General features: G+C 42.6%; 62 protein-coding genes (2 of these 62 cut by a window edge). 23 read left to right on the top strand and 39 right to left on the bottom strand.

Annotation, left to right across the window (positions count from 1 at the left end):
• The 3 genes in view from BM232_RS01160 to BM232_RS01150 are tightly spaced (at most 36 nt apart) and all read left to right on the top strand, a layout consistent with a single transcriptional unit that may run on beyond the window.
• Nucleotides 1-1,224, top strand: the 3' portion of a protein-coding gene (locus BM232_RS01160; RefSeq protein WP_091711351.1) for a cytochrome c biogenesis protein ResB. It extends 786 nt beyond the left edge of the window; 1,224 of the gene's 2,010 nt are visible here — the last part of the coding sequence; its start codon lies off the left edge, out of view; the stop codon is at nt 1,222-1,224.
• A 36-nt stretch (nt 1,225-1,260) separates the two neighbouring features.
• Nucleotides 1,261-2,418: a c-type cytochrome biogenesis protein CcsB gene (ccsB, locus tag BM232_RS01155; protein WP_091711350.1), complete on the top strand. Its 1,158-nt coding sequence runs from the start codon at nt 1,261-1,263 to the stop codon at nt 2,416-2,418.
• A 30-nt stretch (nt 2,419-2,448) separates the two neighbouring features.
• Nucleotides 2,449-3,084: a thiol:disulfide interchange protein DsbA/DsbL gene (locus BM232_RS01150; protein WP_091711349.1), complete on the top strand. Its 636-nt coding sequence runs from the start codon at nt 2,449-2,451 to the stop codon at nt 3,082-3,084.
• A 30-nt stretch (nt 3,085-3,114) separates the two neighbouring features.
• Here BM232_RS01150 and mltF read toward each other — a convergent pair whose 3' ends face one another.
• A complete protein-coding gene (mltF, locus tag BM232_RS01145; protein ID WP_091711348.1) occupies nt 3,115-4,515 on the bottom strand; it encodes a membrane-bound lytic murein transglycosylase MltF in 1,401 nt (466 codons plus the stop codon).
• 157 nt (nt 4,516-4,672) lie between these two features.
• Between mltF and trhP the strand changes: the two genes are divergently transcribed.
• Entirely contained in the window at nt 4,673-6,019 is a 1,347-nt protein-coding gene (gene trhP / locus BM232_RS01140; protein WP_091711347.1) for a prephenate-dependent tRNA uridine(34) hydroxylase TrhP, read from the top strand.
• Here trhP and tadA read toward each other — a convergent pair.
• Nucleotides 6,016-6,468 carry a tRNA adenosine(34) deaminase TadA gene (gene tadA / locus BM232_RS01135; RefSeq protein WP_091711346.1) on the bottom strand — a complete coding sequence of 151 codons (453 nt, stop codon included), beginning with the start codon at nt 6,466-6,468 and terminating at the stop codon, nt 6,016-6,018. The two genes, trhP and tadA, sit on opposite strands and share 4 nt — an antisense overlap.
• Nucleotides 6,461-7,729 (bottom strand): lipid IV(A) 3-deoxy-D-manno-octulosonic acid transferase, encoded by a 1,269-nt coding sequence (gene waaA / locus BM232_RS01130; RefSeq protein ID WP_091711403.1) that lies wholly within the window; start codon nt 7,727-7,729, stop codon nt 6,461-6,463. The genes tadA and waaA overlap by 8 nt, the downstream gene beginning before the upstream one ends.
• A gap of 76 nt (nt 7,730-7,805) precedes the next feature.
• Between waaA and lpxL the strand changes: the two genes are divergently transcribed.
• Nucleotides 7,806-8,723 (top strand): LpxL/LpxP family Kdo(2)-lipid IV(A) lauroyl/palmitoleoyl acyltransferase, encoded by a 918-nt coding sequence (gene lpxL, locus BM232_RS01125; protein ID WP_091711345.1) that lies wholly within the window; start codon nt 7,806-7,808, stop codon nt 8,721-8,723.
• Here the strand turns inward: lpxL and BM232_RS01120 are convergent, their stop codons facing one another.
• From BM232_RS01120 to BM232_RS01105, 4 genes are all read right to left on the bottom strand, one after another.
• On the bottom strand, nt 8,724-9,206 hold the full coding sequence (locus BM232_RS01120) for an acyloxyacyl hydrolase (RefSeq protein ID WP_091711344.1): 483 nt from the start codon (nt 9,204-9,206) through the stop codon (nt 8,724-8,726).
• Nucleotides 9,207-9,336: 130 nt separating this feature from the next.
• Entirely contained in the window at nt 9,337-9,726 is a 390-nt protein-coding gene (gene rpsI / locus BM232_RS01115; RefSeq protein WP_091711343.1) for a 30S ribosomal protein S9, read from the bottom strand.
• 12 nt (nt 9,727-9,738) lie between these two features.
• Entirely contained in the window at nt 9,739-10,167 is a 429-nt protein-coding gene (gene rplM, locus BM232_RS01110) for a 50S ribosomal protein L13 (protein WP_007146942.1), read from the bottom strand.
• Nucleotides 10,168-10,252: 85 nt separating this feature from the next.
• A complete protein-coding gene (locus tag BM232_RS01105) occupies nt 10,253-11,050 on the bottom strand; it encodes an undecaprenyl-diphosphate phosphatase (RefSeq protein WP_091711342.1) in 798 nt (265 codons plus the stop codon).
• A 132-nt stretch (nt 11,051-11,182) separates the two neighbouring features.
• On the opposite strand from BM232_RS01105, the gene BM232_RS01100 reads away from it, so the two are divergent.
• On the top strand, nt 11,183-15,040 hold the full coding sequence (locus BM232_RS01100; protein WP_091711402.1) for a DUF3683 domain-containing protein: 3,858 nt from the start codon (nt 11,183-11,185) through the stop codon (nt 15,038-15,040).
• A 69-nt stretch (nt 15,041-15,109) separates the two neighbouring features.
• Here the strand turns inward: BM232_RS01100 and BM232_RS01095 are convergent, their stop codons facing one another.
• The 3 genes from BM232_RS01095 to efpL form a co-directional block, all read right to left on the bottom strand.
• A complete protein-coding gene (locus tag BM232_RS01095) occupies nt 15,110-15,454 on the bottom strand; it encodes a HopJ type III effector protein (protein WP_091711341.1) in 345 nt (114 codons plus the stop codon).
• Between the two features lie 127 nt (nt 15,455-15,581).
• Nucleotides 15,582-15,956, bottom strand: coding sequence for a YbaN family protein (locus BM232_RS01090; RefSeq protein ID WP_091711340.1), 375 nt, complete (start codon nt 15,954-15,956; stop codon nt 15,582-15,584).
• Between the two features lie 9 nt (nt 15,957-15,965).
• Nucleotides 15,966-16,532, bottom strand: a complete 567-nt coding sequence (efpL, locus tag BM232_RS01085) for an elongation factor P-like protein EfpL (protein ID WP_091711339.1) — start codon at nt 16,530-16,532, stop codon at nt 15,966-15,968.
• Nucleotides 16,533-16,678: 146 nt separating this feature from the next.
• Here efpL and BM232_RS01080 point away from each other — a divergent pair, with 146 nt between their 5' ends.
• The 11 genes from BM232_RS01080 to gnd all read left to right on the top strand — a co-directional run bounded on the left by BM232_RS01080 (nt 16,679) and on the right by gnd (nt 27,340).
• Nucleotides 16,679-19,876: an HD domain-containing phosphohydrolase gene (locus BM232_RS01080; RefSeq protein ID WP_245752786.1), complete on the top strand. Its 3,198-nt coding sequence runs from the start codon at nt 16,679-16,681 to the stop codon at nt 19,874-19,876.
• 63 nt (nt 19,877-19,939) lie between these two features.
• Nucleotides 19,940-20,857 carry a ribosome biogenesis GTPase YlqF gene (gene ylqF / locus BM232_RS01075; RefSeq protein WP_091711338.1) on the top strand — a complete coding sequence of 306 codons (918 nt, stop codon included), beginning with the start codon at nt 19,940-19,942 and terminating at the stop codon, nt 20,855-20,857.
• A 45-nt stretch (nt 20,858-20,902) separates the two neighbouring features.
• Complete coding sequence (locus BM232_RS01070) at nt 20,903-21,421, top strand: Slp family lipoprotein (protein WP_177207232.1); 519 nt, start codon at nt 20,903-20,905, stop codon at nt 21,419-21,421.
• Nucleotides 21,422-21,521: 100 nt separating this feature from the next.
• The gene (locus tag BM232_RS01065; protein WP_091711336.1) at nt 21,522-21,710 is read left to right on the top strand and encodes a hypothetical protein; all 189 of its coding nucleotides are present in this window, start codon (nt 21,522-21,524) and stop codon (nt 21,708-21,710) included.
• On the top strand, nt 21,707-21,961 hold the full coding sequence (locus tag BM232_RS01060; protein WP_091711335.1) for a hypothetical protein: 255 nt from the start codon (nt 21,707-21,709) through the stop codon (nt 21,959-21,961). Before BM232_RS01065 ends, BM232_RS01060 begins: the two co-directional genes overlap by 4 nt.
• Nucleotides 21,962-21,980: 19 nt before the next feature.
• Nucleotides 21,981-22,199 carry a hypothetical protein gene (locus tag BM232_RS01055; protein WP_091711334.1) on the top strand — a complete coding sequence of 73 codons (219 nt, stop codon included), beginning with the start codon at nt 21,981-21,983 and terminating at the stop codon, nt 22,197-22,199.
• A gap of 124 nt (nt 22,200-22,323) precedes the next feature.
• On the top strand, nt 22,324-23,586 hold the full coding sequence (locus tag BM232_RS01050) for a porin (protein ID WP_091711333.1): 1,263 nt from the start codon (nt 22,324-22,326) through the stop codon (nt 23,584-23,586).
• A gap of 3 nt (nt 23,587-23,589) precedes the next feature.
• Nucleotides 23,590-24,153: an FMN-binding protein gene (locus BM232_RS01045; RefSeq protein ID WP_245752785.1), complete on the top strand. Its 564-nt coding sequence runs from the start codon at nt 23,590-23,592 to the stop codon at nt 24,151-24,153.
• A gap of 3 nt (nt 24,154-24,156) precedes the next feature.
• On the top strand, nt 24,157-24,876 hold the full coding sequence (locus BM232_RS01040) for a PepSY-associated TM helix domain-containing protein (RefSeq protein WP_091711332.1): 720 nt from the start codon (nt 24,157-24,159) through the stop codon (nt 24,874-24,876).
• Nucleotides 24,877-24,917: 41 nt separating this feature from the next.
• A complete protein-coding gene (locus BM232_RS01035; RefSeq protein WP_091711331.1) occupies nt 24,918-25,877 on the top strand; it encodes a nucleotidyltransferase domain-containing protein in 960 nt (319 codons plus the stop codon).
• The gene (gene gnd, locus BM232_RS01030; RefSeq protein WP_091711330.1) at nt 25,874-27,340 is read left to right on the top strand and encodes a decarboxylating NADP(+)-dependent phosphogluconate dehydrogenase; all 1,467 of its coding nucleotides are present in this window, start codon (nt 25,874-25,876) and stop codon (nt 27,338-27,340) included. Before BM232_RS01035 ends, gnd begins: the two co-directional genes overlap by 4 nt.
• A 43-nt stretch (nt 27,341-27,383) precedes the next feature.
• Here the strand turns inward: gnd and BM232_RS01025 are convergent, their stop codons facing one another.
• The 10 genes from BM232_RS01025 to guaB form a co-directional block, all read right to left on the bottom strand.
• Nucleotides 27,384-28,262, bottom strand: coding sequence for an SdiA-regulated domain-containing protein (locus BM232_RS01025; RefSeq protein WP_091711329.1), 879 nt, complete (start codon nt 28,260-28,262; stop codon nt 27,384-27,386).
• A gap of 169 nt (nt 28,263-28,431) precedes the next feature.
• Entirely contained in the window at nt 28,432-28,827 is a 396-nt protein-coding gene (locus tag BM232_RS01020) for a phosphate-starvation-inducible protein PsiE (RefSeq protein WP_091711328.1), read from the bottom strand.
• 257 nt (nt 28,828-29,084) lie between these two features.
• A complete protein-coding gene (locus tag BM232_RS01015; RefSeq protein WP_091711327.1) occupies nt 29,085-29,312 on the bottom strand; it encodes a hypothetical protein in 228 nt (75 codons plus the stop codon).
• Nucleotides 29,313-29,325: 13 nt separating this feature from the next.
• The gene (locus BM232_RS14855; RefSeq protein ID WP_177207231.1) at nt 29,326-29,475 is read right to left on the bottom strand and encodes a hypothetical protein; all 150 of its coding nucleotides are present in this window, start codon (nt 29,473-29,475) and stop codon (nt 29,326-29,328) included.
• A gap of 363 nt (nt 29,476-29,838) precedes the next feature.
• On the bottom strand, nt 29,839-30,147 hold the full coding sequence (locus tag BM232_RS01010; RefSeq protein ID WP_091711326.1) for a DUF3144 domain-containing protein: 309 nt from the start codon (nt 30,145-30,147) through the stop codon (nt 29,839-29,841).
• A gap of 120 nt (nt 30,148-30,267) precedes the next feature.
• On the bottom strand, nt 30,268-31,584 hold the full coding sequence (locus BM232_RS01005; protein ID WP_091711325.1) for an MFS transporter: 1,317 nt from the start codon (nt 31,582-31,584) through the stop codon (nt 30,268-30,270).
• Nucleotides 31,585-31,618: 34 nt separating this feature from the next.
• Nucleotides 31,619-32,050, bottom strand: a complete 432-nt coding sequence (locus BM232_RS01000) for a DUF6524 family protein (protein ID WP_091711324.1) — start codon at nt 32,048-32,050, stop codon at nt 31,619-31,621.
• 88 nt (nt 32,051-32,138) lie between these two features.
• Entirely contained in the window at nt 32,139-32,414 is a 276-nt protein-coding gene (yccX, locus tag BM232_RS00995; RefSeq protein WP_091711323.1) for an acylphosphatase, read from the bottom strand.
• A complete protein-coding gene (guaA, locus tag BM232_RS00990; RefSeq protein ID WP_091711322.1) occupies nt 32,405-33,982 on the bottom strand; it encodes a glutamine-hydrolyzing GMP synthase in 1,578 nt (525 codons plus the stop codon). The genes yccX and guaA overlap by 10 nt, the downstream gene beginning before the upstream one ends.
• A gap of 60 nt (nt 33,983-34,042) precedes the next feature.
• On the bottom strand, nt 34,043-35,506 hold the full coding sequence (gene guaB, locus BM232_RS00985) for an IMP dehydrogenase (RefSeq protein WP_091711321.1): 1,464 nt from the start codon (nt 35,504-35,506) through the stop codon (nt 34,043-34,045).
• Nucleotides 35,507-35,569: 63 nt separating this feature from the next.
• On the opposite strand from guaB, the gene xseA reads away from it, so the two are divergent.
• Both xseA and BM232_RS00975 read left to right on the top strand, forming a co-directional pair.
• A complete protein-coding gene (gene xseA / locus BM232_RS00980; RefSeq protein ID WP_091711320.1) occupies nt 35,570-37,078 on the top strand; it encodes an exodeoxyribonuclease VII large subunit in 1,509 nt (502 codons plus the stop codon).
• A complete protein-coding gene (locus BM232_RS00975) occupies nt 37,068-37,904 on the top strand; it encodes a peptidoglycan DD-metalloendopeptidase family protein (protein WP_091711319.1) in 837 nt (278 codons plus the stop codon). The genes xseA and BM232_RS00975 overlap by 11 nt, the downstream gene beginning before the upstream one ends.
• Nucleotide 37,905: 1 nt before the next feature.
• Here BM232_RS00975 and BM232_RS00970 read toward each other — a convergent pair whose 3' ends face one another.
• From BM232_RS00970 to BM232_RS00925, 10 genes are all read right to left on the bottom strand, one after another.
• Complete coding sequence (locus BM232_RS00970; RefSeq protein WP_091711318.1) at nt 37,906-40,596, bottom strand: ABC transporter substrate-binding protein; 2,691 nt, start codon at nt 40,594-40,596, stop codon at nt 37,906-37,908.
• 63 nt (nt 40,597-40,659) lie between these two features.
• Complete coding sequence (lptB, locus tag BM232_RS00965) at nt 40,660-41,385, bottom strand: LPS export ABC transporter ATP-binding protein (RefSeq protein WP_091711317.1); 726 nt, start codon at nt 41,383-41,385, stop codon at nt 40,660-40,662.
• Entirely contained in the window at nt 41,385-42,251 is an 867-nt protein-coding gene (lptA, locus tag BM232_RS00960) for a lipopolysaccharide transport periplasmic protein LptA (RefSeq protein ID WP_245752784.1), read from the bottom strand. The genes lptB and lptA overlap by 1 nt, the downstream gene beginning before the upstream one ends.
• The gene (gene lptC / locus BM232_RS00955) at nt 42,232-42,804 is read right to left on the bottom strand and encodes an LPS export ABC transporter periplasmic protein LptC (RefSeq protein ID WP_245752783.1); all 573 of its coding nucleotides are present in this window, start codon (nt 42,802-42,804) and stop codon (nt 42,232-42,234) included. The genes lptA and lptC overlap by 20 nt, the downstream gene beginning before the upstream one ends.
• A complete protein-coding gene (kdsC, locus tag BM232_RS00950; protein ID WP_091711316.1) occupies nt 42,788-43,309 on the bottom strand; it encodes a 3-deoxy-manno-octulosonate-8-phosphatase KdsC in 522 nt (173 codons plus the stop codon). Before kdsC ends, lptC begins: the two co-directional genes overlap by 17 nt.
• Before the next feature lie 9 nt (nt 43,310-43,318).
• Nucleotides 43,319-44,293: a KpsF/GutQ family sugar-phosphate isomerase gene (locus tag BM232_RS00945; protein ID WP_091711315.1), complete on the bottom strand. Its 975-nt coding sequence runs from the start codon at nt 44,291-44,293 to the stop codon at nt 43,319-43,321.
• A 2-nt stretch (nt 44,294-44,295) separates the two neighbouring features.
• Complete coding sequence (locus BM232_RS00940) at nt 44,296-45,282, bottom strand: calcium/sodium antiporter (RefSeq protein WP_091711314.1); 987 nt, start codon at nt 45,280-45,282, stop codon at nt 44,296-44,298.
• 97 nt (nt 45,283-45,379) lie between these two features.
• Nucleotides 45,380-46,105, bottom strand: a complete 726-nt coding sequence (locus BM232_RS00935; RefSeq protein ID WP_091711313.1) for an MlaA family lipoprotein — start codon at nt 46,103-46,105, stop codon at nt 45,380-45,382.
• 137 nt (nt 46,106-46,242) lie between these two features.
• A complete protein-coding gene (locus BM232_RS00930) occupies nt 46,243-47,295 on the bottom strand; it encodes a glycosyltransferase family 4 protein (protein WP_091711312.1) in 1,053 nt (350 codons plus the stop codon).
• The gene (locus BM232_RS00925; RefSeq protein WP_091711311.1) at nt 47,295-48,089 is read right to left on the bottom strand and encodes a UDP-2,3-diacylglucosamine diphosphatase; all 795 of its coding nucleotides are present in this window, start codon (nt 48,087-48,089) and stop codon (nt 47,295-47,297) included. Before BM232_RS00925 ends, BM232_RS00930 begins: the two co-directional genes overlap by 1 nt.
• A gap of 143 nt (nt 48,090-48,232) precedes the next feature.
• Between BM232_RS00925 and prlC the strand changes: the two genes are divergently transcribed.
• Nucleotides 48,233-50,272 (top strand): oligopeptidase A, encoded by a 2,040-nt coding sequence (prlC, locus tag BM232_RS00920; RefSeq protein WP_091711310.1) that lies wholly within the window; start codon nt 48,233-48,235, stop codon nt 50,270-50,272.
• Nucleotides 50,273-50,325: 53 nt separating this feature from the next.
• Here prlC and BM232_RS00915 read toward each other — a convergent pair whose 3' ends face one another.
• The 5 genes from BM232_RS00915 to BM232_RS00895 all read right to left on the bottom strand — a co-directional run bounded on the left by BM232_RS00915 (nt 50,326) and on the right by BM232_RS00895 (nt 53,079).
• Nucleotides 50,326-50,742 (bottom strand): hypothetical protein, encoded by a 417-nt coding sequence (locus tag BM232_RS00915; protein WP_091711309.1) that lies wholly within the window; start codon nt 50,740-50,742, stop codon nt 50,326-50,328.
• Nucleotides 50,743-50,963: 221 nt separating this feature from the next.
• Complete coding sequence (locus BM232_RS00910; RefSeq protein WP_091711308.1) at nt 50,964-51,401, bottom strand: helix-turn-helix domain-containing protein; 438 nt, start codon at nt 51,399-51,401, stop codon at nt 50,964-50,966.
• A 175-nt stretch (nt 51,402-51,576) separates the two neighbouring features.
• Nucleotides 51,577-51,843, bottom strand: coding sequence for a DksA/TraR family C4-type zinc finger protein (locus BM232_RS00905; protein WP_091711307.1), 267 nt, complete (start codon nt 51,841-51,843; stop codon nt 51,577-51,579).
• A 196-nt stretch (nt 51,844-52,039) separates the two neighbouring features.
• Nucleotides 52,040-52,711 (bottom strand): Bax inhibitor-1/YccA family protein, encoded by a 672-nt coding sequence (locus BM232_RS00900; protein ID WP_091711306.1) that lies wholly within the window; start codon nt 52,709-52,711, stop codon nt 52,040-52,042.
• Nucleotides 52,712-52,731: 20 nt separating this feature from the next.
• Nucleotides 52,732-53,079, bottom strand: a complete 348-nt coding sequence (locus tag BM232_RS00895) for an HPF/RaiA family ribosome-associated protein (protein WP_177207230.1) — start codon at nt 53,077-53,079, stop codon at nt 52,732-52,734.
• Nucleotides 53,080-53,183: 104 nt separating this feature from the next.
• Between BM232_RS00895 and nhaR the strand changes: the two genes are divergently transcribed.
• Nucleotides 53,184-54,077 (top strand): transcriptional activator NhaR, encoded by an 894-nt coding sequence (nhaR, locus tag BM232_RS00890; protein ID WP_091711304.1) that lies wholly within the window; start codon nt 53,184-53,186, stop codon nt 54,075-54,077.
• A gap of 147 nt (nt 54,078-54,224) precedes the next feature.
• Nucleotides 54,225-55,697 carry a 4-hydroxy-3-polyprenylbenzoate decarboxylase gene (gene ubiD / locus BM232_RS00885; RefSeq protein ID WP_091711303.1) on the top strand — a complete coding sequence of 491 codons (1,473 nt, stop codon included), beginning with the start codon at nt 54,225-54,227 and terminating at the stop codon, nt 55,695-55,697.
• 2 nt (nt 55,698-55,699) lie between these two features.
• On the opposite strand, the gene BM232_RS00880 is transcribed toward ubiD, so the two are convergent.
• Genes BM232_RS00880 through moaD form a run of 3 tightly spaced genes read right to left on the bottom strand, consistent with a single transcriptional unit; the run spans nt 55,700 to nt 56,778 of the window.
• Nucleotides 55,700-56,095, bottom strand: a complete 396-nt coding sequence (locus BM232_RS00880) for an MAPEG family protein (protein ID WP_091711302.1) — start codon at nt 56,093-56,095, stop codon at nt 55,700-55,702.
• A gap of 16 nt (nt 56,096-56,111) precedes the next feature.
• A complete protein-coding gene (locus BM232_RS00875; RefSeq protein WP_091711301.1) occupies nt 56,112-56,549 on the bottom strand; it encodes a molybdenum cofactor biosynthesis protein MoaE in 438 nt (145 codons plus the stop codon).
• 1 nt (nt 56,550) lies between these two features.
• A complete protein-coding gene (gene moaD, locus BM232_RS00870) occupies nt 56,551-56,778 on the bottom strand; it encodes a molybdopterin converting factor subunit 1 (RefSeq protein ID WP_091711397.1) in 228 nt (75 codons plus the stop codon).
• 47 nt (nt 56,779-56,825) lie between these two features.
• Between moaD and moaC the strand changes: the two genes are divergently transcribed.
• On the top strand, nt 56,826-57,302 hold the full coding sequence (moaC, locus tag BM232_RS00865) for a cyclic pyranopterin monophosphate synthase MoaC (RefSeq protein ID WP_091711300.1): 477 nt from the start codon (nt 56,826-56,828) through the stop codon (nt 57,300-57,302).
• On the opposite strand, the gene BM232_RS00860 is transcribed toward moaC, so the two are convergent.
• Nucleotides 57,299-57,508, bottom strand: partial view of a substrate-binding domain-containing protein gene (locus BM232_RS00860; RefSeq protein ID WP_091711299.1) — the 3' portion only. It continues 861 nt past the right edge of the window; only the last 210 of its 1,071 coding nucleotides appear in the window; the start codon falls outside the window, past its right edge; it ends in the stop codon at nt 57,299-57,301. The genes moaC and BM232_RS00860 overlap by 4 nt on opposite strands.

Here is a 57,508-nt window from a genome sequence, read left to right as displayed (position 1 = left end):
GAAGTAAAACAGTTTCGTATAGAACATTATCCCACCGGCCAGCCCAAATCATTTGAGTCGGACTTGGTGATTCATGATTCTGATCTGAAAAAGCCACTAGAGGCAACAATCGCCGTCAATCACCCACTTATTTATAAGGGCTATGCGATTTACCAAGCCAGTTTTGGTGACGGTGGTTCGGAATTGACGTTGAAGGCATGGCCTTTATTTTCGGATAAAGGGGAGCCGGTCAGCTTACAGACAAAGGTCTTTGAGACTCAGCAGATGCTGTGGGGTGATAAAGAAATGCAGCTCGAAATCACTGACTTTAGGCCTTTCAATATTAACCCGGACCCTACCGAAGATAATCCACAGCATGTACGCAATTTTGGCCCAAGTGTTGGGTTCAAGCTTCGTGCGCCTACTGGCGAAGCGTTGGAATATCAAAATTATATGAATCCGGTTGAACGTGATGGCAGATATTTCTATTTAAGCGGTGTACGCAGTTCGCCAGCAGAAGAATTTGCTTACCTTTATATTCCTGCCGATGACGATGACAGCTTGGAAGGTTTTTATCATTTTCTAAAGCGATTACATGATAAAACTGTAGTGAAGCAAGCTGCAGAAGAGATGAAACAAGCTACGCTTGCCAGCCTGCAAAGCACGAATGATGATGCTTTATCACAAAGCTTACAAAAAACACTGGAAACCTTGGTTGAAATGTTTAATCGCGGTGGTTTTGGTGAAGTGAGTGATTTTATCGAGAAAACCTTACCTGAATCTGAGCGTGACACCTTAGCTCCGGCCTATTTAGCCATGTTGAGAGAAATGTTGGGGCGTATTTATTTCTCAGGCTTAGACCTGCAGAAAAATGAGACAGTTGATCAGTCTCAGATATTGTTTTTACAGGACTCAATTGATGCGATAGGGAGTCTGCCGCGTTATGGTTCTCCTGTGTTTTTACAATTAACCGATTACCATCAAATTCAGTCAACCGGCTTACAAATAGCACATGCACCAGGGAAAAGTATTGTTTATCTTGGCTGTGCATTTTTAATTGCCGGAGTGTTTTTATTATTTTATTTACCACAGCGGCGTTTCTGGGCCTGGGTGATAGAAAAAGATGGCAAGTCGCAAATTTATCTGGCGGGGATGAATAATAGAAACCCTCGCGAATTTGATAGTTATTTTGAGGATATCAAAGCAAAACTTCAGTCAGTGTCACGGAACTCTGACGAAGCATGATGTTCTTAGTTTCTGCTATGGGATGAGGCACAATATATGACAGCACACCTCTCAACAATGAGCTCGACGCAACAGACACCATGGTCTGCCTGGTTCTGGCGCATATTAATGGTCTTAGTCAGTATCGGTTTAATCGGTACTTATTACGATATTCTTGATTATTATGAAATTACTATCATTGCACTGACCGCGATTGGTATGGGCTTTTTGGGGCAATACTGGCCAGGATTTCGTTGGCACAGTCTGGCCGTTGCAGCACTAAGCTTGATAGCTGTTTCCTTGTATGGCCAAAACCTGGAAGCAGGCGAGTCTAACTTCTGGCTCAGTTATATTCTGGCCAGTCAGTCTGCATTTATGTGGATGAGTGCTTTATTTGTTATGGCAACAGTGACGTACTTCGCAGGCAATATTTTTCATTCCAGTTTTACAGAAAAAGTAGGTACAGGACTAACCTGGTCCGCTGTCACTATGGGTATGATCGGTCTTATGGTGCGCTGGCGTGAGTCTTATCTGCATGGTGGGGATATCGGTCATATTCCTGTCAGTAATCTGTATGAAGTCTTTATTCTTTTTTCTGTTGTGACCGCTTTGTTATATCTCTTTTATGAACGTCGTTATCAAACCCGTAGTTTGGGTGGCTTCGTTCTGCTAGTTATCAGTGCTGCGGTGATTTTCCAGCTCTGGTATAGCCTTGAACGAAATGCTGATGAGATTCAGCCGCTTGTTCCTGCCCTTCAAAGCTACTGGATGAAAATTCATGTGCCTGCTAATTTCATTGGTTATGGTTCTTTTTCCATGGCAGCCATGATTGGTGTGGCCTATGTATTGGTCGTATGGAGAAAAGAGGTCAATCCTGACAGTCGTTGGGTTAAAGCGATGCCAGAGTTAAGTCTGATGGATGACTTAATGTATAAGACGATTGCTTTGGGTTTTGCCTTCTTCACTCTGGCAACTATTTTAGGTGCATTATGGGCGGCAGAAGCTTGGGGTGGTTATTGGTCGTGGGATCCCAAAGAAACCTGGGCATTAATTGTTTGGTTGAACTACGCTGCCTGGTTACATATGCGCTTAACAAAAGGCTGGAACGGGAAACCCATGGCATGGTGGGCAATCGTTGGTTTATTCGTGACCTTATTTGCCTTTCTTGGTGTCAATATGTTCTTAAGTGGCCTTCATTCGTATGGCACGTTGTAATAATTAATTGAAAATAAAGGATACTCAACGATGATGAAATTAATGAAAACCCTTGCGACAGGACTATTTTTAGGCCTGGTTTCGACGGCAGCTTCTGCTGTGCCGATGAATTTCGTTGAAGGAACCCATTATTTTCCTACTACTGAGAAATTAGCGACACCAGATGATAATAAAATTGAAGTCGTTGAAATGTTTTCTTACACCTGCCCACACTGCTTTAAATTAGAGCCTGAAGTAGCAGCATGGAAAAAAACATTGCCAGAAAATGTACACTTTGTAAAAGTGCCTGCGATTTTCCGCGATAGCTGGTTAGAGTTAGCAAAAGTGTATTATGCCGCTGAAGCCATGGGGGATCTTGATAAAATTCATTCAAAATTATTCAATGCTATCCATGTCGAAAAGCGTCGTTTAACGTCTGAAGATCAACTGCTTGATTTTGTTGCTGAGCAAGGTATTGACCGTGATGCTTTCAAGAAAACAATGAATTCTTTCAGTGTAAAAGCAAAAGTGAAAAAGGCTTTGGTCATGAGCCAAACTTCAGGTATCACAGGTGTACCATCTTTTATTGTTAATGGTGAATATCGTACTGATGCCAGTACCGCGGGTAGTATCCCAGAGCTATTTCAAGTTGTGAATTTCCTTATAGAAAAATCATCTGAAAAATAACATGAAAAAGCCCGGTTTACCGGGCTTTTTTTATAAGGCTGCCGGTAGTTTTTCATCTACATCAGGTATGGTTGGTGCTACCGGTGTAGTCATATCTTCATGATGCAATATGATATTTAAATAACGACGCGTATTTTGTACATATCTCACCGGCTCACTGCCACGAGCATAACCATGTTTTGTTTGTGAGTACCATTTTTTCTTTGAGAGTAATGGAAGGCTCTCCCTGACATCTGTCCATGAGTCGGGGTTTTTACCTAATTTTTGAGTGATAACTCTGGCATCTTCAAGATGACCCAGACCTGTGTTGTAGGCAGCTAAAGCAAACCAGGTGCGATCGGGGTCTTTAATACGCTCAGGCAAACGACTATATAAAGAAGCTAAATAGGCTGCACCAGCAAAGATACTTTGTTCAGGATCTTCGCGGTCGGTCACTCCCATTTGTTTTGCTGTAGAACGCGTTAGCATCATCAGCCCTTTTACCCCGGTACTTGAAACGGCTTCTGGATTCCAGTGTGACTCTTGATACGCCATGGCTGCCAGCAGGTGCCAGTCAAAACCATATTCATCGCCTGCGGCTTTGAATAAGTCTTTATATTGTGGCAAATGCGTTTGAATACGGCGATGAATGGCGCGGGTATCGACATAGTCAAAGCGACGAATATGCCCATAGTATTTTTCTATTAACTTATCCAATTCACCAGAGGCTTCAATATCGTGGAAAAAATCCACTACCTCGAGGTAGAGTGATTCATCATCAGTGGGAGCCATAGCCCAAGCTAAAGGTTGAGGATCAGAAATATCAAAAGCGACACGTAATTCAGGGAACAGTGACTGATTAGCTGACATCTCATTTGAGTCAACAATGGTGTAATCAATGAGCTCTAATTGCACCAGTTCAAGTAGACCTCGGCTGTCTAATTCCTTATTTTCTCGCCAGGTAAGTTCGGGTATCTCTTGCTGTAAGGCTTGTAACTGCTCTACATGACTACTGTCGGCAACGACTTCCAGAGTGCCGTTAACGATATCAGTGATATCTTTTGGCCTTTTATTACCATGTTTGTAGACAAGTTGCTGCGTAACTTCATGATAAACCGGTCCAAAGCGTAATAGCTCTTTACGCTGCTCTGTGACGGTTAATCCAGCGGCAGCAATGTCTGCGCGGCCTTCCTCAATCATATGCAGCATCGTGCCGAGATTTTCCGGCACAATAATTTTGAGTTTGACGCCAAGGCGATCAGCAAAGCGTTCAGCCAGCTCATATTCAAAACCTGCCAGAGCATCGTTACCCTTAACATAATAACTGGTCAGGCTATATCGGCTTAGCACGCGCAACTCGCCACGCTCTTTTATTTGATCGAGTTGTGGTGGAGCTTCTCCACATGCCGTCAACATGGCAGTAGCAAGTAGAGAAATGATCAATAATCTCAATGAGCTTCCTCAATGTTTTACCAGGCAACGATTATTACCTTATATTGATTTGAATGCATCCATTACCGAGTTATATCTGTGATGAGATTACTGTTTTTATTGGTTTTTTATCGATTTAGATTATAATTATCCACTTTTTTTCTATGGGAAATCATCGATGAATGCGCCAGAATTATTATTACCTGCGGGCAGTTTGCAACATATGCGTTATGCCTATGCTTATGGTGCGGATGCGGTTTATGCTGGTCAGCCACGCTACAGTTTGCGGGTGCGCAATAATGATTTCCATAAACTTCCTGTTTTGCAACAAGGAATTGAAGAAGCTCATGCCTTAGGTAAGCAGTTTTTTGTGGCAAGTAATCTTATGCCACACAATGCCAAAATTAAGACCTATATGGCGGATATGGAACCAGTGATTGAAATGCAGCCAGATGCGCTCATCATGGCTGATCCTGGGTTAATCATGATGGTACGTGAACGGTGGCCGGAAATGCCAGTTCACTTATCTGTACAAGCTAATACGGTGAATTATCAGGCGGTAAAATTCTGGCAATCAATGGGCTTATCTCGAGTCATTCTTTCACGTGAATTATCGTTGGATGAAATTGAAGAAATACGCCAGCTTTGTCCTGATATGGAACTAGAAGTTTTTGTTCATGGTGCTTTGTGTATTGCCTATTCAGGACGTTGTTTATTATCGGGCTACTTTAACCATCGCGATCCAAATCAAGGTACATGTACCAATGCCTGTCGCTGGGATTATAAAACCCATGCCAGTGATAATAATGATGATTCACCACAAAAAATCGAATTTAAAGCCTTCGACGCTATGAATCAGCATAGTTTTTCTGACTGCGGTGAGCAGGAAAGGCACCCCTTAGCTGACGATGTCTATTTAATAGAGGAAACCAATCGTCCGGGAGAGTTGATGCCTATTTTCGAAGATGAGCATGGTACTTATATCATGAACTCTAAAGATCTCCGTGCAATTCAACATATCGAGAGGCTGGTCAATATTGGTGTCGATTCACTGAAAATAGAAGGTCGTACCAAGTCTGTTTATTATGTTGCTCGTACTGCACAGATATACCGTCAGGCGATTGATGACGCTATCGCTGGACGAAAGTTTAATCCTGAGCTTATAGGTCAACTGGATAATCTATCGAGCCGTGGTTATACCGATGGTTTCTACCAGCGTCATCCGACACAAGAACAGCAAAACTATTTACATGGATATTCCAGTAATGAGCGACAACAGTATGTTGGTGAGGTATTAGCTTACGATGCTGCCAAACAATGCCTGGAGATCGATGTGAAAAATCGGTTTGCCGTGGGAGATAAGTTAGAGCTGGTGATGCCGGAAGGAAACAAAACCTTAGTGCTGGATAAGTTATTAAATAAAGAACATCACGAGATTGAACTGGCGCCTGGCAGTGGTCACAAAGTCTATATCCCTTATCAAGGACATGCACCGAAGAAAGCCTTAATTGCCAGATACCTTTAACGTCTGGCTTTAAAGAACTGTTTAATGAGTTGGCTACTTTCTTCTCGTAAAATATCAGTTTTACATTCCACCCGATGGTTTAGGTTCGGCAGAGCAAATGCATCTATACAGCTACCAGCAGCGCCTGTTTTTGGTTCTGCTGTGGCGTAAATGCAGCGCGCAATACGAGCATGTATTAACGCGCCAGCGCACATAATGCAGGGCTCAAGCGTGATGTAAATATCAGCGCCAGGTAAGCGGTAGTTTTTCATGGTTTGGCAAGCCTGCCTTAAAGCGATAATTTCGGCATGTGCAGTTGCATCCTGGCTGGCAATAGGTTGATTCCAGCCTTCACCGATGACCTGATTGTCTAAAACGATAACAGCGCCAACAGGTACTTCACCTTCTATTTCTGCATTACGGGCGAGCGCCAAGGCTCTTTGCATCCAATAATGGTCTTTATCAGACATGGATATTGTATTTGATTAAGTTAAGTAAGCGCTGGCTGGCGCCCTGGCTTTGTTTGATTAATTGTTGTCCAGCTTCACCCATAGCGGTGCGTTTTGGAGGATTTTTTAATAAGTCGATCACCGTTATTGCCAGCGTTTCTGCACTATCTACCTGAATAGCTGCTTGAGCGGTAATAAACTGCTGAGTGATTTCAGCAAAATTAAAGACATGAGGACCCACGATCACTGGACGGGATAATGCAGCCGGTTCAAGGATATTGTGGCCACCCGTGGGTACCAGGCTTCCACCGACAAAAGCGACATCAGAGCATGCATAGAATATCGGGAGTTCGCCCATACTATCGATGACAAGAATTTGAATGTCGCTCTTACATAAGCCATTTTCACTGCGACGTAGAATTTTGAAGCCAGCGCGCTGGCACAGAGAGGCTACTCTATCGAAACGCTCTGGGTGTCTGGGAACAATAATGAGTAATAAATCTGGCACCTCAGCACGGATTTGGCGAGAGGCATTCAGAATAATCTCATCTTCGCCTTCATGTGTACTGGCAGCAATAAAAACCGGGCGGTTTCCCCACATTGAGCGAATAGCTTCAGCCTGCTCAATAATCGTGGCCGATAAATTGACTTCAAATTTCAGATTGCCCACAGCATGCACTTTATCTCTATCCGCACCGAGTTCAATAAAGCGCTCACGATCCTGCTGGGCTTGTGCGGCAATCACTGAAAAGCTTTGCAGGGTTTCTCGTGTTAAAGAAGGTATTCGCTGATAACCTTTTAATGAGCGTGCTGACATTCTTGCGTTGGCCAGCACCAGTGGAATATTTTGTTTATGACAATGATGGATAAGGTTTGGCCATAACTCTGTTTCCATAATTACGCCAAATGCAGGCTGAATAGCTTGTATAAAGCGACGCATAATGAGCGGCAAGTCATAAGGTAAATAACAGTGCAGAACATCATCGGTATATAAAGCTTTTACGCGGGCGCTGCCTGTCGGGGTCATTGTGGTAATCAGTATTTGATGTTCAGGGTATGTCGATTTGATTGCAGTGACCAAAGGTCGACAGGCCTCAACTTCACCCATAGAAACAGCATGAACCCAGATAAGTGGCTTACTTTTGTCAATGCTTGGCAGAGTGATAGCAAATCGCTCATCCCAACGTTTGAAGTAGGCGCTGGCTTTTGTGCCGCGCCACAATAGACGCAGCAGGATAAAAGGTACAGCTAACGTAAAAACGATATTATAAAAAACTCTCAAATCAGACTCATAATGCAGCGAAAAGTAAGCAGGAATGATAGCATAGGCGCTACTTTGTGAAAGCAACAGAGCCTGAATGAACATTTTCCAGAAACAATTTTTGCACCCTCGCTATTGGCTGAGCTGGCTTGGGCTGTTACTCATGCGATTATCGGTCTATTTGCCTGCTAAATTACAGTACCGCATAGGCATGTTGCTTGGGCATATATTGCAACCCTTTATGCGTTCCAGAGCAAAAGTGGTGCGAAGAAACTTAGAGCTCTGCTTTCCTGAAATGAGCCAAGAACAGCGAGAAGTCTTGGTGAAAACAGTGCTGAAGAATACTGGCATGATGATGATCGAAACCGCTGTGAGCTGGTGGGCATCTGATAAACAACTTCATCGACGCGTGACTTACGAAGGGCTGGAACATTTAGAAGCTGCAAAACAAAAAGGCAAAGGTGTCATTTTGTTAACCGGGCATTTCACCAGTATGGAGATTGGAGGCCGTTTGATCATGCTACAAACGCCGGCTTACGTCATGTTCAGACACCTTAAGAATCCTTTGTTTAATGCCGTGATGATGCGTTCGCGAATTTACCATAGCGAGGGTATTGTGATGCGGGATGATGTCAGAGCTATGTTACGTGCATTACGCAAAAATAAAGTTGTCTGGTATGCGCCAGATCAAGATTTTGGCCCGAGAAATAGTATCTTTGCCAAGTTTTTTGGTGTGACTGCCGCGACTATTCCGGCCACGGCGCGAATGGTAAAAATGACGAAGGCAGAAGTGGTGCCATTCGTGCCTAAGCGTAATTCAGATGGCAGTTACCATATTCAAATTTTTCCAGCATGGGAAGCTTATCCATCTGGCGACGATATAGCTGATGCTCAACGTATTAATGATTGGCTCGAGTCGCAGATTCGACTCATGCCTGAACAATATTTTTGGCTACATCGCCGCTTTAAAACTCAACCCGATGGAAAAGGCCGTTTATACAAGAAGGTGCGATAATCAGAAACTGTAGCTTAGTATTAATGATTCAGCGCCAGGATTATTCTCACCGAGGTTAGCATTGGATAGATGATATAAACCTAAACCTAAGCGACTTTTATCACTAAACTGATAGGCAAGCTCGGCACCTGTTCTAAACTCAATATCGTAACCTAAATCTACCCCTCCACCTTGCTCATAAGCAGCTACAGCAAAGTGAGGCGTTAATATCCAGTTAGCGTTAAGGTAAAAATCATATCGGACTCCAGCATAGCCCCAATAACCCCCATCAGAAGTCAAGGTTGCCCCTAAAGTTGGAATCAAATTAAAAGCTGATTTTTGTGGGGCAAATCGATATTCAACACCCACCTCAGCAGCAGTATTATCATCGAAAACCTCAAAGGCACCGGCAGATAAAGCGATTTGTGATTCTTGTTCGGCAAATGATATTGAGGGGAGGGCTAAAGCCAATAAGATTGAGGCGCTACGAAGGTGTTTATTCATCGTTAGGTTCCATGCCAGAATTTAATAAAACCGCTTTATAACATGGGGTTTATTTGTGAGGCAATAAACCCAGCCATAAAAAAAGGCCACCGAAGGTGACCTTTTTTTGAGTCTGCAAAGCAGCCAACAATTAACGTTTTGAGAATTGTGGACGTTTACGTGCTTTGTGAAGACCAATTTTCTTACGTTCAACGGCACGAGCATCACGAGTGATAAAGCCTGCTTTACGTAATTCAGATTTTAATTCACTGTCGTATTCGACTAATGCGCGGCTGATACCGTGACGAATTGCACCAGCTTGACCATTATTACCACCGCCACGAACGGTGATTTTCAGGTCAAATTTTTCAAGCATGTCAACTAGCTCTAAAGGCTGACGAACAACCATGCGAGAAGTTTCACGACCGAAATAATCTTCAAGTGTGCGAGTGTTAATTGAAATGTTGCCGCTGCCTGGTTTCAGGAATACACGAGCTGTTGAGCTTTTGCGGCGACCTGTAGCGTAGTATGAATCTGCCATGACGATATCCGATTAGATTTCCAGCACTTTAGGCTGTTGAGCTGTATGAGGGTGTTCTGCGCCAGCGTAAACTTTCAGTTTGCCGAACATTGCGCGACCCAGCGGGTTTTTAGGAAGCATACCTTTGACAGCCGTCTGGATAACACGCTCAGGCGCTTTGTCGAGTTGTTTTTCCAGCGAGATAGACTTGATACCACCGATATGACCTGTGTGGTGATAATAAATTTTATCTTTCATTTTGTTACCAGTAACACGCAGTTTTTCAGCGTTGATAACAACAATGTAATCGCCAGTGTCGACATGGGGTGTGTAGATAGCTTTATGCTTTCCACGTAAACGACGTGCGATTTCAGTAGCCATACGGCCTAATGTTTTGCCGTCAGCATCAATAACGAACCAGTCACGACGAACTTCTGCTGGTTTTGCACTTATGGTTTTCATCCGCGAGTTGCTCCTGATAATTACGCAGGCGGGCTAAATAAAGAGGGAGAATATTACGCACTATGAAAAAAGCTGTCAACCTTATTTAAGTAAACAACCAAAACAATATTGCGCCAAGCACCAAACGATATATGACGAATGGCCACATCCCTATACGGTCAAGCATTTTTAGAAACAAGAAAATGCATAGATAGGCGCTAACGGCAGAAAATAATGCGCCAGCACTTAAAGCGAACCAGTCTATCACAAGTTGTGATTCAATAAGTTCAATAATTTTTAAACCACCGGCAAGCACGATAACCGGAATGGATAAAAGGAAGGAAAAACGGGCAGCCGCTTCACGTGTTAGACCTAGCATCAAGCCTGCTGTAATCGTTATGCCTGAACGTGATGTGCCCGGAATCAGCGCAACCGCTTGAGCAATACCTATAAATAGAACATCAAACCAATTCAGCCGACTTTCATTACGAATGCGTTTACCTTGCCAGTCTGCCCAGCCCAGCAACAGACCAAAAACGATAGTGGTAGTCGCAATGACCAGCGGACTGCGAAGACTAGTTTCAACCAGGTCACCTAAAAACAAGCCAGCCAAGCCAACGGGAATTGTGCCAAACAGTACTGCCCAGGCTAATTTACTATCACCGACGGTCTGTTTTTGCGCAACGGAGTGACACCAGTCAGCGATAAGCGTTTTTATTGTGCTACGGAAATAAATAATAACAGCCGTTAACGTACCGACATGGACTGCGACATCAAAGGCGAGTCCTTGATCCTGCCAGTTAGCAATAATGGGTAAAAGAATGAGGTGAGCAGAGCTGGATATGGGCAAAAATTCAGTCAGGCCTTGTAATAAGGCCAAGGCGATAATATGTAACAAATCCATAGTAAAAACAGTCGTCCGAAGCTTACTTTAATAAAAGGCTTAATTTATGTGGGTCATATTATAGTCGCGCCCGTGTTAAAATTGCCGATCTTAAACATCACTCTTACTTTAGAAAGAGGCTTATCTGTCAACATGTCTAACCGAATTCGCGAGATTCCGTACAACTATACCTCATTTTCTGATCGTGAAATCGTCATTCGTTTCCTAGGGGAACCAATGTGGGAGGTTTTGCAGCAGCTTCGCGGGCAGCGCAAAACTGGCCGCTCAGCGAAAATGCTGTTTGAAGTATTAGGCGATATGTGGGTTATTCAACGTAATCCATTTATCCAAGACGATTTAGTCGAAAACCAAAAACGTTGGGGCTCACTTCGTCATGCTTTACATCACCGACTGGATCAAATTCGCATCCGTGCTGAAGAAAATAATAATGACCTTGCTTTGCAACTGGAAAAAAATGCGCGTCAGGCTGTAGAACGGTTTGAACGTAACTTATTAAGCACTGCGGAACGCAGAAAAATGGTGATGCGTCGTTTATCTAAAACGACAAAAAAACACAATATTCAGTTTGATGGTCTGGCGCGTGTTTCACACGTGACCGATGCGACTGACTGGCGCGTAGAGTATCCACTGGCGGTGGTGACACCTGACTCTGAAGAAGAGATGGCAAAAATCATTGCTGCCTGTATCGACTTGGGATTAACGGTTATTCCTCGTGGTGGTGGTACTGGTTATACCGGTGGTGCTATTCCTTTAACGGCTGAAAGTGTGGTGGTTAACACTGAAAAACTGGAAGGTTTGGGCGATGTTATTTATCGCCATATTCCAGGTCGTGAAGAAAAAGTCCCTACTGTTCGAGCTGAAGCTGGCGTAGTCACCCGCCGCGTTTCTGACTTAGCTGATCGCAGTGGCTTAGTGTTTGCTGTGGATCCAACATCGCAAGATGCTTCTACCATCGGTGGTAACGTCGCGATGAATGCCGGCGGTAAAAAAGCCGTGATGTGGGGAACTGCTCTCGATAACCTGCTCTCATGGAGAATGGTGACGCCGGATGCGACCTGGATGGAAGTCGAACGGCTTAATCATAATCTGAGCAAAATTCATGATATCGAGTTCGCTGAATTCAAGGTGACGCGTTTTCAACCGGATGGTCAAACCATTATTGGTGAGCCTGAAGTGATGAGAATTCCTGCCAAAGAACTTCGCAAAATTGGTTTAGGAAAAGACGTCACCAATAAATTCCTTGGTGGTTTGCCTGGCATACAAAAAGAAGGCTGTGATGGTTTGATCACCTCTTCGGTCTTTGTGCTGCATCGTATGCCTGACTATATCCGCACAGTCTGTCTTGAGTTTTTTGGTAATGATCTAAGTAAAGCTGTACCGGCCATTGTTGAAACCAAAGACTATCTGGACAATAACAAAAACGTGTTACTGGCCGGGATGGAACATCTTGATGAGCGTTATGTGAAAGCGGTTGATTATTCAACTAAAGCACCGCGTTCAGTGGCGCCTAAGATGGTATTGCTCATCGATGTGGTAGGTGATGATGAGGATGCGGTAGCAGAAGCGTGTTCTGAAGTAGTTCGCCTCGCCAATGCGCGTGATGGCGAAGGTTTTGTAGCTGTCAGTCCTGAAGCTCGCAAACGCTTCTGGGCAGATCGTTCACGTACAGCGGCAATTGCACGGCATACTAATGCCTTCAAAATTAATGAAGACGTGGTTATTCCGCTGGATCGCTTGTCTGAATATAACGATGGTATTGAACGTATTAATATTGTTCAGTCCACACGCAATAAACTGAAAACAGCAAAAGCCGTAAAAACCTATTTAGGCTCAAATCCGAAAGAGTTGAAAGAGTGCGGCAATAAAGATCTGGGTGAAAGTGCTGAGAACAATGCCATCGTCAATTCCAAAAACGAAGCAGCATGTCAGCATGTTGATGTAGTCATGGCTCGCTGGCAGAAAATTTTAGATAGCCTTGATAAACCGGCTAAAGACTTGGCCGATTTGCTATCTGATACAGCGACAGCAAATATCATCGAAGGTGATACTTTATTTAATGTATTGCAGCGTCGGGATTTGCGTATTTCGTATCGTGATGAAATGGAAAAACCGCTTAAAGAGTTATTCCAGGGACAAGCGCTGAGTGTACTAAGAAATAAACTAGACAGTATTCATAAAGAAAACCGTTCAGGCCGTTTGTTTGTCGCCACACATATGCATGCCGGTGACGGTAATGTTCACACCAACATTCCTGTCAATTCTAATGACTATGAAATGATGCATGATGCGGAAGGCATTGTGGATGAAGTGATGGCATTAGCTGCGCGTCTTGGCGGTGTTATTTCCGGTGAACATGGTATTGGTCTGACCAAGATGCAGTATCTGGACAAAGCTACCATTGATGCTTTTGCCGGATACAAACAGAAAGTAGATCCTAATGGTCACTTCAATGCTGGTAAGTTATTAGCTGGCTCTGGACTGGATAACGCTTATACACCGTCATTACGTCTGTTAGAGCAGGAAGCGCTGATTCTTGAACAAAGTGATCTGGGTGACATTAATAATGACATTAAAGACTGTCTGAGATGTGGTAAGTGTAAACCTGAATGTACAACACACGTACCTCGTGCCAACTTACTGTACTCGCCGCGTAATAAAATTCTTGGTACCGGCTTGATTATTGAAGCTTTCTTGTACGAAGAACAAACACGTCGTGGCATTTCAGTTCGTCACTTTGAAGAGATGAATGATGTCGCGGATCACTGTACCGTGTGTCATCGCTGTTTGAATCCATGCCCGGTCAATATCGATTTTGGTGATGTCAGTATCAAACTGCGTGAAGTCCTTAAAAAACAAGGCAAACGTCGTCCAAATATTGGTACCTGGACATCAATGGCTTACCTGAATGCGACTGATCCGCTGACGATAAAAATCATGCGTAAAACCATGATTGAATGGGGATATCAGGCACAGAAAATGGCGCATGGTGTCGCTAAAACATTGGGGGTATTGGGTAGTAAGAAAAAACGACCTATGCCTACGACCGGTAGAACGCCGATTCGTGAGCAAGTCGTTCATTTCATAAAAAAACCAATGCCAACAGGTTTACCTACGCAAACCACTCGTGCCATGTTGGGAGTGGAAGATGAGAAGATGATTCCGATTCTGCGTGATCCGAAAAAGGTCAATGATGAATCAGATGCGGTTTTCTATTTCCCCGGCTGTGGTTCTGAACGTTTGTTTAGTCAGGTAGGGTTGGCAACATTAGCCATGCTCTATGAAGTGGGCACTGAAACTGTATTGCCGCCAGGCTATTTGTGCTGTGGTTATCCGCAGGCGTCCACTGGCGATCAGGAAAAAGCGACATCGATTTCGACATCTAATCAGGTGTTATTCCATCGTTTGGCTAACACGCTGAATTATATGGATATTAAGACGGTTATCGTATCTTGTGGTACCTGTATGGATCAGCTGTTGAAGTATCAGTTTGAAGCGATCTTCCCTGGCTGTCGTCTTTTGGATATACATGAATATCTGATGGAAAAAGGCGTGAGGCTGGAAGGTGTGGAAGGGGTTCAATATATGTACCATGACCCATGTCATACACCGATGAAGACCTATCAACCAACCTCAGTGGCCAGTACATTGATGGGTCAGGAAGTGGCATTAAATGATCGTTGCTGTGGTGAAGCTGGTTCATTTGCTGTGGCGCGTCCAGATATTGCGACCCAAGTGCGTTTCCGTAAAGAAGAGGAAATCACCAAAGGGATTCAGGATCTGACTGGTCAGAATAAAGCGAAAAATGGCAATGTGAAAATGCTGACATCATGCCCAGCTTGTCAACAAGGCTTGAGCCGTTATAGCGAAGATACTGGAATTGATACCGACTACATCGTGGTTGAAATTGCCAAACACCTGAAAGGGGATAACTGGCATAAAGACTTTATCGATAGTGTCAAACAAGGTGGTATTGAGCGCGTCTTACTCTAGTCTGATGACGTAAAAGCCATAAAAAAAGGGAGCTTTAGCTCCCTTTTTTTGTTTTAGTGGTTCTATGTATTAAAGGACTGTTAATGGTTCACCTTCAAATACCACGCCATCCCAACCGGTCTTCATAAAATGACGAATATTTTGATGATCATCACCTTCTGGATTAGCTAATACATCCTCACGATAGTACTTACCAAAGCAAGCTAATGTTTCATCAACGCTAAGCGAATGTATTTTGCCAAAGCCAAGAATTTTACATGAGCCATTATTTTGTCCGGCTTCATTCGTGGTACCGCCGTTTTTAAATGCGGTAGGGGTAAAGTCGTAATAAGCCTCTATGACGGACATAGTATCGTCAAATTCTATGTTTTCAGGGTGTGTTTTTAATTGCGTTAAAAAATCCTGCAATTCCATTTTATCTCCATTAGTCATCATAAAATTGAGTGAAAATTTCTACTACTTTGTGTTCAGTTCTAAATTGATTAACGTCAGCATCCATATCTTCATAACCAAGTGCTATGCCTGAAAGAATAAAGCATCCTTAGTTGGACTCCTTTATTCGATATATACAGGCTAATAAAGTCAGACCAATAACGAATAACATGACTTGTAACCAAAGCCGGCCCCAGACTGCTCCAATAGAAATAGCAAAGGACAGAATTATGATCAAATAGACCTTCTTTTTTACATCACGACGCATGCTATGAGTTTGCTGCCACTGTCTTAATGGCGGGCCGAACCATTTGTGGTTGAGGAGCATTTGATGAAACCGAGGAGAACTTTCAGCAAAACATGCCAATGCTAATATGAGAAAAATCGTGGTTGGCATCAATGGCAGAATAACGCCAATGATGCCTAGGGCGACAAACATCCAGCCTAGGCAAATTAAAACAAGATGTTTGATACGTGTCCTCATACGATAGGTTTAGGCTCTCGACATAAATTTACCTGTGTCGGTATTGACCCTAATGACTTCTCCGTTTTCAATATATTCTGGCACTTGAACTTCTATGCCTGTCGATAATGTTGCCGGTTTTGTACGTGCGGCAGCCGTAGCGCCCTTGATACCTGGCGATGTCTCCACAATAGTCAAAGAGACCGCGGCTGGCAACTCAATAGCCACAAGTTGCTGTTCCAATAAAACGGCGACGATATTATCTAAGCCGTCATGGATATAACCCAGAGTGTCTTCAATGTCAGAGGCATTGATAGCGTACTGCTCAAAGCTTTCATTATTCATAAAGACGTAACTGTCACCGTCCTGATAGGAAAATTGCACTAACTGACGTTCACAGTCCACTTCTTTTAGAAAATCTTCACCTTTAAACGACTCATCACGTTTCTGTCTGGTTTTGAGATGATTAAACCGAATTTTATACAGTGTTGATGCGCCGCGTGATGATGGGTTGCGAATATCAATGTCTTTAACAACATAAGGTTCGTCAGCAACAACGACCACCATTCCTTTCTTTAATTCGCTCGCTTTTGGCATAGTTTCTTAGATAGTATGTAGTGAAATGAATATATGATTATACGTCAATGAGATTAGCAATAATATTGGATAAAGCATTTACAACTAATGTAAAAGTACTGTAATTTTTGTTGTGTACAACTAAAATAAATTAAAGGTGTTATCGATTGAGCTCATTGCTGATTAGAAGATTATCGGTTTCAGCTACCAAGCTGGCAAAGCATTTTCGTATATCAATTCGAGCAGCAGTCATACTCTTTTTTCTATTTGCTACCGTAGTTACAGCTTCAGTGGCAGTCAGCCTACAGTATTTCTTTAGTAAGAAATTAGCTGCTGAATCAACGCTACAGATTTATGAAAAAACGGCTAAGAATATTCAAACCCGTATTGACGATATAGATAAGAGTGCCAGTTACACGGTTAAACTATTATCCCAAACGATATCGTTGTCTAATTTATCTCAGATAACAGCCGATAAAAGACAGCTTTTAGCCGATGCATTGCTAACTAATTCGCTATCCAGTTCACTCCATATTGGTTTTAATAATGGTGATTATTATGAGATAAGCAATCTAAAAATCTCTCCAGCTCTACGACGCAATTTAGAAGCAACAACTGAAGATAGTTGGGTGGTTAGCAAAGTATCAGGCCAGGGAAAATCACGTAAAAAGACAGTTCAGTATTACGATGATAATTTTAAGTTAAGAACAACGGTAACGGAGCCGACAAAATTTGATCCACGAAATCGGCCCTGGTTTCTCAATAGTTCGAGTGAAAAAGTTCATAAATCTTCACCCCATTTATTTCAGATAACGCAGATTGCAGGCAATACCTACTCCATAAAATTAGCAAAAAATAACACTGTTATTGCGCTGGATATTACCCGGGCAGCATTAGATAAGTTTCTGAAAAAGCAGGTCGATGATACTTCAACCGAAATTTATCTATATCAAAAAAATGGCGAGTTAATCGCCAGCAATAATGTGTTAAGTCAAAAAGATACTTTGCCTGCTCCCCCGGCTTTTGAGATGACCGATGAACAAAAAGAGCTGGTGAAGGGGATACCTTATCTATTGGTGTCTAATGAGACTGACTGGGCACCCATTAATTTTTCGGCTTCAGGAACGCCCTATGGTTATGCCGTTGACACGCTGAACTATATTTCACAGATGACAGGTATAAAAATTCATTATGTAAATGGTTCTTCATGGCGAGTGATGGCTGAAATGTTTTTCAATCGTGACCTTGATGTGCTTCAGCCATTATTTGATGAGCCAACCAGGCGACTGTTTGGACGTTTAACAGCTCCTTTCCTCGATGTTACTTATGGCATTTTGACAGCCAAATCCTCAGAAAGAATTGATAACCTTGATGGGTTGAAAGGAAAGAAGGTAGCCATACCGGAAGGCTGGCTTTTAGCCAGTAAACTGGAAGAACAATTACCAGAGACACAAATTATTCAGGTATCTAATGTCAGAGGTATGTTCGATGCAGTAGAGACCGGTAAGGCTGATGCAGCTATCGATACCATGGCGGTGCTGACTTATACCGTAAAACAGTTCTTTATTGATGATGTCAATATCACACCTGTCCGGAATTTTGATGATGTAGAACTACCCACACAATTACATTTTATGTTGCACAGGTCGGATGAAAAATTGACGGCGCTGTTCAATGAGGCCTTATCGAAATTAGGTCCCGAGTATATTGAGGCTATGGATGATAAGTGGTTAAGGAGTAATCGCGAAAGGAACTATCAATTAGGCGCGGTACCCTACCAGAAACTACTGCAAATGGCGCAGCATGATTTGCCAAGCGGGTTGAACATTATAGATATCGGTGACAAATCATACTTTGTTTATATGAAGGTATTTTCACTTTATAACGATAAAACCGATATTTTGGCTATTCTCGCCCCAGTCGATACGATTTTTGCTTCGGCAATATCGAGGGTTAAAACATCCATTTTATTGAGTGCATTAGCACTTTTGTGTTTGCTGCCTCTGTCCTGGTTATTAGCGAATCCTTTTGTCGGTCCAGTCAGGCGGCTAGCCGAAGAAAGTAGAAAAATCACTCAAAGAGACTATACCAACGTCACCAAAGTGAGTACTAAGATCATTGAGTTAAAAGGATTGGTTAACTCAATGATGGACATGTCCAAGTCCATTCAAAAGCATGAAAAGGCACAACAAGACTTATTGGATGCCATGATAAAAGTGATTGCTCAGGCTATCGATGACAAGTCACCTCATACCGCGGGACATTGTGAGCGCGTTCCTGAGCTGGCCTTTATGCTAATGCATGAGGTAGAAAAATCTGAGTCTGGCAGCTTTAAAAACTTTCACTTTAATTCACCAGAAGAATGGCGAGAGTTTCAGGTTGCGGCCTGGCTTCATGACTGCGGTAAAATCACCACGCCTGAGCATATCATTGATAAGGGCACTAAATTAGAATCGCTTTACAATCGTATTCATGAAATAAGGATGCGCTTTGAAGTGCTATGGCGTGATGCTGAGATTGAATTTCTGCTGAGTAAGTTATCTTCTGATAACCCTGATGTTGATGAAGAAAAACCACTTTTAGTTAAGCAGCAAAAGCAACGGCAGTTGCAAGATGACTTTGCCTTTATTGCCAGAGCAAATATTGGCGGTGAGTTTATGAGTGATGAAGATATTGCCCGACTGGAGCAATTATCAAAACGAACTTGGCAGCGATTTTTTGATGATCGGCAGGGGTTATCTCATATAGAGCTAAATCGTTATAACGCACAAGCACAACCACTACCTGCGACAGAATATTTACTGGCAGATAAAAAAGAACATATTATCGAGCGCGTAAACGGAACAGAATTTGACGAAAAATTTGGTATCAAGATGACGGTGCCAGAGAGTCTGTATAACTTAGGTGAGCTTTATAATCTGTCGATAAAAAAAGGCACACTGACAGCGGAAGACCGTTTCAAAATTAATGAACATATTATCAGCACGATAAAAATGCTTGAGAGTCTGCCACTTCCTAAGGAATTACAGCGTGTTCCTCGTTATGCATCAACTCACCATGAAACGGCTTTAGGGACTGGGTACCCAAGACAGTTGATGGGAAACGAACTCTCTATTCCGGAGCGGGTGATGGTACTTGCTGACATCTATGAAGCACTGACCGCAGCGGATAGACCCTATAAAAAAGCCATGCCTATTAGTCAGGCTCTTAGCATATTAAATGAGATGAAAGAGACCGGACACATTGATCCTGAGGTGTTTAAATTATTCCTTAAGTCAGGTGTGTATTTGCAGTATGCGAAACGATTCTTACCGGCCCAACAAATCGATAAAGTGGATGTCAGCCAATATCTGAATGATGACTAAACAGCGGTTTAGACGGAATTAGACTAAAATGGTCTGATTCGTTTAAACAAAGAAGATGTAGTTATGGCAATTCAGTGGTATCCCGGCCACATGCACAAGGCCAGTAAAGAGATGAAAGAGATCTTGCCACAGGTCGATTTAATCATCGAAGTACTGGACGCCAGAATCCCTTTCAGTAGTCAGAATCCTATGCTGGCAGAGATTCGTAAGGACAAACCCTGTATTAAGTTATTGAACAAATATGATCTGGCTGATGTCGTGTTGACAGAACGTTGGCAACAGCATTTTGAGCAAGAAAGCCATACAAAAACACTGACGATGGTAGCTCAGCAAAATGAAGGTATCGCTGATTTACTCGCCCTGTGTCGAAAAATGGTTCCGTCTAAAGCGGAGGCGGGAAGACCGATTAACACGATGATTATGGGGATTCCGAATGTCGGGAAATCCACATTAATTAACAGTCTTGCTGGTCGCCAAATAGCAAAAACAGGCAATGAGCCAGCTATTACCAAAATGCAACAACGTATCAGACTTGAACAAGGCGTTGTCTTGCATGATACCCCAGGCGTGCTATGGCCAAATCTGGAGAACCCTCATGGTGGTTATCGTTTAGCCGTGACGGGTGCGATAAAAGAAACGGCAATTGATAATGATGATATTGCCTTATATGCCGTTGAGTATTTGATGCAAGCTTATCCTGAACAGTTAAAAGACCGCTTCGGCCTGGATACCTTAACTGAATATCCGTTCGAAAATATGGAAGCTATCGGAATCAAACGGGGCTGCTTAAGGTCTGGTGCTAAGGTGGATTTGGATCGTACCGCTAAAATCATTCTGACCGAGGTCCGGGCGGGTATGCTGGGAAGGGTAACCTGGGAGACGCCTGAAATGATAGAAGCAGAATGGCAACAGGTTCTAATTGCCCGAGAAGAAAAAGCAGCAAAAAAGGCTGAGCGAAAAAAGAACAGAAAGAAGAAGTAAGAACTTAAATAGATTCATTAAGTGTTAATGACAGGAGGTTTGCCAATGGTTCGTTTCATCATACTTATATTAGTTTTGTCTGCACTGACAGCGTGTAGTTATATGTCGCCAACCATTAAACCGCCGACAGAAGATTTGTCTCTTAAGCAGGTCGCCGAGAATATTGAGTTATATAAAGGTAAAACGGTTCGTTGGGGAGGCAAAATTATTGCTGTTGAGAATAATGAACAGCAATCAGAAATACTGGTTGTTCAGTTTCCACTGAACCGTGTAGGCCGACCTGATGAAAGCAATGACAGTGACGGTCGTTTTTTTATTCGTAGTGCAGACTTTCTTGACCCTGAAGTCTACAAAAAAGATAGCTTCGTTACAGTATTAGGTGAAGTTGTTGATCACAAATCTATTACTGTCGATCAAAAGCAATTAACTCTGCCCGTTATTCAGTTGATTAAAGATCAACGCTGGCCAGCAAATAATCCGGTGTCTGGTCTTCCCTATAATCCTAAACATGACTGGCCATTTGTAGGCTACGGTTATTACGGTACGGGATCTTATTCTCCTTAAAGCTACTCCCCAAAACTTTACATTATTTTAAATAAGAATGATTTGCATTTAGATTTAAATGTATTTATACTCATCTCCACATTGTTAGCGGGAGGTGAGTATGAAAACAGCTCAATTTAATACGCAAGGACGACATAGCATTCATCTGGCTTTTGATGAAAATAAGTTAGAGACATTGATACGTGAAGGCAAGCTTCATGCTGCTGATTTTAATTGTCTTGATAGAAGCTCAAAGAAAACGGTCTGGAATATGCTGCTTTCTACAGCAGCAAGGAAATTAAAGTCATGAATATGCCACTAAAACGTCCGGAGTGGCAGCGAGAATGTTTGCTGGCAGCGATTAAAGAGTTGGTGGTTTATTATCAACTCAATCCCTCAGCATGTCTGGCATTACAAATCAGTCGTAATTACCGCTTATTAATCACTCAAGATGATCGTCTTACCATCAAAACACTTTGGCAGTCCTATGCCAAAAGCTGGTGGGATGTTTATTGCCGACATCGAAATCTGAAACAGCGAACAGCGTTTTACCTTATTTAATTATTCAAACGGAGTCACCATGGCGAGCAGAGCATGTAAACCAGAAACGATATATGAATCCAAAACCGTAGATATCCAGCATTGTCCGGATTGTAAGATGATGCATCTTACAATGGGGTCGATCACGGTAAGAATGAGTGAACATCACTTTACTCAATTTGCTCATGATATAAGCAGAGGTTTGTTTGAGTTAAATTCAACTCATTCATCACAGCCCAGTCTTCGTGTCATGATGTAGTCCTGGTTTTATATATGAATATTTCCTTATGAATATATGAAAAATACCTAAAACTAAGTGATAGTGATTCGCAATCTGGGTATACTTTCTCTTGTTTTTACGATTGAAAACAGGAAGAGAGAGTATGCAAAAATACAAAAAATCACTTTTGGCGAGTGCCTTGATGACTTTAATGGCATCAGCACAGGCAGCTACGCCGACAAATGAAGAAATCTGGCAGTTGTTACAAGAAATGAAACAACAGCTGAATGAAGTTAAACAACAAAACGCAGAACTGAAAACAGAAAATCAAACACTTAAACAGCAAGTCGTTGCCACACAAGCTAAAGCTGAACAGGCAAATGAAACGGCTGAAGCATTAGCTGTGGCAACAGAAGAAGCCGTAAAAGCCTCTGCTGCCCAAGAAAGTAAGACGTCTATCGGTGGCTATGGAGAGCTGCACTACAATAATTTACAGAATCAGGGTAGTGGCGCTGATAAGGATGAAATTGACTTTCATCGCTTTGTCTTATTTTTTAATCATGAGTTTAATGATCGACTTCGCCTATTTTCAGAGTTGGAGTTAGAGCACTCCATCTCTGGTGAAGGTCAAAACGGTGAAGTTGAGCTTGAGCAAGCCTATATTCAATACGACTTTAATGATAAGCATCGCGTTAATGCAGGTTTATTCCTTATCCCCATTGGTTTATTGAATGAAACGCATGAGCCAAATACTTTTTATGGTGTAGAACGCAATAATGTTGAGAAAAACATCATTCCTACGACCTGGTGGGAAGGCGGTGTGATGTTTAGTGGGGAGTTGGCACCGGGTTTTTCTTATGATGCCGCAATGACTTCTGGCTTAAATACTTCGGCTAGCAAGGATTACTCTGTTCGTAGTGGTCGCCAAAAAGTATCTGAAGCCGATGCCAGTGATTTTGCATACACAGGCAGACTGAAGTGGACGGCTATTCCCGGTGTTGAAGTTGCCACCTCATTGCAATATCAGGAAGATGTGACACAGGGTAATGATCACGATGCAGGCAGTGCTGTGTTGTGGGAAGCGCATACGGCTATTCAACAAGGAAAATTTGGTTTCCGTGCTCTATATGCAACATGGCATTTAGAAGGTGACGGGCCTAAATCGGTAGGCGCAGATAAGCAGATGGGCTGGTATCTAGAACCTTCTTATAAACTGACCGATGCGATTGGTATCTTCACACGCTATAGCTTATGGGATAACCAGGCGGGTAGCTCTGTTGACTCAGAAGTACGTTCATGGGATTTAGGTGTGAACTGGTGGTTAGACCCACAGGTGGTCGTCAAATTTGATTATCAGGATCAGGATGCTGAGAATGAAAACGATGAATTTGATGGCTTTAATATCGGTCTGGGTTATCAGTTTTAATGGATGAGTGAAGTTGGCGTGGTGGGTAGTTATAAGATGAAGATAGTCGTTTCTGGTTTGCAAGTCGTTTTTTTATGTTCAATCATACTACTCACCGCGACGGCATCCCATGCTCGTGGGGTTTATCAAACCAATGATGCTTTCTTAGCAGAGGTGTTTAACGGAACGCTTCCACAAAGTGATGTTGTCTGGATGAAAGGCGATGTCCGACAAACTGTTGTAGATATTCTTGGTCACCCTTATGCCGGTTTACGTATTCGGTATTGGCGGGATGGGCAACGAAGCGTCTGGATACTTGAGGAAATTGGTAAAGAGGAGCCAATTACTTTTGGTGTGGTTATTAACGACCATCGAGTAGAGCAGGTGAAAGTCCTGGCTTATCGTGAGAGTCGGGGAGGAGAAGTGAAATACCCGGCATTCACCCAACAATTTCAACATGTCGGATTGGTTGATAATAGCTTGGATAAACATATTGATGGCATTACCGGAGCTACCTTATCTGTAAGGGCTATGACGAATGTCGTTAGGCTGGCATTATATCTGGATTCATATATTAGCCAGAGTTGATCCATGAGCCGCAAATTGCGCAGTTTTCATCGAGTTATTGGCGCTATCTTAGCCAGTTTTTTATTAATGTTTGCTATTACTGGGGTAGCGCTCAATCATTCCAGTCAGCTCAAGCTTGATAAGCGTTATGTCAATTGGGACTGGCTGATGTCTCAGTATGGCATGGGAGAGGTCAAACCCGACATTGCTTTTTTGATCGATAATAAAATTTTTTCCCAATTTGGTAATCAGCTTTTTCTTGATGCAACGCCATTGATACATATTGAACGTCCCTTATTAGGCGGGATTGCACTTGAAGATATTATTGTTTTAACTACCGACGATGCATTAATTCTATTTACCCGTGAGGGTGAGTTTATTGAAAAAATGGGGGCTGAAGCTGGTATTCCGGCACCGATCCAAAATATTGGTCTCTATCATGGTGAGCCGGTTTTACAGACTCGCCAATCTATGTGGCGCAGTAATTTTATGTTGGACACATGGGAACCGATTTCATTACAAGGCGTCTCATGGAGTATGCCGCATCCTTTGCCTCAGTCAGTAAATACCGAGCTCAAACAGTTTTTTTATGGTAAAGGTATCAGTATTCAGCAACTTCTTCTCGATATACACAATGGCCATATTCTCGGCGCGATAGGTATTTGGCTGATTGATGCACTAAGTGTTCTTATTATTTTCTTATCTTTATCTGGATTATGGATGTGGGCTAGACGACTGGGGTAGTTTCTTGTCATGATGGCTTTAACAAAGGAGCGTAATACACGATGAGAGAGGCAGATTTCCCTTATTTGCCAAAGGACTTTATTCAGACTGCTGAAGGTCTTATCTTTGCTGTGGTCAGCTATCATCCCCATCAACAAAAAATTGGTTGTTTTCTGCGTTATATCGAAAATCAAGGTCAATGGCAGAAAATCGATACTGAGCAAGCCAATCGTTTATTAGCCCGTCATTATCCTAAATATCTTTTTAAATCGTTGCAGTTTGATGCTGAGTTTCATGCGGTAAAACCTGAGGATGTTGAAATTCATCATCAACCAGAACAGCATTTAAGGTCTGTTCTTGCTCGTTCTGCCAATGATGAAATTGAGGAAAAATGCCAGCGTTTAATCGCTATTCTTACCAAATATGGAGTGAATATTGATTCGCTGGGTCTGACAGGATCAATGTTGATTGGTCAGCAAAAGAAAGGCTCAGATATCGATTTGGTTGTATATGGGCGTGAGGCTTTTCGTCAAACTCGTCAGGCAGTGAAACAAGCCGTTGCGGAGCAGCAACTGACGGCGCTTGATCTGTCACTTATGCAAGATAATTTTCAACGACGCGGTGGCGAGCTTAATTTTGAAGAATTTGCCTGGCATGAAGCGCGTAAATATAACAAGGCAGCGATTGATGGTACCAAGTTTGATATTGGTATGGTCAGTTTGCTGGAAGAGCTGGTAGTCGATCACCGTCATTATATCAAGCAAGGAATTTCTACCTTAAAAGCCGTGGTGATTGATGATCAGCAAGCATTTGATTTCCCCGCCCGTTACCTGATTGATAATGAAATGACGCCGGAAGTCATTTCATTTACCCATACTTATGTTGGTCAGGCACAAGCGGGAGAGATCATTGAGGTAGCAGGGGCGGTAGAGTGTGATTCGGCATCAGGACAACGTCGTTTAGTTGTGGGATCAACCCGCGAAGCTATTGGTGAATATATAAAGGTGTGTAGAGACTTATGAAAGAAGTAGATAATCCTGCAGTAGCAGATATCGGTGTCGTCGGACTTGCCGTAATGGGACAGAACCTTGTTTTAAATATGAATGACAAGGGCTTCAAGGTTTCGGTATTCAATCGTACGACGAGCAAAGTCGATGACTTTATTAACGGACCAGCGAAAGACACCAACATTATCGGTTGTCATGATCTGAAAGGTTTTGTGAATAGTCTGAAGTTACCCCGACGCGTCATGTTAATGGTCAAAGCGGGTCCGGTGGTGGATGCATTTATTGAGCAATTGGTGCCGTATCTTGAGAAAGGCGACATTATTATTGATGGCGGCAACTCGTTATTTAACGATAGTGATAGAAGAACACAGGAGCTACGTCAGAAAGGTATTTTATTTATCGGTAGTGGTGTTTCCGGTGGCGAAGAAGGAGCGCGCCATGGACCGTCATTAATGCCTGGCGGCAATCATGCTGCTTGGTCAGCGATTAAGCCTATTTTTCAGGCCATTGCTGCACAAGTTGATGGTGAACCATGTTGTGACTGGGTTGGAAATGATGGTGCCGGACATTACGTCAAAATGGTCCATAACGGTATTGAATACGGTGACATGCAGCTTATTTGCGAAGCCTATCAGATGATGCGTGAAGGACTTGGCATGACTGGTGATGAAATACACCAGGTTTTTGCTGACTGGAATGAAGGTGTCCTGGATTCCTATTTGATTGAAATTACCCGAGATATCCTAGCAAAGCGTGATGAAGATGGTGAATTACTTGTTGACCATATCCTCGATACTGCAGGCCAAAAAGGTACGGGCAAATGGACAGGCATGAATGCGCTTGATCTGGGTATACCGTTAACCTTAATCGGTGAAGCCGTGTTCTCCCGTTGTTTATCGTCGTTAAAAGAGGAAAGGGTCAGAGCCTCTAAAGTGTTGCCAGCTTTAACGGGTAGTTTTGAGGGTGATAAAGCAGAAATGGTCACGGCTATCCGGGATGCGTTGTATGCATCAAAAATTATTTCCTACGCTCAAGGCTATATGTTGATGCGTGAAGCAGCCAAAATTTATGGTTGGGAGCTTAATTATGGCGGTATTGCCTTAATGTGGCGTGGCGGCTGTATTATTCGTAGTCAGTTTTTGGGCAAAATTCGTGATGCGTTTGATCTCAAGCCAGATTTACATAATTTACTATTGGATGATTTTTTCATCGAAGCAATCACAGAATCTCTTCCGGGATGGCGTAAGGCGGTAGCTACGGCAGTCAGTATCGGCGTTCCTGTACCAACATTTAGCAGTGCTCTTTCCTTTTATGATGGTTACCGGAGTGAACGCTTACCTGCGAATTTATTACAAGCACAACGTGATTATTTTGGTGCTCATACGTATGAAAGGATTGATAAACCACGTGGTGAGTTTTTCCATACCAATTGGACAGGACATGGCGGTGATGTTTCAGCATCAACCTATGATGTATAAATCAATTAAAAAAAGCGGTCATCAGACCGCTTTTTTTTGTAACTTAAAAGGGTTGTTTTAAGTCATTTTTCCGTTTTAGTGTGAACATTTGGTTTGGTTCTCCGACAATATAAATATGGCCGTCTTTGTCCACCGCAACGCCTTCAGGTTGTTTCATTATCGGCCAAAGATTAAATGGTCCGGTTTTTAATGACAGACTGGTGACTCTATCACCGCTTAAATTGATCATACTCAGCTCATCAGATGCTTCACTCAGTACTAGGAGAAAAGGTTTCTGTTCTACATAAAACAGACTAATGCCTGCAAAATCGTCAACATGTTTAGGTAATGAGTGATTAAGTTTTGCTACATCAATATCGGTTTCAGTATGTTGCAAGACATGATTTAAAATCTTTGGTGGCTCTTCCTGCAGAATAAAAAAACCATATTGGGGTGACCATACTACCCCTTCCATACCTCTGTTATTTTGCTCTATCCAGTTCATAGGTAAGCGTTCACTTTCCTCGTAACTTATATTTTTTGTTGTATCCGTGATGGAAAAAAAGACCAGTTGCTGCCTTCTTTCTTCTGACACAACGAAAGTATTGTTTCCCAGGTAATCAACGCTTTCGGTGTCAACAAAGTTTGATAAAGCAATACGACGGATAATGTCACCTTGTTTTGTCATTTCTATCAGCTGGGTTGGATTGTTCTGTACAGCAAATAAGTGATCGCTTTCGGGCTGATATGTCAGACCAGATAAGTTGTCATCAATGCCATGGATATTGATGGGGTGACCTACTTCATACTGAGAGTTTAGATCCCACAGTGCTGTATTTTTTATCTTAGCTTCAGTGCGGGTATAAGTGAGTAGCAAAATAGTACTGAAACACAATAGCGTGATGGTTAACCAGTGATTGAGAATGTGTTTTGATTTTTGCATGTTTTCTCCAGAGGAAACCAATATGCAAATGAGCTTAATTAGACAAGCTTAATCAAAGCTGAAAATAAAAAGGGAATGGAGTTTTAGGAATAAGAATGAGAGTGATAAACAAAAAAAAGGCGGAACAATATAGTTCCGCCAAATAAGCTGCTCATCGCGTTATTTATGATCAGCTTTCAACTTTGTCCTGCATAAGCTTTTTGCAGTAATAAATGATGATGATTGAGGCACCTATTAATAGAATAGAAGAAGCTATTCCAATAATTCGCCATGTATCAATATTCTTCATATCAAGAATCAGGTAGCGTGCTAAAGCAACAATTGCTATATACAGTGGTATCTTTATAGGTAACTCACCTGACTCGTAATAGACTGCTACCATCGTCAAAACTTCTAAGTAGATAAACATCAGTAACAAATCGGTGAGTGATACATAACTGTTGTCTATCATTATTTTTACTTCGATGCCGATAGCTACCATGGTGGCTATTGCTACTAATATCAGTCCTATGTCCTGTGCAAAAAGAAGTGATCGGCTTACCGAATTTTTAATTGGGTGCTGCATTGTTTTTTCTCCATTAAAAAAACACACCACACAAGAATGACTGTTTTTTAAACATGCTTTTGCAAGTTGTTTAAGAAGCAGAGATCCACATTTGTGTGAATTGTCATACTAGCGTGATGTAAAAAAAGTGTTTTGTCTTTGCGTCCAAAAAAAAGCAATTATTAGGGACTGAGAGACAAGTTTTTAAGAAGTTTGAGGAGAAATAGGAGGTAGGACTCACGCATCATAAACGAGCTATGATGCGTGATGAGCATTAGTTAATGGCGACGACCACCACCAGTTGGAATCAAAAGTAGCAGAGTACCTAAACCAATACTGCCGGCACCAAGCCAATCAGGCACATGATAACTTTCTTTTTCATCAATATGCAGCTCAATGACACCAAGATCTGCTTCATGGGTTTTCTTGGTAAATGGAATATCATCCATGACCAAACCTGCTGTACCAGCAGCAATAAATAAAATACCGAATAATTTAAGCAACATTTTCTATTCCTGTTTACTTGTTATGACCTGGTGCATTTTCGCTATTGCCCGGACCATTTGGATCGTGGCCAGGCGGCATGGCTTGATGTGGATGGAAGTGGTGACAGGCACTCAGAAATAATAATGCACTCAGGCTAAGCAACTTTAAAACATGAATAAGCATAGATTTCTCCACAATAAACATGCGTTCATACTAACATCAGCGATTGTTAAATGCTTGTGAAGAGTGCCTTAAGCGCGGGGATATCATCAATGGCTCACGGCATCAATGTATTGATGTGAACCTGTTTCAGGAGACTGCTGATAGCGATCTGATTCTATTAAGTACCGGGTTGCGCACCCATTCAGGGAAAAAAATACGCAAGTAAAAATTATCCAGTTCAGCGTTTTTAAAAAACGAACAGACATATCAGTAAATCCAATCATCATTAAAGATTAGATGCTATATCAATTGAGTTGGATTTACTGATAATTTTTTGAGAATCAAAGCGTAAAATTGATGAGGGTCGGTCTGTGTTGTGCTCAACTAACCTTTTTGTTTTAGCTCTTCTGATACTTGAATATACTGATCAAAGTTCTGAATATAGTCATCCATATTCATTTCCAGCATCTGACGGTATTCCTCCACAAAAAAGTCGATCGTTTCTTCTCTGGCATCCGCCATATCTTTACTCTGTGTCCAGCCTGATGCACTGAACCATGCGGTATAACGGGCTAAGCCGTACATGAATGAAGCACTGACTTCACCGGCTACAGAGCCTTTTTCCATCTGTTGATTAGCTAAACGAATAAAGGCGTCAGCACGATCAAAAAAGGCATTATCTCTCTCACTCATAAGGTTTCGCTTTTTATTTTATTGGTGGCTCTAAGGGCCAAAAGACGATGTATAAGCATAAACAAAATGGGATATCACGGTTAAGGAATACCGCCTGTATATCCATGTGAGAATGGCTATTTATTGCGCTTCTTTCATCAGGTACGCAGAAATCATTGAGCTGAAACTCATTAAAGCGAAGAGTAATAAAACGACTTGTTCACCATACCAGTGTGAAATAACACTAAATAAACCGCCTAATAATAGAAAAACACCAATGATTGAATTAGAAAGTGCAGTATAAATAGCACGTTTATCCTGATCAGCAATATCCACTAAATGAATTGAACGTCCCATACGGACGCCTTCATACGCAACCATAAGAGCAAATAATAAAGCAGGTAATACCCAGTAAATATCTAATAGTTTGTTGCTGGCGGCGAATACGGTAAGGAGTAGAGCAATACCTGCACTGAAACCAGACAATAGTAAAACCTTCCTGCTGGAGATATCTGCCAGCCGTCCCCACACATAACCACTGACAAGACTGGCCAGAGAAGAGGCGAGTAGTAAGCTTCCCAAGCCACCGATATTGTTATTCAGGTTTTCGGCATTCAATGCCAACATAAAAGGTGGTGCTAAAGCTGTGGCGATAAGTAATGCGCGTGTGACAATGAATAGTCCCAGCTCTCTATCTTTGTAGAGATAAGAAAAATTTTGTTTAGCAATAACAAACAGACTACCGCCACCCTCTGTCGCACCTCTCTGTTCTTCCAGTGTAGAAAATAATGCGCTGGCGATTATCCAGAAACCTGCTGCAAAGAAAAGGCCTATAGTCACCAGCGTTAATTTATCAACAATATTAAGAGAAATAAGTAGCGCGTAAGCAATCACTAATCCGGCTGATAAAGATGAAGCTGTACCTGTGGCCGTGCCACGTTTAGATTTACTGACTGTTTTACCCAAGACATCTTTATAGGAAACAGAGCACATGCTGCGAGAGAAGGCTAACAGGCCTAAAAGGCAGACGATAGTTAAACCCAGTGGAGTACCTTCCAAAAAGATGACCGCAATGCCCATTCCTGCCGCACAGAGGCCTTGTATAAAACTCCCCAAAACCCAGGCATATTTGCGTAGAGGCAGGGAACGAATGGTATTGGCGATAAATAGTTGTGGTAATAAAGAGCCCGCTTCCCGGAGCGGGACTAATAAACCGATGAAATAGGCAGGTGCGCCAAGTGTTGTCAAAATCCAGCTTAAAATCAGTTTTGGGTTAATAAAGGCATCAGCTGATTTTGTTAATGATAAAGAAATAATATGTGTCAAAAAGTTTCTGGGCTGTTCATGACAGGCTGCTTCCGGTATATCTTTGCATGCTCTGCCATCATCCTCAGAGGTGAGGGTATTCCATGCTGCTTGTGCAGCGGTTTTAGTGACATCTTTTTCTTGTTTTGACACAGTTGGGCAAATTCTTCTATTGATAAATTAAGTGCTAATTTTCATCGACATCGTCGGTATCAATCTGACCAGAGATGCGCCGACGAATATGTGACCATGACATACCTACAGCTAACACCGCTGAGATAAGGAAGAGTGCAATATAGCTAAGAATAGAAAAATCATTGATGCCCAGTAAACCAAGATCAACCAGCCACCAGATAATAATGGCGAAGAATGCTAGAGCCAGTAATAATCCAAATCCGCCTAGAGAACGAAAGGTTGCCCTAAGATAAATAGTCCAGCCAATGAGTAGTAATACCGTTGTCATCGCAAAGGGGGGCGTTTTAAAGGTTCCTTGTCCAAAGAAAGCCTCTTGAGCCCAGTGATAATAGCTATAACCACTCGGGTTATAACTGACAAAGACCAAAAGCAAAGCAAACAAAAAACGTAATAGAAAGCTCTGGGAATTAAAGCGCTGAGCCATGTGACTACCTTTGTTATTAATCGAATTGGGAATACATCATAGCTTTTGTTTTACCATTAGCAATAGTCGGCTAAGTAAAACGTAAAGATTAACGAATCTTAAAGTCTGTGATGGTCGAATCAGGTATTTGTTCACTAACTTCTAGTGAAGTGACTTTAGCAAACCGTGGCCCTTGATTAGCCCATTTGAGCATATCTTCCAGTTGCTGAGTTTCACCTTGAATGAGTAATTCTACCCGACCATCAGCCAGGTTTCTAACCCAGCCGGTCAAGCCGAGTTTATGTGCTTGTTGCTGGGCCGAGTAGCGGTAACTGACGCCTTGAACCCGGCCACTAACTAAATAATGTCGTTGCTTTATTCCCATTCAATCGTAGCTGGTGGTTTACCTGAGATATCATAAACAACACGGGAAATACCGGCTGTTTCATTGATGATACGACGTGAAACCAGATCCAGGAAATCATAAGGCAAGTTTGCCCAGCGTGCTGTCATGAAATCAATGGTTTCTACAGCACGTAGTGATACTACATAGTCATAACGACGGCCATCACCCATCACACCGACTGATTTCACAGGAAGGAATACAGCAAATGCCTGACTGGTTTTGTCGTACAGATCGTGTTTACGTAGTTCTTCGATAAAGATGTTGTCAGCTTTACGTAATAAATCAGCAAATTCTTTTTTCACTTCGCCAAGAATACGCACACCTAAACCTGGGCCTGGGAAAGGGTGACGATAAACCATATCAGAAGGCAGACCCAGCTCGACACCGAGTTTACGTACTTCATCTTTGAATAATTCACGCAAAGGTTCAACCAGTTGCAGTTTCATATGCTCTGGCAAGCCACCGACATTATGGTGAGTCTTGATAACGTGAGCTTTACCGGTTTTGGCTGCTGCAGACTCAATCACATCTGGATAGATAGTACCTTGTGCCAGCCATTTCACATTTTTTAATTTGGTTGATTCTTCGTCAAAGACTTCTACAAAGACCCGACCAATAATTTTACGTTTTTTCTCAGGATCAGCCTCACCAGCTAACTCATTCAGGAAACGATCTTCGGCATCGACACGAATTACTCGAATGCCCATATGCTTCGCAAACATGGCCATCACCTGATCACCTTCGTTTTCACGAAGCAGGCCATTATCAACAAATACGCATGTTAATTGATCGCCAATGGCTTTATGCAGGAGAGCTGCAACAACAGATGAATCAACGCCACCTGATAGACCTAATAATACCTCGTCATCACCGACTTGTTCACGAATAGCTTTGATGCTGTCTTCGATGATATTAGCGGAGGTCCATAAACATTCACAGCCGCAGATATCGACAAGGAAACGCTCAATTATGCGCTGACCTTGAGTGGTATGAGTCACTTCCGGATGGAATTGAACGCCATAAAAGCGGCGTTCTTCATCGGCCATACCAGCGATAGGAGCACTATCGGTACTGGCAATGACTTTAAAACCTTCAGGTAATTCAGCGACGCGATCACCATGGCTCATCCATACATCCAGCATGCCCCAGCCTTCTGCCGTGGTGTGATCTTCGATATCACGGAGTAATTCTGAGTGACCACGTGCACGAATTTGAGCATAACCAAATTCACGATGATTCGATGACTCTACAGCGCCGCCCAATTGTGAAGCCATGGTTTGCATGCCGTAACAAATACCTAAGACTGGCAGGCCCATTTCAAAGACGATTTGTGGGGCACTTGGCGCAGCTTCGCCGATGGTTGAATCCGGACCACCCGATAAGATGATGCCTTTTGGATTGAATTCACGAATCTCGGCTTCCGTTATTTCCGGATTACGAAGTTCACAATACACGCCGGCTTCACGAATACGACGCGCAATTAATTGCGTGTACTGAGAGCCAAAATCAAGGATAAGAATACGATGGTCGTGAATATTGCTGGTCATTGAGGTATCTTCAACTCTGTTAAATAACAACTGCCCCAGAAAGGGGCAGTTGTGAATGGTTTAGTTAACGCGGTAGTTAGGTGCTTCTTTAATGATGGTGACGTCATGAACATGACTTTCACTCATACCGGCAGAAGTGACTTTAACGAATTGCGGTTTGGTACGCATATCTTCAATCGTTGCTGAACCGGTGTAACCCATGCTGGCGCGGATACCACCGATAAGCTGATGAATTACAGCACTCAAACTGCCTTTGAACGGTACGCGACCTTCAATACCTTCTGGAACAAGTTTGTCTGCTTCGCTGGATTCCTGGAAGTAACGATCACTTGAACCTTGTTTTTGTTGCATCGCGCCCATTGAACCCATACCACGGTATGACTTGTATGAACGGCCTTGGTAAAGCTCAACTTCGCCTGGCGCTTCTTCAGTACCGGCAAACATACCACCGATCATAATGGTATGTGCTCCGGCAACCAATGCTTTTGCAATATCACCTGAGAAACGGATACCACCGTCAGCGATAACAGGAATACCTGTGCCTTCTAACGCTTTTGCAACATTACTGATGGCACTGATTTGAGGAACACCGACACCTGCAACAATACGTGTTGTACAAATTGAGCCAGGACCAATACCTACTTTAACTGCATCGGCACCAGCTTCAACTAAGGCTAAAGCGGCTTCAGCTGTAGCGATATTGCCACCGATAACCTGAACCTGTGGGAAATTCTGTTTTACCCATTTCACCTGATCCAACACACCTTGTGAGTGACCGTGTGCTGTATCAACAACGATAACATCGACACCGGCAGCAGCTAAGGCTTCAACGCGGGCATTGCTCTCTGCACCGATACCGACAGCAGCACCAACGCGTAAACGTTCTTGCTCGTCTTTAGAAGCTAGTGGGTTATCCGTTTGTTTTTGAATATCCTTAACCGTAATCATGCCTGTCAGATGAAAATTATCATCAATGACCAGTACTTTTTCGATGCGATTAGTGTGTAAAAGCGCCAGAACTTCATCACGTGATGCGTCTTCTTTTACGGTGACCAGCTTGTCTTTTTTGGTCATGATTTCAGAAACAGGATTATCGTAATGTGTTTCAAAACGCAGATCACGGCTTGTGACGATGCCGACCAGATCATCGCCATCAACGACAGGCACACCAGAGATATTATGTGAACGGGTCAGTTCAACTACTTCACCAATCGTAGTAGTTGGTGAAACAGTGATGGGGTCACGCACAACACCACTTTCAAATTTCTTGACCTTACGAACTTCATTGGCTTGTTGTTCGATGGTCATGTTTTTATGCAGAATACCTAATCCACCTTCCTGAGCCATGGCAATGGCCAGACGACTTTCGGTGACGGTATCCATAGCTGATGAAAGCAGTGGAATATTGATTGTGATGTCACGGGTTAACTTGGTGGTTAAATCGACATCACGTGGGAGAACGTTTGAGTACGCAGGTAGGAGTAATACGTCATCAAACGTCAGGGCTTCTTGAGCAATTCTCATCGGGCACGTTCCTGAAATTACCTGTAATATGATCATGCAATTATATCAGGAATATCTAGCGTTATGGCAGTCCAATCTACATCTAATCAGACAAGCGCATTAGCAAATCGCGCCGTGAAAGATGTGTATCCGGTTTCCCGTTTAGTCAGAGAAGCCCGTGTGTTGCTGGAAGGCTCATTTCCACTACTCTGGGTTGAGGGTGAAATTTCCAATTTGGCCATGCCTGCCTCAGGTCATATTTATTTCACGTTGAAAGACGAAGCCGCGCAAGTTCGCTGCGCCATGTTTCGGAATCGCAATAATCAATTACGTTTCACGCCTGAAAATGGCATGCAGGTTTTATTGCGTGTTCGCGTCAGTTTGTATGAGGGGCGTGGTGAGTTTCAGCTCATTGTTGAGCATATGGAAGAGGCGGGAAGTGGTGCATTACAGCGAGCATACGAAGCCTTAAAACACAGGCTTGGACAAGAAGGCCTGTTTGATCAGGCGCACAAAAAAGCATTACCGATATTACCCAAATCCATAGGCATAATTTCATCGCCAGATGGTGCCGCTGTGCATGACATCGTGAGTGTGTTGAAACGTCGTTTCCCAGCTGTCGATGTCATTTTATATCCGGTAGCTGTGCAAGGTGAAAGTTCGGCAGGGCAATTAGTCGCCGCAGTAAAACTGGCTGATCAAAGACATGACTGCGATGTTCTTATTATTGGTCGTGGTGGTGGCTCGTTGGAAGACCTGTGGAGCTTTAATGATGAGCAGTTAGCAAGAGCTATTTTCGCTTGTGAGTTGCCCATTATATCTGCTGTAGGGCATGAGATTGATTTTACGATTTGTGATTTTGTGGCAGATGTCAGGGCACCAACACCATCAGCCGCAGCAGAGTTAGCTGTGCCGGAGGCTCAACAATATATGTTGAGTTTTCAACGCTATCAGCAGCAGTTGACGCAAATTATTCGTCAACGTTTAATCTTTGAACAAAGTCATTTAAAACATTTACATCGTGCATTACCAAGACCAGAGTTGATTTTACGGCAACAAACGCAATGGCTCACGCAGCAAAAACGACTGTTGGATTCGGCCTGGCATCACCAATTACTGAATTATCAGCAAAAACTGGATTATTTATCCGTCAGGTTAAAACATCCCAAAGCACAAATTGAAAAACAGCAATCTGTACTGCGTAGTCTGTCTCATCGCTTGCAGACAGCATACAGAACTCATCAGAAAAGTATTAATCAGCAATTTTCGTCATTACAGTTCAGGTTACAGAGACAGGTGCCATTGTCTCAATTACGTGAACAGCAAAATGTCGTACAAACACTGAGTAAACAAAATCATCGATTAATGCGTCAGCAGCTTGATAAGGCAAGACAGTTTCTGGCGCAGCGGGTGAGAACTCTTGCCGCGGTGAGTCCCCTAAATACGTTGGACAGGGGCTACAGTATTACGAGTAAGCCGGATTCAGGTGAAGTGATTACCGTCGCATCATCGGTTACTCCAGGCGATAGCATCTTAGTCAGGTTATACCAAGGTCAGCTGAGTTGTGAGGTGAAGAAAGTTGATGAAAAGTAGAGCGTGGTTATTTTCATTTTTATTATTAATCTGTTCGAACGTTCTGGCTAAATTACCCGAGCAATCTGCTGTGCCGGGTGGAGTAATGATTTTACCCGTAGGGAATATTCAGCAAGCAAAGCCGGATGTGCGTTTTGAAGGCAAGCCAGTCATGGTGGTGAAAGCAGATGGACTTTGGCAGGCTATAGTTGGTGTTCCACTCTCTGCCAAACTTGGCACATTGCGTATTGTTGTAGAACATGGGGAAGAGAAAAGCACTCAATTATTCACCATAAAAGATAAACAGTATCCAACGCAATATATTACGGTGAAGGATGAGCGGAAAGTAAATCCAAATTCATTAGATATGAAGCGAATTAATCAGGAATCAAGCCGTATTCAAGAAGCTTTAACGGCCTGGACTGAAACCAATAATGAACCGGTTAATTTTGTCTGGCCCATTAAAGGGCGTGTAAGTGGCTTATTTGGTCGTCGTAGAGTCTTTAATGGTGAACCCAGAAAACCGCATAGCGGAATGGATATCGCCGCTAAAACGGGAACGCCTATTCATGCACCTGCGGCAGGAATTATCAGAGGAACGGGCGATTACTTTTTTAATGGTAATACGGTATTTATTGATCACGGCCAAGGTTTGATAACCATGTTTTGTCACTTAAGTCGTATTGATGTAAAAGATGGTCAGACGGTGAAACAGGGCGATATTATCGGTGCAGTTGGCGCAACAGGTCGGGTAACGGGACCGCATTTACATCTGGGGGTAAGCCTCAATGACGAACGTGTTGAGCCACGCTTATTTTTCCCGCCGGAATCTGAACTAAAAAATTAGCTCAGAGATAGGGGCGTAATAGCTGAGTTAATTGCGCGAAGTCGATCGGTTTGGTCACATACGCGGTAAATAAGCCTTCCGCAGAGTCTTTGTTTTCCTGCATTGCCGCAGCGGTTAGAGCAATAACAGCTATATCTTTAAATTCAGCAGAGCTTTTGAGTATTTCTGTTGCTTCGATACCTGACATACCGGGTAAATTAATATCCATCAATATCAGATCAGGACGCTGTTGCTTGATGAATTCGAGTCCTTCTTCGGCGGATATACAATTATGAAAGCTTACATGCGGGTAACGCGAAAAGAAGACTTCTATCAGGCGAATATTCGCTGGATTGTCCTCGATATAAAGCACATGTCGTGGTTCGGTATTCAGTGGTGTATCGTTACGGCGTGTTGAAACCGGCTTTTTGATCGGCTCTAAAGCCGGACGCTGATCAGATTGCCAAGCCGGTTGCTGTGTTGATAAAGGGAGCTCTATCCAGAAGCTACTGCCTTGACCTTCTGTACTGGCAAAATCAATTTTACCGCCCATTGCTTCGATGAGACGTTTACTGATACTCAGACCCACACCGTTGCCTTCAATATTGGCATATTCTTGGCCTAAACGTTCAAAAGCCTTGAAGACATGGGCCTGTTTGCTGACTGGAATGCCATGACCTGTATCGGTAATCGTCATCTTTAAACAGCCATTTTGTGGGACCAGCCGTGTGGCGATAATGACCTGACCACCTGCTTTATTATATTTAATGGCATTAGTGACTAAGTTGATGAAGACCTGTTTCAGTTTGGTCAGATCGGCAACCACCACGGTGTCATTCTGTTCTGGCAGGGTGATGTCTACATCATATTTTTTTGCCAGTGTTTCCAACATAGGTAGGCACGCATCAAAAATATGTTTGATTGGAATATGCTCAATAGATAACTGAATATTTCCTGATTCAATTTTAGACAGTTCGAGTACGTCATTAATCAAATTTAAAAGGTGCTCGCCACTTTCAATGATCTGATTGATTTGATGACGTTGGTGTTCTGAGGGCGGTGGCTCATTATCTGTCAAAAGAAGTTGAGAAAAACCTAAAATGCCATTTAATGGAGTTCGAAGTTCATGACTCATGGCGGACAAAAACTCTGATTTGGCTTTATTAGCTCGTTCAGCCTCTAATTTGGCTTGAATCAAGGCTTTTTGTTCGGCTTTTTGTTTAGAAATATCACGAGCAATACCGGTAAAAAAATGTTTTTCATCCCATTTAAAATGACTGATAGTCAATTCAATCGGGAAAATACTGCCACTCTTATGAAGTGCTTCTAACTCGACTGGCTTGCCAATAATCCGACTTTCATCGGTGGATAAAAAACGTGACATTCCCAATTTATGCATATCTCGATAACTGGCTGGCATTAATGCTGTTATGTTCTGGCCGATAATTTCATCAGCGTCATAACCATAGAGTTGTACCGAGGCTTTATTGAAGCTAACGATGATGCCATTACCATCGATAGTAATCACACTATCAATTGTATTGTCGAGTAACGTCTGTAACTTGAGACTTTCCTGTTTAGCGGTGGCTTCTAAGACAAAACGGTTCTCTAACTCTTGTTTTATTGATTCGGTTTTGGCTTGAATCTCTTCCGTTAATATGCGGTTATGGTGGTGTTTGAACAGATAGAAAATAATAATGACAAGACTAAGACTGCCAAGAATCATAACTAACCATTTAAACATCAGAACCTCATTGTCCGGTTCTGTATAGATAAATTCATCCAGGTCACGTTGTTTATTATTGACGCCTAAGCTTTCGTATACGTCAGCAATCTGTTTCCAGCGACTCAGTGTGGTATGACCAAACTCAACTGTCGGATAAAGGCTGAGCTTTAATAATTGTTCTGCTTCATAGTGAACATGAGCAGGGGTTTTTTGTTGAGGATTATATTTTTCTAATACCAAATCAATGATTTCACCAGTATGTTCAGCAGTGTATGTCCATCCTCGGTAAGTTGCGTTTCGAAATGCATCTACCACATCTGGGTTGTCATTAATATAGTGTTGAGTAGTAAACAGAATGTCGCTGTAGAAATTGATGCCATAGTCGTGTGGCGATATTACCCGGTAGGGTTCATCCTGCTCCTGCATGTAAAACGGTTCATTTGAAATATAGGCTGTTATACCGTCAATGCGACCACTAATCAGATCATTCAGATAGTTTTTGCTGGTAGAAACAAAATGAATTTTTGATGTATCAATACGTTGTTGAAGAAATATAGCGGTTAAATCGTCAGCTTCAGATTGTCGGTTGATGGTTCGGCCAACAAAATCTGCTGCAGAATAAATACCTGAGTCGGCTTTGACCAGCCACACGTATGGGCTAGTCTGAAATGTGGCACCCAGAGCTACAAAAGGTCTCCCTTTCATATACTCCATCACTATTCCTGTGCCAGATATACCAAAATCGACATTGCCATTTTCCACTTCATCGTAGGGATGGGTGTAACCCGTGAGAATATGGACGTCTAAGCCTGCCTGACGATAAAAACCTTTTTCTTTAGCGGCATAGATACCGGCAAATTGAAATTGATGCTGCCAATGGAGTTTGATGGTGACTCGTTTAAGATTTTTGTTATCAGGTTTCGTTTCTGCAAACAGTGCGGGACTGTTGAGAAAAACAAAAATAATAAAAAGCCATTTTAAATACATAGAGATAGCCGGAGTGAACCTGTTTTTATATTAACTGAACAGATCGTCATTCCGCTAGTAATCTCACATTCTGAAATCGCGACCCAGATAGACACTTAGCACATTTTTGTCTTTAAGAATGTCTTCAGGCGTGCCACGGGCAATTACCTCACCTTCGTTGAAGATATAAGCTCGTTGGCAAACTTTAAGTGTTTCTCTGACATTATGATCGGTGATTAAAATACCGATCCCTCGTGCTGCCAATTCTTGAATGATGCCTTGAATATCCAGTACTGAAATCGGATCCACGCCTGCAAAAGGTTCATCTAATAAAATAAACTGAGGATCCATAGCAAGTGCACGGGCAATTTCTACGCGTCTTCGCTCTCCACCTGATAAAGCCATTCCTTTTGAATGGCGAATATGTTCAATATGGAAGTCTTTTAGTAATTGTTCGAGTAGTTGTCGTTTGGAGAGATCATTCAGTTCAGTACGGGTTTCAATGATGCCGTAAAGATTATCTTCCACACTGAGTTTACGAAAAACCGAGGCTTCCTGCGGTAAATAACCAATACCCAGTTTAGCCCGATCATGGATGGCATAATGAGTAAGTTCTTGTTGATCCAGATAAATAAAACCATGATCAACGGGTACTAAACCGACAATCATATAAAAGCTTGTCGTTTTGCCGGCACCATTGGGCCCTAACAAACCCACAATTTCACCACTATTAACGTCTAGTGATATATCTTTAACAACTTGCCTATCGCCATATTGCTTAGCAAGCTGATGGGCTGAAAGGATACTCATTAGTTATCAATCGCTTCTAGATAATAATCATTCACCCAACCAATCACGGTTTCCCCGTTGAGCATGCCTCTGACTTGAGCCCAGCCCTGTTGACGGCTTAAAACGATCACACGAAGATTTTGATCCAGCGTGCCGAGGCGTTGATAACCAGTTCCTGGACCAGTGCGCACATTTAAACGGCTGGTTGTAATAACTTCTGAATATTCCTTAACAGGCAATGGTGCGTCAGCTGCTGGTTTGGGTGTTGTTGGTGTGGCTTTTTCAGTCTCAACTGGTGCTTTAGCAGGGGCTACTACTTTAGGCGTCTCAGCCTGTTTAGGTTTCGGCTTGCTTGGCTTAGCTTTTTTCTGCTGTGTCATAGGTTGAATGATCATGTGGATACGACCGGAATCATGTGTTTCACCACCTACATTCACCGGTGCAGAGTTAGCACTGACAACATTTTTAGCGATGTCATATTCAATGCGGTTACCAATGAATTCATCGCCATTTTGCCAGACATGGCCTTCACCTATCAGGTAAATTTTTTGCTTATCTGCATAGTATTCCATACGAATAGCTTTCGCTTTTACCGGTGATTCGCCAGGTTTGTGAACTTGTTGATAGGTAGCCAGTTTCCCTACAGCAACGGCTTTGGTCAGTTGCTTATTTTCATTGTAGTAAAACGTGATGATATCACCTGTAATCTTTAATGTACCCTGAGTGAGGATGGCATCGCCTTTGTATTGGGTTACACCTTCCTGATCATCCATCTGAGCATGGTCGGCTTCAATATTAATCGGCTTTTCACGGTCACTCGGCAACGCCCAACTGATTGCTGGTAACATCAAACATACCGTTAATAACTTAGTTAGCAGGTGCATCATATTGTCCTTTCACCCTGGAATGCAGGTTAATGGTTTCATCATTCATATCTGCATGTAAACCTACTGACTCAGTATCGCCATTTGGTGTTTTGATGGTGACAGCATGGTCGGTATATGCAGTATTGTATTGTGTGTCTAAAGTTAACTTATCGGTCAGCATTTTAAATGCCGGATCATTCTCGTTAGTGATAATAACATTTCCTGTTAACAGGATAGTTTTGTTATCACCTTGGGTATGACCATGATCTGAGGTGATGACCCATGAGTCTTTACCCGGCTTTAGGAATTCTGCAACAGGATCAATGATTTCAGTACTATCATCCGCTGGGTAATGAGCCATTTCTTTGCCTTTGATGACCCTGGCTGGTGTGCCATTGATATCCATGATTGTCATCGTAAAATCTGTCATTGCGTAATCACTGCTGCGATGGATATCGTTTTTTTCAGCTTCTACAGCTTCGTTATCGCCGGACAATAGAAGCCATATACTCAGGATGGCTACCAGAGGCAATAATAAGCGTAGATAAAGTGGCAGATTAAAAATGGCGTTCAATTTGTTCTTGCAGGTTTCCCTGTCCTTCCATTATCAGCTCACATACTTCTCGGGCAGCGCCGTGACCACCTTTTGAGGTGGTAATAAAGTGAGCATGTTTTTTCACAATAGGATCAGCATCTTGTACAGCTATGGCAAGTCCCACGCGGCTCATAATTGATAAGTCTACCCAATCATCGCCAACATAGGCACATTCTTCCGGTGATAATTTAAGTTCTTTTATCAGCTGCTGGAACACTGGCAGTTTTACTCGTTGGCCCTGGTAAACATATTTAATACCTAAACTTTGCATTCGGTGTTCAACTGTACGGGATGTGCGGCCGGTAATAATGGCAATTTCAACACCTGTATATTGCAACAGTTTCATACCATGACCGTCGCGTGAATGGAAAGCTTTGTATTCTTCACCGTTATCACCAATGATGATCTGACCATTAGTTAATACACCATCAACATCGAATACGACGAGTTTTATCTTTTTTGCTTTTTCTAAAATATCTTGCATGAGTTTCTCTTAAACGACACCTGCCCGAAGAAGATCGTGCATATTGATAGCACCACACAATCGCTGCTCTTTATCGACTATCAGTAAGGCATTAATTTTAAACCGTTGCATTAATTCTAATGCTTCGGCAGCCAGCATTTCCGCTGTTCCCGTTTTACACTGTCGTGTCATAAAGGCTGCCAACTTTTCTGTGTGAATGTTTATTTCCTGAGATAACACGCGGCGTAAGTCACCATCGGTGAATACGCCCAAAATACGTTGTTTTTCATCGACCACTGCCGTCATACCGAGACCTTTGTTGGTCATTTCAATCAATGCTTCACTGATGAGAGCATGTTCATTGATTTCGGGGATGGCATCTCCTGTATGCATAATGTCAGAAACACGAAGCAATAAACGCCGGCCTAACAGGCCTCCTGGATGAGAGCGTGCAAAATCTTCAGCTGTAAAACCGCGAGTTTCCAGTAAAGCCACTGCCAGCGCATCTCCCATGACCAAAGCTGCTGTAGTGCTTGAGGTTGGGGCAAGGCCTAAGGGACAGGCCTCTCGCGCAACACTGACATCTATATGCGCGGTGGCACAGGTGGCTAATGTTGACTCAGGTCTGCCTGTCATGGCGATAAATGGAATGCCAAGACGTTTAATCAATGGCAGGATGGTTAGAATTTCACTGGTTTCACCGGAGTTAGACAAAGCAAGAACGACGTCTTTATTTGTAATCATTCCCAAGTCACCATGGCTGGCTTCACCGGGGTGAACGAAAAAAGCAGGGGTTCCTGTACTGGCAAGAGTTGCAGCTAATTTGCTGCCAATATGACCTGATTTCCCCATACCAATCACGACCACACGGCCCTGGCAGTTGAGCATAAACTCACAGGCTCGCATGAAATCTTCATTGATACGTTCATGTAATGCCTGAATAGCCTCAATTTCTGTATCAATAACAGCTTTGGCAAGTGTGCGGAGTTTCTCTTTATCGATCACGTTTAACTTAACCCTGGTGTGTTTTGATAAACAAGTAGACCATTGTATGCGACATAAACAAATAACATCAGTACACCGACGACACGGCCAATCCGTCCATTCTGGCTAAAACGGGCAAATAAGTAGAGCCCAACGGACAAACCAATCATGAATGGAATATCTCTGTACAGTAACATCGGGTCAATCTGCGATGGTGCAATCAATCCAGGCATGGCCAACACTGCGAGAATATTGAATATATTAGAACCCAGAATATTACCGACGGCGATATCATGTTCGTTTTTTAAGGCTGAAACAACGGAAGCTGCCAGTTCAGGCAAACTGGTACCAATTGCGACTACCGTCAGGCCAATGATTAAGTCACTAACCCCAAGTAAGTGAGCAATACCGGTTGCACCCCAGACCAGCGATTTAGAGCCGACTAACAAAGCGATAAGGCCAATCACAAAATAAAATGTCGCTTGTTTCGCCGTCATTTTATTGCTGCCGTATTCTGTTTCGAACTCGGCTTCCAGTGGATCTTGCTTGTTAGCGCCTTTGATGGCTAGCCAAGCCATACCCGCCAAGGTAAAAATAAATCCACTAAATAGGATGATGCCATCCATTCTGTTTAGGTCGCCATCAAGCATCAATACCAATGACAATGCCATGACAAATAATAAGACGGGGAACTCACGTTTTAATGTGTCTGAATGCACAGTCAGAGGGGCAATAAGTAGGGTAATAGCGAGTACCAGACCAATATTGGTGATGTTGGAGCCAATGGCATTACCAATACCTAAAGCCGGTGCACCGTCGATAGCCGCCAAAGCAGAAACCAACATTTCTGGTGCGGATGTACCAAAACCAACAATAGTGAGACCTACGATGAGAGGCGATACACCAAAATTGGTGGCAATATTTGCGGCTCCATCAACAAAACGATCTGCTCCCCAAATCAAAATCACGAACCCAGCAATAATGGCGGATATAAACAGAATGGTTGTCATGAGCTTCCATGTAGATTAAATGTTAATTCTAGATATGAAAAAGCCGGGATATACCCGGCTCATCATTATAAGGACTCGCTTGCGAATTGTCGTTAGATCATTCGTCAAACACATCGAAGTCATCATCGCTACTTGGTGGATGACCATCATAGACAAGATATTGACGATGCTGGAGATAAGCATCTCTCACATAGCTATATTCATCCGACGTTGCGGCTTCATCAAGTACTTTTTCAGCTTTTAGTAAATTGGCACGGGTATCAACTATGCGAACAGCGCGGAATGCATTACGAGCCCCTGGACCCTCTACATAGGTCATTGGATCTGTATAGTAGTCACCGATCATGCCAAATGAGTCACGCACAGTTCTTGGTCCAAAAAATGGCAGTACGACATAGGCACCAGGTTCTACACCCCACGCCCCCAGTGTTTGACCAAAATCTTCATTACCTTTGTAGTTACCACTGAGGCTGGCAACATCAAAAATACCCGCAACACCGACTGTTGTATTTAGTACAAAACGACCAGTATGGTCGGCCGCTTGTTTAAATTTAAATTGTAATAAATCGTTGATAATCACAGTGATATCGTTGAGGTTACTGAAAAAGTTGCTCACGCCTTGGCTAAGAGGGGCTGGCATAACTGTGTCATAACCCTTTGCAACAGGTTTTAGGATGGCTTTATCCACTGTATCGTTAAATTTGTACATTGCACGGTTGTAACCCTCAAGAGGGTCTTTGGGATTATTGCTTGTGGCACAGCCAGTGAGCAGCAATACTGTTGCCAAAAAACCGAGTTTGAAAACTGAGCTCAGGGTAGACATCGAATTATGATCCTTTAAATTTTATTCTTATCGACCCGAGAAATAATCGCACGCGGACTTATAGCAATGCAAGTCATCTGTTGCGTTTATGACATGGTATTGTGAACTAAGTGGCAAAAAAACAACACGGCTGATTTTTATAGGCACCAGAATGAGTGATTTGTTATATCAGTATCTTCCGACTTTCTGGTCTGCTGATTGTTAAACATGAAGTCTGAAAATACTTTTGTGCAGGCCATCCAGCTATGATTTTTTGCATATTCAATACAGCTATCAGCGGACAGTGTTAAAGCTTTTTTTGCTGCAGTTGCGAGATCGTCATCAAGAAATCCGGTAACGCCTTGTTGCACGATATCGGTCGGGCCAGTCACAGGATAAGCGGCTATGGGGACTCCGCAGGCCATAGCTTCCAGTAATACTAGTCCAAAAGTATCTGTCTTACTTGGGAAAACAAACACATCTGCTGCAGCGACATATGAGGCGAGTTCTTTGCCAAACTTGGCTCCGGTAAAAATAACATTAGGATATTTTTGCTGAAGGTGTTCCAGATCCGGACCATCACCCACCACTACCTTGCTACCGTCAATATCTAACTGCAGAAATGCCTCAATATTTTTCTCAATCGCCACGCGTCCCATATTCATAAAAACAGGGCCTTTTAAACCTAACTGTTTTGGATTATCAGGTGTGAAAATATCGGTATCTACACCGCGACCCCATACTTCAACATTCCTGAAACCATGAGAAATCAAACGTTGTTTTTGAGAGGCTGTTGGAACCAAGGTATGCACCGCTTTTCCATGAAAATATCGAAACCATGCATAACTCCAACTTAGCGGTATGGGTAGTCGTAACCGAACATATTCAGGAAACTGAGTATGGTAAGAAGTGGTGAATTGCACACCATTTTTAATACACCATCTTCTTGCCGCCATACCTAAAGGACCTTCCGTCGCGATATGAATGGCATTAGCCTGATATGAATCAAGCAGCTTACTGACTTTTCTGCTCGGAAATAATGACAGTGGGATGGTTGGATATGTTGGACAGGGGATAGTCTTAAACTGATCCGGTGTGATTAGATGAACATCGTGACCCAATTCAATTAAATGTTTACGGGTCTGCTTTAGGGTACGTACCACCCCATTGACCTGCGGTTCCCAGGCATCAGTGATGATGACGATTTTCATCAGGCAGCCTGAACGATGGCTTGTGGTTGTTCGATAATATCGGCCCAGTACAAAATTTCCATTTTGCCGTTAGGGTGCTCAACTAAAGCAGTACAGCTTTCTACCCAATCACCACAATTAAAGTAATCGATATTATTAATATGAGTGATTTCAGCGCGGTGGATATGGCCACAAACAACACCGTCAACACCTTGTTTAGCTGCTTCATGGGCCACAGCTTCTTCAAAATTACTAATGTATTGCACGGCATTTTTTACTTTATGTTTTAAGAATGCGGCTAACGACCAGTATGAAAACCCCATTTTACGGCGAACGTAATTTACTATCCGGTTAGCTCTTAATAAATAGTCATATAAACGTCCACCTAGCTTCGCCAGTAAGGGCGAAATCTTAACCACACTATCAAACTGGTCACCATGCAAGATGAGGAGTTTTTTGCCGTCTGCGGTGGTATGTACTATCTCGTTTTGAATTTCGATATTGCCAAATACAGCCCCGTCAAAATCACGCAATAACTCATCGTGATTGCCCGGTACATAAATCACTTTAGTATTGTGTTTGGCTTTACCTAGTAAGGTGCGGATAACATTATTATGTGCTTGTGGCCAAAACATACGTTTTTTCATTTCCCAGACGTCAACAATGTCACCGACGAGATATAAATAATCGCATTCGACCTTATGCAAAAAGTCGAGTAAAAAGTCAGCACTACAACCGCGAAAGCCCAGATGGATATCAGAAATCCAGACGCTGCGAACTTTTAACTTCTCTTTGTGACTCACTTGTGTTTGCATAATGTGTCGTTTCCTTAGTATTTTGAGGGCACACTAACGAATAAATATTGCAGCATGATGAAAATTTTGTTGCAGAATGATGACGATAACTTATTGAATTAATTGTCGTATCATTAAACACATAGACAAAAATGAGACGCCCAATGAGCAATCCATTATTAGAAAATTACCAATTACCGCCTTTCTCTGAGATTAAACCTGAGCATGTCGAGCCCGCTGTGACGCAAGCCATTAGTCAGGCGCGCCAGGCCGTAGATAAATTACTGACTCAAGTCAGCCATCCGACATGGGAAACCCTTGTGGAGCCGATGGAAGATATTGATGCATCGATTGATCGTGTCTGGTCACCGGTGAGTCATATGAATTCAGTGGTGAACTCTGATGAATTAAGGAAAGCCTACAATGCTTGTTTGCCTATGCTGAGTGAGTTCGGTACAGAGCTTGGTCAAAATGAAGACCTGTATCGCGCATATAAACAATTGGCTGATAGTGAAGCTTATCAATCACTGGATACTGCCCAGAAAAAAGTGATTGATAATGCCGTCAGAGATTTCCGTTTATCCGGGGTTGAACTAAATCAGGCCGATCGTGATGAATATAAAAACATCACGCAAAAACTGACCGAACTGAGCGCTAAGTTTGAAGAAAACCTGATGGATGCGACTCACGGTTGGAAAAAGCATATTACCGACAAAGAAATGTTATCTGGATTACCTGAATCGACCATTGCCATGGCAGAGCAATTTGCCAAACGTGATAATGTTGATGGCTGGGTATTTACGCTGGATTTCCCATCTTATATGCCGGTCATGTCTTATGCGGATAATCGTGAATTTCGTGAAGAAATGTACACCGCATTTGCGACCAAAGCCTCCGACCAGGGACCCAATGCCGGTCAGTGGGACAATACTCAGGTCATGGCCGATATTCTTAAGCTTCGTCATCGCTTAGCTAATTTACTCGGTTTTGCCAATCATGCAGAGCGTTCCTTAGCAACAAAAATGGCACAAAGCCCAGAACAGGTGATGGATTTCCTAAATGATCTGGCTGAGCGCAGTAAACCTATTGCGATTAAAGAATTTGAAGAGCTCAAAGCCTTTGCAAAAGAAACAGCCGACATGGATGAGCTACAAGCATGGGATGTCACTTACTTTGCCGAAAAATTACGGCAGCAACGCTATAGCATTTCTCAGGAAGAGCTAAAGCCATACTTTCCGGAAGATAAAGTCGTGAGCGGTTTGTTTGCTGTAGTTAATCGTTTATACGGTTTAGTTATCAGTGAACGTACTGATATCGATACCTGGCATAAAGATGTACGTTTCTTTGAAATCCGCGAATCTAACGGTAATTTACGTGGCCAGTTCTATCTCGACTTATATGCGCGTCAACACAAACGTGGCGGCGCATGGATGGATGAATGTCTGGTACGCCGGAAAACAGCAAAAGGGGTGCAAACTCCGGTGGCTTTCCTGACCTGTAATTTCTCAGAGCCTGTCGGTGACAAACCGGCCTTATTTACTCATGACGAAGTCACGACTTTGTTCCATGAGTTTGGTCATGGTCTGCATCATATGCTGACAAAAATTGATTATGCCGGTGTTTCAGGAATTAATGGGGTAGCTTGGGATGCTGTCGAGTTACCTAGTCAGTTTATGGAAAACTGGTGTTGGGAAAGAGAAGCCTTAGATCTGATTTCAGGTCATTATGAAACTGGTGAAAAACTGCCTGATGATCTCTATGAAAAAATGATCGCTGCCCGTAATTTCCAGTCAGCGATGATGATGGTTCGTCAGCTGGAGTTCTCTATTTTTGACTTCCGTCTACATCTTGAATTTGATCCTGAAGGTGGCAATCAAGTGGATAAAATTCTGGCCGAAGTACGAGAACAGGTGGCAGTGGTACAGCCGCCAAAATTTAATCGCTTTGCTCATAGCTTTGGCCACATCTTTGCTGGTGGTTATGCGGCTGGTTATTACAGCTATAAGTGGGCAGAAGTATTATCAGCTGATGCGTTTTCTAAATTTGAGGAAAAAGGTATCTTTGATCGTGAAACGGGGCTGGAGTTTTTGAATAATATTCTGGAGCAGGGCGGTTCAAAAGAGCCGATGGAATTATTCATTGCATTCCGTGGCCGAGAGCCTGAAATAGATGCTTTATTAAGGCATTCTGGTATTGCTGCATAACACTAAAAAAGGGCCGAAAGGCCCTTTTTTTATTCTAGTAAGTGTTGTGCTTATCAAGAATTGGCACAAATCTGAACGGTTTGTTGTGCAGATTGGATAATCGTCATCACTTCATCTTTAGAAATTTTGCCAGCATCAATATCTTTTTTGATTTCTTCGTTCAGTGCTTGCGTGGCTTGTGCGACATCACCGCCTTTTGCAACAGGCATAATCGCTTTTTCACGATATTTTTCAGGGAAGATGCCTAAGCCTTCCAACTGACATCCAGCCATTTTCTGTACATAAGCATCGGCTTCTCTTTTAATCGCCGCAGCACTCAGATCAGGTCTGTCCATACCGAGCTTTTTAATCACCATGGGACGGAGTTGCTCGCTGTAGTGCTTTTTGTAGGCCTCTTCATCCTGTACATCTACAGCAAGTGCCTGCTGTGCAAGAAAAAGCAAAGGGATTAAAACAAGGTATTTTTTCATTAGCTATTCTCTCTTCAATATTGATTATTTTTCGGCTATACACAGATCAGGCTGAACAATAAATGACATAGAGTCAACTTATATCTGAATGTCGGAGGCCAAGCTATATTGGTAATGAAAATCACATACCATGGTCATTAGCGTTCTTGAAAAGCAAACGTCCATGATTTGATTCACTTGTATTGGCTACTCCAAGATAAGCCCAGTGCCGAAAAATGCGATTATTTTTTGGCTTTCTTTTTATCTTTAGCTTTTTTCTTATCTTTTTTAGCGGACTTATCCTTTTTAGATTTTTTATCTTTATTTTTGCTTTTGTCAGCTTTGGATTTTTTCTTATCTTTGTTTTTGACTTTTTTAGGTTTCTCTTCAGTTAAGACGTCTGTTGTTTGTGTACTAGGTACAGACTTTTCAATTGAACTGGCAGGGAAGGCATCCATACCTAGTTGGCGAAATCGAGCAGCCCAATAACGCACCTGGCCGATAGTCAGTCCTGCTTGTGTTGCTGCCTGCATTTGGCTGGCACCGCTATGGAGAGAAAGCAACACATTAGCCCGAGCACTATAGTCATTAGTGGAAGCAGCTATCGTCTTACAGCGTTTAACCTGGGCCGGGGTGAGTAATTTCTTGCGGGGACTGCTTACCTGTTCTGTGCTTGTCATTGTCAACTCCATAAGGTGACTGAAAAAGAACTAAATAGCGCTGATATCAAAATATTATGATTATGCGTGAGGAGTGTGACAGTTTTGTGACAATTGAAATAGTAAGAAAAACTCAATGTTCACAGACATTAAAAAAGGGCCGGAGCCCCTTTTTATAAAGTAGCTGTGTTTGAACTCAGCGTAGTTGACTATCTTTGCTGCCCCGACGATTAAACATACCGGCTGCTTTATTTTCATTATCTATTTCCTGCTGGCATTTCACGCACAGGTAAACGCCGGGAATAGCTTTACGTCGACCTTCAGGAATTTCAGCATCACATTCCTCACAGTGCGTCAGACTTTCGCCTTGTGGTAAACGTGAACGAGCTTGCTGTATCGCATCATCAACACTGGCATCTATTTGATCTTGTACTGCCCCGTCTCGGGACCATCCTCCAGCCATAACAATCTCCAACGGACGGTAATCATAAATCTTATTCCATAGCTATATTGGGGTGGTTTGCTATATTTTTCAATCTAAATATGAGCTTGCAGATGTTCTAATTAGGAATGCAATAGAACGCATAAACGCTGAGTTATAGTTTTAAATAAAGATGAGGAGCAATTTTCGCCCCTCATCTCATCTCCCATAGTTCTCTTTAATCGTTGCTGCTCATTGCACCAAGTAGATGAAGTAAACTGGTAAATAAATTAAAGATGGATACATATAAAGTGACGGTTGCCATAATGTAGTTTGTTTCACCACCGTTAATAATATTACTGGTTTCGTATAAAATCAGACCAGCCATAAGTAGAACAAACATCGCTGATACAGCTAAGGATAAGCCTGGCATTTCGAAGAACATGGCTCCCAGAGCAGCGACAAAACCGACTAAAATGCCCACCATCAAGAAGCTGCCCATAAAGCTAAAATCTTTGCGGGTTTGTATTGCATAAACCGATAAACCGATAAACATGGCACCCGTAATACCCATGGCATTCATTACGATTTGTCCACCATTTGGCAGTGATAAGTAGCTACTCAAAATTGGACCTAAGGTGAATCCCATAAAGCCTGTTAGAGCAAAAACTGAGACTAAACCAGCCGTGCTATTACGAAACTTATGCGTTAAAAATAGTAAGCCAAAATATCCGACTAAAGTCAGAATCATGCCGGGATGGGGCAAATTAAGACTCATCGATATGCCAGCCGTTAATGCGCTAAATAACAGCGTCATCGATAGCAACAGATAGGTATTACGAATGACCTTATTAGTTGCTAAAGTGGCAAGCTGTTGTTGGCTGGAATAAAGCTTATTAGTTGTGTCCATCATCTTTTCCTTTAGTAAATCTAAGCCGTTATATGACGGCGTAAAGGTTGACTATGTCTAGCTTTTAACTTTTTTCGAGAGAGTTTACGAGTCACCACGGTGTTTACTCTATCGGAGGCCTTGTTAATCGCTGCGTACATATCATTTTCTGTATCTTCGATAATTACATCCGGCATACCAGGTAACACCACTTGAATATGACAGAGTTTATCTTCGCCACCTTTTGGCCCATTAATATCTGATAAACGTATTACAACTCGGCGTAGACGATCCTGACAGCCAGAGAGAGATATCTTGAGTTTTTTTTCAACATACTTTTTCAGAGATGCTGTTAATTTAAATGACCGTGCTTGGATATCAATTTGCATGATGTTCTCCTTTTGAAAGTCATGCTCGTATATTAATGTCATTAGATATGTAATAAAATTCGAATTTTATTGGTGGATAGTTCGTAAAATACGAAGGGTTGTTCATGATGAATTACAAGCATCTGCATTATTTCTGGACAGTGGCTAAAGAAGGGAGTGTGACCAAGGCTAGCCAAAGACTACATTTAACCCCCCAAACTATTAGTGGGCAGTTGAGCCTGTTAGAAGAATATTACAGTGTGAAACTGTTTAATAAGGTGGGTCGAAGCCTAGAATTATCAGAGGTGGGAAATCAAGTGATGAGTTATGCGGATGAGATCTTCTCACTTGGAAATGAGCTAGAGCAGATGTTGCTGGATCTACCCGCTGTTCGCCCTCAATTATTAAAAGTAGGTATTGTTGATGTTTTAGCAAAATCAATTACCCATCAAATTTTATTGCCCGCTCTAACTGATGAACAATCTATAAGGTTGGATTGTCGAGAAGCTGATCTAGATAGTTTATTAGCCGAGTTAACCTTACATCGTTTAGATTTAGTTATTGCAGACCGTGCCATTCCTGAAACGGTAAGCATGAGAGGTGTTAGCCATAAACTCGGACAGTCCTCGATGAGTTTCTTTGCAACACCTGAGTTGAAAGCGCAGCTTAAAGGTCCTTTCCCCGAATGTTTGAATAATGCACCAATGTTGTTGCCAAACACACATAATGAATTGAGTTCACATATTGAGCAATGGTTGACAAAGCACCATATAAAACCGCGTATTATTGCCGAATTCGATGATAGTGCTTTGATGAAAGCTTTTGGTCAGGAAGGTGTTGGCGTTTTTAACGCGCCTTCGGTTATTGAACATGAGGTTGAGCAAGAAAATAATGTAATTGCGATTGGTAAAACAGATGAAATTATAGAAGAGTTTTATGCTATTTATGTCGAAAAAAGAGTCAACCCGCCTATCCTGAAAGAGCTTATTAAAAGAGCCAGTAATGCGCTATTTGCTTAAGACAATGATAGAAATCAACGGTCAAAATGACAAAGACAAACCCTTCAATCAGCCAATCAACCCTCTTGAGTGCTAAAGTAAGAAGTAGATTTGCTATTACAGAATACTGTCTGTTCTCACATTTTTAACTGAGCCCCTATATAACAAATGAAATACACCGATTTACGTGACTTTATTAATGGCCTGGAGCAACAGGGTGAATTAAAACGGATTAAAACAGAGGTCGATCCTGCGTTGGAGATGACGGAAATTGCTGACCGCGTGTTACGTGCTGGTGGTCCGGCATTACTGTTTGAAAATCCAAAAGGATCAAACGTACCTGCGTTACTGAACCTGTTTGGCACACCCAGACGTGTAGCAATGGGGATGGGCGAAGATACTGTTGAGGCCTTACGTGAAATCGGTAAATTACTCGCTTTTCTGAAAGAACCTGAACCGCCCAAAGGCATGAAGGACGCATGGGAGAAACTCCCCATCTTTAAAAAAGTGCTGACCATGTCACCTAAGGTAGTCAAAAAAGCGGCCTGTCAGGAACAGGTGCTAGAAGGTGATGATATTGATTTGGCTAAGTATCCAATCCAACTATGTTGGCCAGAAGATGCTGCGCCTTTAATCACCTGGGGACTGGTAGTAACCAAAGGTCCGCACAAAGAACGGCAGAATCTGGGGATTTATCGCCAGCAAGTCATCGGTAAAAATCGGGTGATTATGCGTTGGTTATCACATCGTGGTGGTGCTCTGGATTTTAAAGAATGGCAGCAGACGCACCCAGGTCAGCCATTTCCTATCAGCGTAGTGTTGGGCTGTGATCCTGCCACCATTTTAGGGGCGGTGACGCCTGTACCTGATACTTTGTCTGAATATGCGTTTGCGGGATTATTACGCGGTAGCAAAACCGAATTAGTGAAATGTATGGGTAACGACTTACAGGTGCCAGCTAACGCAGAAATCGTGCTTGAAGGTTTTATTTATCCAGACGATATGGCACCGGAAGGGCCGTATGGTGATCACACTGGCTATTATAATGAAGTCGATACATTTCCTGTGTTTACTATCGAACGAATTACACAACGCCAGAATCCGATTTACCACAGTACCTATACTGGTCGCCCACCAGACGAACCGGCAATTCTTGGTGTTGCCTTAAATGAAGTGTTTGTGCCGATATTACAAAAACAATTTCCAGAAATTGTCGACTTCTACTTACCACCAGAAGGCTGTTCTTATCGAATGGCAGTGGTCAGTATGAAAAAGCAGTATCCGGGTCATGCTAAACGCGTGATGATGGGGGTATGGTCATTTCTGCGCCAGTTTATGTATACCAAATTTGTGATTGTAGTGGATGATGATGTCAACGTACGTGACTGGAAAGATGTGATTTGGGCTATCACTACTCGTATGGATCCTGCGCGGGATACCACGCTGGTGGAAAATACGCCGATTGATTACTTAGACTTTGCTTCGCCGGTCTCGGGACTGGGTTCGAAAATGGGCATGGATGCCACCAATAAACTCCCGGGTGAAACCGATAGAGAATGGGGACGGCCGATTGTACGTGATGCTGAGGTCGTCAAGCGCATTGATGCTATCTGGGATGAGCTGGGTTTGGACAGTAATTAACGTCAATTGAGCGGCATTAAATAGGCTAAAGCAAAATAGACAATATTTAATATGGATAAAGCAATAATCAGGTAAAGCGTGATTTTCATTCCGAGAACACGCTTTTTCAGATCATTGTTTTTAATACCAATTGCATGGATGATTCTGCCGGTCAGTAATGTGATGCCGGCAAGATGAATTATCCAGTTATAGACAACAATATTTTCCAACAGAAACATCAAAATTAAGGTGATAGGAATATATTCAGTGGCATTACCTTGAGCACGAATGGCTGCTTGTAATTCTTCATCACCACCATCGCCTAATCTAATTTTACGTTGACGACGGACTGCGATAACGCCGAGGGATAGTTTGACAATCAGTAAGGCGCAGAGGCTGGCATAGAGTGCAGTAATCATGTGACTATCCTTGAGATTAATGTCCGTCGGTATTGCCGCTAACCCAATGTCCGCCGTCGTCTGTAAACTCTTTTTTCCAGAACGGCGCTTTGTATTTTAATTCTTCAATTAACCAGTCACAGGCATCCAGTGCGGCACGACGATGGGCTGACCAGCAGGCAATGACGACAATTGCATCGCCTGGGTGTACTTCACCGACACGATGAACTATCAGGCAGTTTAGTAGTGGCCATCTTTGCCGGGCGGTATCTTCTAATTTTTCCAGGTAGCGGGAAGTCATCGCTGGGTAATGCTCGAGCACCATCTTTTTTATATCAGTACGATCACTAAAGTCCCGCATAGAACCGATGAAACTAGCCGTCGCACCATACTGACCCTCTATGTTTTGCGCTGCTTGTTGCTCAGCGATGAGCTGCCATGGTTCGATGAGACTGTCACTTACCCAACTGGCCATATTAACCTCCGGTTACCGGCGGAAAAAAGGCGACTTCATCACCATCTTGTAATGGTGTGTCGAGTTTTGCGTAGTCCAAATTGATAGCGACAAGCAGATTATCAGGCACAGGTTTATTTTGGGTAGCCTGGTTCCAGGCATCCTGAGCAGTAGTAGCCGCAGTCAGTTCCATATCGGATTGACCGAGTTTTTCTCGAAGGCTGGCAAAAAATTTGACTTGAATACTCATCTGGTTGATCGTTTCAGCTAATTTAAAGTTAGAGGATAACATTTGCGATGACGGATTTGACCCATTTTAATCAAGCAGGTGAAGCACATATGGTTGATGTAGGCGCTAAAGCCACAACAGACCGCGTTGCGATTGCTGAGGGCACAATCGTTATGTTACCTGAGACATTTAAATTAGTAGAACAGGGCGGGCATAAAAAAGGCGATGTTTTAGGAATCGCCCGTATTGCCGGCATTATGGCAGCGAAAAAAACGGCAGATTTAGTGCCATTGTGTCATCCATTAGCACTCAGTAAGGTATCCGTTGATTTTGAGTTAGATAGCAACAGCTCATCTATACAATGCCGGGCAACAGTGGGTACTAGTGGCCAAACCGGGGTGGAAATGGAAGCACTGACTGCTGTACAAGTTACCCTGCTGACCATTTACGATATGTGTAAAGCCGTTGATAAAGGGATGACCATGAATAATATTCGTCTGCTGGAAAAGTCCGGTGGTAAAAGCGGGCATTGGCAGCGAGCTTAAGCGAATATTTCGTCAAAACTCACAAGCTGGCCAGAACGTGCTGTGTCATAGCCTTTATAATCTTTCACTTTTCGATAAAAAGCATTACTTTTTAATAAGCTTATAATTGCCTGTACCCGCGGGTCATCTACTAATAATTGTGGTACAGCCAAACAGTAGTGTTCCCATACCAAGGGAATAAATTCCAGATTGAACTTATCTGCAAT

Source organism: Methylophaga sulfidovorans (genome assembly GCF_900114205.1).
Classification (GTDB): domain Bacteria; phylum Pseudomonadota; class Gammaproteobacteria; order Nitrosococcales; family Methylophagaceae; genus Methylophaga; species Methylophaga sulfidovorans.
This window is presented reverse-complemented; position numbering and strand designations above follow the sequence as displayed.

Coding starts and splice junctions, on each gene's coding strand:
- ccsB (WP_091711350.1), top strand. CDS start 1,261: ATGACAGCACACCTCTCAACAATGAGCTCGACGCAACAGACACCATGG.
- BM232_RS01150 (WP_091711349.1), top strand. CDS start 2,449: ATGATGAAATTAATGAAAACCCTTGCGACAGGACTATTTTTAGGCCTG.
- trhP (WP_091711347.1), top strand. CDS start 4,673: ATGAATGCGCCAGAATTATTATTACCTGCGGGCAGTTTGCAACATATG.
- tadA (WP_091711346.1), bottom strand. CDS start 6,468: ATGTCTGATAAAGACCATTATTGGATGCAAAGAGCCTTGGCGCTCGCC.
- lpxL (WP_091711345.1), top strand. CDS start 7,806: ATGAACATTTTCCAGAAACAATTTTTGCACCCTCGCTATTGGCTGAGC.
- BM232_RS01120 (WP_091711344.1), bottom strand. CDS start 9,206: ATGAATAAACACCTTCGTAGCGCCTCAATCTTATTGGCTTTAGCCCTC.
- rpsI (WP_091711343.1), bottom strand. CDS start 9,726: ATGGCAGATTCATACTACGCTACAGGTCGCCGCAAAAGCTCAACAGCT.
- rplM (WP_007146942.1), bottom strand. CDS start 10,167: ATGAAAACCATAAGTGCAAAACCAGCAGAAGTTCGTCGTGACTGGTTC.
- BM232_RS01105 (WP_091711342.1), bottom strand. CDS start 11,050: ATGGATTTGTTACATATTATCGCCTTGGCCTTATTACAAGGCCTGACT.
- BM232_RS01100 (WP_091711402.1), top strand. CDS start 11,183: ATGTCTAACCGAATTCGCGAGATTCCGTACAACTATACCTCATTTTCT.
- BM232_RS01095 (WP_091711341.1), bottom strand. CDS start 15,454: ATGGAATTGCAGGATTTTTTAACGCAATTAAAAACACACCCTGAAAAC.
- BM232_RS01090 (WP_091711340.1), bottom strand. CDS start 15,956: ATGAGGACACGTATCAAACATCTTGTTTTAATTTGCCTAGGCTGGATG.
- efpL (WP_091711339.1), bottom strand. CDS start 16,532: ATGCCAAAAGCGAGCGAATTAAAGAAAGGAATGGTGGTCGTTGTTGCT.
- ylqF (WP_091711338.1), top strand. CDS start 19,940: ATGGCAATTCAGTGGTATCCCGGCCACATGCACAAGGCCAGTAAAGAG.
- BM232_RS01070 (WP_177207232.1), top strand. CDS start 20,903: ATGGTTCGTTTCATCATACTTATATTAGTTTTGTCTGCACTGACAGCG.
- BM232_RS01065 (WP_091711336.1), top strand. CDS start 21,522: ATGAAAACAGCTCAATTTAATACGCAAGGACGACATAGCATTCATCTG.
- BM232_RS01060 (WP_091711335.1), top strand. CDS start 21,707: ATGAATATGCCACTAAAACGTCCGGAGTGGCAGCGAGAATGTTTGCTG.
- BM232_RS01055 (WP_091711334.1), top strand. CDS start 21,981: ATGGCGAGCAGAGCATGTAAACCAGAAACGATATATGAATCCAAAACC.
- BM232_RS01050 (WP_091711333.1), top strand. CDS start 22,324: ATGCAAAAATACAAAAAATCACTTTTGGCGAGTGCCTTGATGACTTTA.
- BM232_RS01045 (WP_245752785.1), top strand. CDS start 23,590: ATGAGTGAAGTTGGCGTGGTGGGTAGTTATAAGATGAAGATAGTCGTT.
- BM232_RS01040 (WP_091711332.1), top strand. CDS start 24,157: ATGAGCCGCAAATTGCGCAGTTTTCATCGAGTTATTGGCGCTATCTTA.
- BM232_RS01035 (WP_091711331.1), top strand. CDS start 24,918: ATGAGAGAGGCAGATTTCCCTTATTTGCCAAAGGACTTTATTCAGACT.
- gnd (WP_091711330.1), top strand. CDS start 25,874: ATGAAAGAAGTAGATAATCCTGCAGTAGCAGATATCGGTGTCGTCGGA.
- BM232_RS01025 (WP_091711329.1), bottom strand. CDS start 28,262: ATGCAAAAATCAAAACACATTCTCAATCACTGGTTAACCATCACGCTA.
- BM232_RS01020 (WP_091711328.1), bottom strand. CDS start 28,827: ATGCAGCACCCAATTAAAAATTCGGTAAGCCGATCACTTCTTTTTGCA.
- BM232_RS01015 (WP_091711327.1), bottom strand. CDS start 29,312: ATGTTGCTTAAATTATTCGGTATTTTATTTATTGCTGCTGGTACAGCA.
- BM232_RS14855 (WP_177207231.1), bottom strand. CDS start 29,475: ATGCTTATTCATGTTTTAAAGTTGCTTAGCCTGAGTGCATTATTATTT.
- BM232_RS01010 (WP_091711326.1), bottom strand. CDS start 30,147: ATGAGTGAGAGAGATAATGCCTTTTTTGATCGTGCTGACGCCTTTATT.
- BM232_RS01000 (WP_091711324.1), bottom strand. CDS start 32,050: ATGGCTCAGCGCTTTAATTCCCAGAGCTTTCTATTACGTTTTTTGTTT.
- yccX (WP_091711323.1), bottom strand. CDS start 32,414: ATGGGAATAAAGCAACGACATTATTTAGTTAGTGGCCGGGTTCAAGGC.
- guaA (WP_091711322.1), bottom strand. CDS start 33,982: ATGACCAGCAATATTCACGACCATCGTATTCTTATCCTTGATTTTGGC.
- guaB (WP_091711321.1), bottom strand. CDS start 35,506: ATGAGAATTGCTCAAGAAGCCCTGACGTTTGATGACGTATTACTCCTA.
- xseA (WP_091711320.1), top strand. CDS start 35,570: ATGGCAGTCCAATCTACATCTAATCAGACAAGCGCATTAGCAAATCGC.
- BM232_RS00975 (WP_091711319.1), top strand. CDS start 37,068: ATGAAAAGTAGAGCGTGGTTATTTTCATTTTTATTATTAATCTGTTCG.
- BM232_RS00970 (WP_091711318.1), bottom strand. CDS start 40,596: ATGTATTTAAAATGGCTTTTTATTATTTTTGTTTTTCTCAACAGTCCC.
- lptB (WP_091711317.1), bottom strand. CDS start 41,385: ATGAGTATCCTTTCAGCCCATCAGCTTGCTAAGCAATATGGCGATAGG.
- lptA (WP_245752784.1), bottom strand. CDS start 42,251: ATGATGCACCTGCTAACTAAGTTATTAACGGTATGTTTGATGTTACCA.
- kdsC (WP_091711316.1), bottom strand. CDS start 43,309: ATGCAAGATATTTTAGAAAAAGCAAAAAAGATAAAACTCGTCGTATTC.
- BM232_RS00940 (WP_091711314.1), bottom strand. CDS start 45,282: ATGACAACCATTCTGTTTATATCCGCCATTATTGCTGGGTTCGTGATT.
- BM232_RS00935 (WP_091711313.1), bottom strand. CDS start 46,105: ATGTCTACCCTGAGCTCAGTTTTCAAACTCGGTTTTTTGGCAACAGTA.
- BM232_RS00930 (WP_091711312.1), bottom strand. CDS start 47,295: ATGAAAATCGTCATCATCACTGATGCCTGGGAACCGCAGGTCAATGGG.
- BM232_RS00925 (WP_091711311.1), bottom strand. CDS start 48,089: ATGCAAACACAAGTGAGTCACAAAGAGAAGTTAAAAGTTCGCAGCGTC.
- prlC (WP_091711310.1), top strand. CDS start 48,233: ATGAGCAATCCATTATTAGAAAATTACCAATTACCGCCTTTCTCTGAG.
- BM232_RS00915 (WP_091711309.1), bottom strand. CDS start 50,742: ATGAAAAAATACCTTGTTTTAATCCCTTTGCTTTTTCTTGCACAGCAG.
- BM232_RS00910 (WP_091711308.1), bottom strand. CDS start 51,401: ATGACAAGCACAGAACAGGTAAGCAGTCCCCGCAAGAAATTACTCACC.
- BM232_RS00905 (WP_091711307.1), bottom strand. CDS start 51,843: ATGGCTGGAGGATGGTCCCGAGACGGGGCAGTACAAGATCAAATAGAT.
- BM232_RS00900 (WP_091711306.1), bottom strand. CDS start 52,711: ATGGACACAACTAATAAGCTTTATTCCAGCCAACAACAGCTTGCCACT.
- BM232_RS00895 (WP_177207230.1), bottom strand. CDS start 53,079: ATGCAAATTGATATCCAAGCACGGTCATTTAAATTAACAGCATCTCTG.
- nhaR (WP_091711304.1), top strand. CDS start 53,184: ATGATGAATTACAAGCATCTGCATTATTTCTGGACAGTGGCTAAAGAA.
- ubiD (WP_091711303.1), top strand. CDS start 54,225: ATGAAATACACCGATTTACGTGACTTTATTAATGGCCTGGAGCAACAG.
- BM232_RS00880 (WP_091711302.1), bottom strand. CDS start 56,095: ATGATTACTGCACTCTATGCCAGCCTCTGCGCCTTACTGATTGTCAAA.
- BM232_RS00875 (WP_091711301.1), bottom strand. CDS start 56,549: ATGGCCAGTTGGGTAAGTGACAGTCTCATCGAACCATGGCAGCTCATC.
- moaD (WP_091711397.1), bottom strand. CDS start 56,778: ATGAGTATTCAAGTCAAATTTTTTGCCAGCCTTCGAGAAAAACTCGGT.
- moaC (WP_091711300.1), top strand. CDS start 56,826: ATGACGGATTTGACCCATTTTAATCAAGCAGGTGAAGCACATATGGTT.